Source organism: Gilvimarinus sp. F26214L (assembly GCF_054401055.1).
This window is the reverse complement of record NZ_JBTIYG010000011.1, coordinates 57,131-113,722: the sequence shown is the minus strand read 5'-3', so window position 1 is coordinate 113,722 and position 56,592 is coordinate 57,131. Positions and strand designations below refer to the sequence as shown.

Genomic DNA, 56,592 nt, shown 5'->3' with positions numbered 1-56,592 from the left:
ATTTTTCACGCACCAGCAACAACTTCCGGTTAGCTACGCTCTCGACCTCCGCGCAATCGTATGCTGAAAGCTCAAGCAGGGAGGAAATTTCCGACAGCGTGAACCCAAGCGCTTGAGCGCGCTTGATGAAATACAGACGATCACGGTGAGACGTCGAGTAGTGCCGGTTCTCGCCGTATGGGCGCTCCGGAATATCCAGAAGCCCCCGCCGCTGATAGTAACGAACCGTCTCGACCGAAACTCCTGCACTTTTAGCAAGTTCACCTATTCTCATGATCATGGATGGCGTCTAACAGTGATTAGGCCGCCGTCGGTGATATTGCAATAATGCGGACGGCGGTGTATCCCTCTATAAGTGAGTACATTAGCCGGATATTCTCCGGGAAATCAACTGCTTGGTAGACGCGCGATATGCCGTCGGTGTAATCGCTTGACCTCGGTCTTTCCAGGCTCCATTAGAACTGTACGAATAAGCACCTAAAATGGGTGTAGCTGTAGGGGATACGAACAAGATCGTTTGCACCACCACCGGAAGCGACCGTTTCGCTCCGGTATTCGCGATTACCGATACAGCGCCTTCCACCAATAGGGTCTCCCCGCAAGACCGGGATGAACGCTATCGATACGTCCCCCACCGGTCTGGGCGTGATGCCATATCCAGCGACACATCTGGTATCCTCCTCCTGCAGTTGAACGCGCGCGAGGTATCCCAATCCATGAACAGCCCTTCTTCCTTTATTGTCGGTGTTTCCCTGGTGGTCGCGGCGGGCCTGCTCGGCTTCCTCGGCGGCGAGGCCGCGCAGTCCGTCAAGGAGTACGAGCGCAGTGTAACGGTGAAGGGGCTGGCGGAGCGGGAGGTTCCGGCGGATGTGGTGATCTGGCCGATTCTGTTCACCGAGGCGGGTAACGACCTGAACGAGCTCTATTCGGCCATCGAGCGGGGCAGCGCGAATATCCGGGATTTTCTCCTGGACAAGGGCATGCGAGAGAATGAAATTACATTCTCATCACCCTCAATCGTCGACAAGTCCGCTCAACAATACGGCGGCAGCCAGGGGGCCGAGTTCCGCTACGCAGCCACGCAGACCGTAACCGTGTACTCCTCGCGGGTGGATCAGGCGCGGGCCATCATGAGCGAACTGTCGGAGTTGGGCAAGCAGGGTCTGGTGCTGAACAGCGAGGACTACCGCAGCCAGGTGGAATACGTATACACCGGGCTGAACGATATCAAACCCGCCATGATCGAGGAGGCCACCCGGAACGCGCGGGAGGTGGCGACCAAGTTTGCCATGGATTCGGACAGCCGCCTCGGCAAGATCAAGCGTGCCTCCCAGGGTCAGTTTTCCATTTCGCCCCGTGACAAGAACAACCCCCACATCAAGAATGTTCGGGTGGTTTCCACGATCGAATACTATCTCTCCGACTGATTTCGTCCACTTTGACATTAGGCGTGACAGGTAGGCGTTTGGTAGACTTGGCGCCTGATTTTGCATTCTTCCCTTCTTTGTACTTTACTTCCTGACGCACCAATCTCGCTTATTCTCATCAACCGCCCGGTACGCCCCTGGTACACCGGCCCAAGCAGTAAAAAAGCAACATGGATTTTACCGATTACTTGCGAATTCTCGCCAAGCACGATGGTTCTGATCTTTATTTGAGCACCGGGGCGCCGCCCTGCGCAAAATTTCAAGGGGTGCTGAAGCCTCTGGAAAAAACTCCCATGGCGCCTGGCGCCATCGCCGCCATCGCCAATGAGGTCATGGATGCGGAGCAGCGGGAGGAATTTGAGCAGGAACTGGAAATGAACCTGGCTGTGTCCATTCCGCGGGTGGGCCGCTTCCGGATCAATATTTTCAAGCAGCGCAACGAGGTATCCATCGTTGCGCGCAATATTCAGACGGAGATTCCCAACTTCGACGATCTGAAACTGCCGCCGGTCCTCAAGGATGTGATCATGGTCAAGCGGGGCCTGGTCCTGTTTGTGGGCGGCACGGGCTCGGGCAAGTCCACCTCTCTGGCGGCGCTGATCGATCACCGCAACAGCAACAGCGGTGGCCACATCATTACGATTGAGGACCCGGTGGAGTACGTGCACAAGCACAAGAAGTGCATCGTCAACCAGCGGGAGATTGGCGTGGATACCCGTAACTGGCACGCGGCCCTCAAGAACACACTGCGGCAGGCTCCGGATGTGATTCTGATCGGGGAGATTCGCGACCGCGAGACCATGGAGCACGCCCTGGCGTTCGCGGAGACGGGGCATCTGGCCATCTCGACGTTGCACGCGAACAACGCCAACCAGGCGCTGGACCGCATTATCAACTTCTTCCCGGAAGAGCGCCGCCGCCAGCTTCTGATGGATCTCGGCATGAACCTGCAGGCCTTTGTGTCCCAGCGTCTGGTGCCCACGGTGGACGGGAAGCGCTGCGCCGCTGTGGAGATTCTGCTGGGGACCAAGACCATCAAGGAGAAGATCCTCAAAGGCGACCTGGCCAGTATCAAGGAGATCATGGAGAAATCCGAGAACCTGGGAATGCAGACCTTCGACGGAGCGCTGTTCAAACTCTACGAAGAAGGGCGTGTGAGCATGGAGGAAGCCCTGAAGAACGCGGACTCCCCCAACAACCTGCGCCTGCGCATCAAGCTTCGTAAGCAGGACAATGAGGTTGAGGAAGAGGAAGACGAGCAGCAGGAGGCAACCAGCCTCGGCGGCCTGAGCCTGAGCCTGGAACCCGTGGAGGAAGAGGAAGAAGAGGAAGGGACCTCTCTCGGTTAACGCTGGTATACATTCTGCACCCTCCCTCGGCAACATCCATCAGTAAATTGTCGAGGAGGGTTCCATGAGCAATGGACTCACGCAAAAACGTATTGCCATTCTGGCCACAGACGGGTTTGAGCAAAGCGAGCTGGAACAGCCACTGAAGGCCATGCGCGACGCCGGCGCGCAGTGCGAAATTGTCTCGCTGAAGGACGGCGAGATTCAGGGCATGAATCATCATGACAAGGCGGACAAGTTTCCGGTGGATAAAACCCTGGATCAGGTCTCGGCCGACGACTACGATGCGCTGATGCTGCCGGGCGGTGTGGCCAACCCGGACGCGCTGCGCATGTCGGACAAGGCGGTGAATCTCGCCAGCGATTTCTTCCGCCAGCGCAAACCGGTTGCGGCCATCTGCCACGGTCCGTGGTTGCTGGTGGAAGCGGATGTGGTGAAGGGCCGACGCATTACCTCCTGGCCCAGCCTCAAGACGGACCTGCGCAACGCGGGGGCGGAATGGGTGGATGAGGAATGCGTGGTGGACAAGGGTTTGGTTACCAGTCGCAACCCGGGGGACCTGCCGGTCTTCTGCCAGAAGGCCATTGAAGCCTTTGCAGAGCAGCGTTCGGCAGCGGCCTGATGGTGTGGTGTTGGGTTACGGCCTGCGGCCTAACCCAACCTACGGTTGCAGCGCTCGGTATGTAGGTTGGGTTAGCGTAGCGTAACCTACAAAGCTCTGAGTTTGCGGAGTCGCGTGCGGGAGCCTTGATTGAGCGATGTTGGGTTACGGCCTGCGGCCTAACCCAACCTACGGTGTGCCGTTCTCGTGTGTAGGTTGGGTTAGCGCAGCGTAACCCAACAAAGATCTGAGTTTGCGGAGCTGTGTGCGGGAGCCTTGATTGAGCGATGTTGGGTTACGGCCTGCGGCCTAACCCAACCTACGGTGCAGCGTTCCGTGTGTAGGTTGGGTTAGCGCAGCGTAACCCAACACTCTATGAATCGGGGCAGCTGTGAAACGGAGGCTCGTTGTAAACGTAGGCCAGCTGCATCGCGTCGAGCATGGACCACAGAATGTCCAGCTTGAATTGCAGAATGTTCAGGGCATGGTCCTGCTGTTCGCGTGTCTTGAAGTGGTCCAGAGTAATGGCGAGCCCGTGTTCCACATCCCGCCTGGCCTCGCTCAGGCGGCCGCGAAAATAGCTGTAACCTTCCGCGTCGATCCAGGGATAGTGTTCCGGCCAGGTGGATAGCCGATTCTGGTGGATTTCCGGCGCGAACAGCTCGGTCAGCGATGAGCAGGCCGCTTCCTGCCAGCTCGCGCGGCGGGCAAAGTTTACGTAGGCATCACAGGCAAAGCGCACCCCGGGCAACACATGTTGCTGGGAGGTAATCTCCTCACGGCTTAGCCCCACCGCTTCCCCCAGGCGCAGCCAGGCTTCAATTCCCCCTTCTTCGCCCTTGCGGCCGTCGTGATCCAGAATGCGTTGGATCCATTCCCGGCGCACCTCCCGATCTGTGCAATTGGCCAGAATGGCTGCGTCCTTGATGGGAATGGAAACTTGGTAGTAATAACGATTGGCCACCCAGCCCTGAATCTGCTTCTGCGTGCTCTTGCCGGTATTCATGGCCACCTGGAAGGGGTGGTGGATATGATACAGGCGGCCCTTTGCCCGCAGGGCCTGTTCGAATTCGTCGCGGCTTCGTGGGGTTTGGTTCATCTTCTATTCTGCCTTGGGTCGATCAGGATTCTTCGAGCAGTTTCTTCCCGTTCCGCGGGTTGCGAAACACGAGCGGCTGAATGCCGTTGCCTTCCTGTTGTGCGGCGGCTACGGCATCGGTGATCACGTGGTGCTGGGGCGAGAGGCTGCACACCGGGTCGGCGTTGGCTGCATCGCCGGTGAGCAGAAAGGCCTGGCATCGGCAGCCGCCGAGGTCAATTTCGCGCTCCGGGCAGCTTCGGCACGGCTCGCGCATCCACTCCGTACCGCGAAAGCGATTGAACAACTCGGAGTCGCGCCAGATCTCGGCGAGGCTGCTGGTCTTCACGCTGGGTATGGCAAGGCCGGGGATCACATGCGCGCTCTGGCAGGGCAGGACTTCCCCTTTCGGGTTCACGGTTATGAAGGTGGTGCCCCAGCCATTGCTGCATTTTTTCGGGCGGTCGTCGTAGTAGTCGGGCGCTACAAAGAACACGTCCATCTCGTTGGGATGCCGGGCCCGGAATTCATTGGTGACCCGCTCCGCCTCTTCGATCTGCTGCCGGCTCGGCAGCAACTGCTCGCGATTGTGCAGGGCCCAGCCGTAGTACTGGCTGTTGGCCAGCTCCACGAACTCGGCGCCCAGGGCGAGGGCCTGTTCGAGAAAGGGTTCCACCTGGTGGATGTTCTGTCGATGGAGAACAAAATTCAGGCCGAGCGGCAGTTTGTGCTCCGCGACTTTTTTGGCCATGGAGAGTTTGTGTTCAAAGCTGTCGGTGCCACCAAAGCGGGCATTGGACTCGGCGTCGCTGCCCTGAAAACTGATCTGGATATGGCGCAGGCCCGCCTCCTTGAAGGCGCGAATCTTTGCCTCGTCCAATCCGATCGCGGAGGTGATCAGGTTGCAGTAGAAGCCCATATCGTTGGCTTCACGAATCAGGTGCTCCAGGTCGGGCCGCACCAGCGGTTCGCCGCCGGAAAATCCCAGTTGTACTGCCCCAAGCGCCCTGGCCTGACGCATGACGTCCAGCCACTGTTCGGTGGAGAGCTCCTCCTTGCGCGAACTGGGCAACTGCAGGGGGTTGGAGCAGTACGGGCACTGGAGTGGGCAGGCGTAGGTCAGCTCGGCCAGGAGCCACATGGGAATCGGGAGCGAGCTGTGGTCTGAAAATTGGGCTGAGGACATGGGCTTGCCTGTTGGAGGGGCCGGCAACCTGGGGGCAGGTAGTCGGCCTGTCAATCGATGGGCACAATCCAGTGCTGTTCAAGCGCATCCTGCAGGAATTCCCGCACGTCATCGGCCAGATCGGCGTCCGGGAATTCCTTCTGCAACTCCGCCGTGACGGCGGCCAGTGTTGTGGCCGCGGTGCAGCGCTGCATGATCTCCGCGGCGCTTTCGCTCAGCTGAATCAGTCCCTCGGGGTACAGGAGCACTTGGCAATTCTGCGCCGGCTCCCACTGCAGCCGGTAGCGGGGGTTGAGGATAAAACGGGTCGTGTTCAACTCAGTCATTATCGTCCTGTGGCTACAACGCGTGGCTACAACTCGAAGTTCATTCCATCATAGGCCACTTCGACCCCTTGTGCCTCGACAATGCTGCGTTCTTCCGAGTTTTCGTTGAGGATGGGGTTGGTGTTATTGATGTGAATCAAAATCTTCCGTGCCTTCAGGGGCTCCAGCACCTCCAGCATGCCGCCGGCGCCGGATTGGGGCAGGTGGCCCATGTCCGCCGCTTTTTTGTTACCAAGCCCGACCACGGCCATTTCGTCTTCCCGCCAGAAGGTGCCGTCCACCATCAGGCAGTCGGCGGCCTGCATCGCCTCACGAGTGCTGTCGCTGATGTGGCCGAGCCCTGGAGCGTAGAACACCTGTTTGCCGCTGCGTTTATCGCGAATCATCATGCCGATGTTATCCCCCCGGTGGGCTTCATGGCGGTGCGGTGAATAGGGGGGTGCCTTGCCATCCACGGGCAGCGCCGTGAAGCTCAGGCCCTCGACCCCCTCGATATTGAAGGCTTCTCCTTCAAGGGGAATCGGGTGGCGATTGATGCCGCCGTTCCAGTGCTCCAGCAGGGTAAAGATGGGAAAGCCGGTGGTCAGGTCCTGGTAGACGGGGTCGGTGCAATACACCTGGTGGGGGCAACCTTCACGCAGCATGAGCAGGCCCGTGGTGTGGTCGATCTGGCTGTCGAAGAAGACGATTGCCTTGATGCCCGTATCCCGTACCGCCCGGGCGGGCTGCAAAGCGGGAAACGCCGCAAGCTGGGCGAGAATATCCGGGGAGGTGTTGAAGAGCACCCAGTCCTCACCGTTGGGGCTCACTGCAATGGACGACTGGGTCCGCGCGGTTGCCTTGATGCTGTTTTCGCGCAGGCCGCGGCAGTTCGGGCAGTTGCAGTTCCATTGCGGGAAGCCGCCGCCGGCGGCGGCACCGAGTACGTGCACATACATGGACATTCACCTGTGAGTTTCGGCAGAAGTGGGGAAACGCGGGGGCCCTAAACCAGAAACCTCTGAATAAGTGAGGCTTGCCCAACCTATTCAGAGGTTTCCGTCAAAGGATCCAGAACGCCAGCTCCGCAGGAGACCTGGCGTTCGAGAGCCTTGCGCGCCGGAGCGCGCTGGCGATCCGTCTAGCGCTGCTGGAAATACATGGTAATTTCGAAGCCCAGTCGGATTTTGTTGTAAGCGGGTTTAGTCCACATGCTAAGTGCTCCTGTACGTCGATGCATCATTGAGTCATTTTATTTAACGAGATCCTACTGCCTGTCTCGTATATTCCGCTAACCATCACAGCAGTGACAACTCAAGCTACCACGAGTTTTGCGGCAAGTCCCAGTAAATAATTGTGAAGCAAAGTGAGCGCAGGTTCGCGGTTTGCCGGCACGGTGACGCGCGGTTATGCTCCGGGCTCAAGTCCGTCTGATTGCAGATCTTCTATGCGCCGAATCCTGTTCCTCACCCATCGCTACCTGGGCATTGCCCTGGGTCTCGTCATGCTCATGTGGTGCCTCTCCGGCTTTGTGATGATGTACGTGCCCTACCCCAGCTTTGATGACCGTGACGCCGTGACCGGATTACCGGTCCTGGATCTGGGTTCGTGCTGCGAGACCTCGGCAATCCCCTCCCTGAGACTGGTGGACGTGCATCGCTTTACCCTGGAGATGTTGGGCGATCGGCCGGTGGTGCGAATTCAGGCGTCCGGCGGGCAGCAACCGATGCTGGATCTGGTCAGCGGCGAAGTGCTGGACACTGTGGGCCCCGAACGGGCACGAATCGCCGCGGAGGCCTTTGGGCGAAACCGGGGCATCCAGGGCGATCTGGCGTCCATGAGCGAGATAGAGCTGGATCAGTGGACGGTAAGCGCTTACTTCGATTCTGAACGACCGCTCTACAAATTCGCCGCCACGGACCCGCAACGCAGCGAATGGTATATCTCCAGCCGGACCGGCGAGGTTATGCAGCTGACCCAGGGTAGCCAGCGGTTCTGGAATTGGCTGGGAGCGGTTCCCCACTGGCTCTATCCCACTCTGCTGCGGCAGCACGATGATCTTTGGTCCGCAGTGGTGATCTGGCTGTCCCTGGGCGGCGCCTTCCTGACACTGGTAGGCCTGTACATCGGTGTGGTGCAGTTCCGAACCCGGCGCAGCGGTCGCAAGTCTCCCTACCGGGGGATCGCGCTTTGGCATCACTACGCGGGCTTGTTCTTCGGGGTATTTATCCTGACCTGGGTGGCCAGCGGATTCGTCTCCATGAACCCATGGGGCGTCTTCGACTTCGGCGGCGGCGCCGGGGCCCGCCAGCGCCTCCAGGGCGTGCCACTGTACAGCGGGGAACTGGAGCGGTTTCTTCAGGAGCTTCCCGAGGCTCCGCTGCCCGAGGACACAGTACGGGTGGAGGGCTACGCCCTTGGTGGGAAGCTCTATTATCTCGCCCACCGACGCACGGGCGCGCCGGTGCGCTACGAGGGGCGCACCCATCGGGAAGCGCCCCTGGGTGCCGACGAATGGAAACGCCTCGCCGCCACAGCGGCTGGGGGTGCTTCCGTCGCGGAAGCGGGAATGTTGACGGAAGAGGATGCCTATCACTACCAGGGCCATGACTCCGACGGACGGCTCCCCGTGTACCGGGTGATTCTGGCGGATGATTCCAGGACCCATGTTTACCTGGATGCGCAGAGCGGCGAGCTGGTCGCCTGGTTCGATCAACCGCAGAAGGTGTACCGCTGGTTGTTTGCGGGTCTGCACCGGTTGGACTTTCCAGCCTGGCTGCGTGCGCGTCCCGGCTGGGACCTGCTGGTGTGGTTTCTGATGCTGGGGGTGACTGTGAGCACTGCCAGTGGCACCTGGATGGGCCTCAGGCGGTTGCTGCGGTAGGGCGCGGCTAACTCAGGCGGCGCCGTTTTTCGTACAGACTTGCGGCTCTGCCCCAGCACAGGGAAGCCAGTACGATTCCTCCCACCATGAGCAGCTTGTACATGAGCGCCATTTCCCCGCGCGTACAGGTGAACACGTTATCCATCAGCTGAGCATTACCGGCGCCACAGCCATAGCCGGGGCCGGCAATAATGGTCACAAGGTAGATTGCCCCACCCCCGAGTACCAGTTGCAGAACACTGTCCCACGCCTTTTTCTGGAATTCACGCCTGACTATGGCAAACAACTTTCTCACGGTTACCCTCTGGATTTGCAGACTCGCAAATGGAGTAACCAGTATAGAAGGGGCTCACCGCTTTGCCGGAAAGTTTGCGGCGGAGAGTGAAGGGGACCGCAAACGCCGGTACGGCCGCGGGTAAATCCTCAAACGTCTGCTAGTGCCGTACCCGACGGTACTCCGGAAATGGACAGACCTTGGCCCGACTGCGATTACCGCTGTTGAGGACCTTCACCTGTTCCACCACAAAGCCTGCCTCAGGCAGGGCCGGCATCCTGCTCAGGTCGAGCCTCAGGTCCTGATCCGGCACGTGGTATTGCATTTCGTTCACCAGCAGGCGAACACCGGTTTTTATCAGGTCGATGGTGCTCCATTCGCCGGGGCAGCGGTGCCCTTCGTCAAAGCCACCGCCGCCCTGGGGAATAAAGTTGTAAGGACTGCCATTCCAGCTTCTGAAGCGCTCGGGCATAAAGCGCTCCGGGTGTTCCCAGCTGCGTTCGTCGTGGTTGGTTCCGTAAAGGTCCAGAAGCACCCAATCTCCCTTGCCGAAGCGATGGCCGCGCCACTGGAATGGCTGCTGGACCCGCCCGGCAATAAAGGGGAAGAAGGGATAGAAACGCCGCACTTCCTGAACAAAATGGTGGAGGAAGACTTCGTCGCCTGACTCGATGGCTTCCCGGCAGCGGGGATATTCGTGCAGGGCCATGGCGGCAAAGGTCAGGTAGCGGGCCACGGCCACCACCGGGCGCAGCAAATTGAGCAGTTCCACCGCCGCCACTTTGCTGCTCAACAGCTTGCCGTTCTCTCGGTACCAGCTGAACAGATAGAGCGCGGAGGCGGGCGGCGCATCCATCCGGTGGCCCCGCAAATCTTCCACCAGCTTTCGCGCCCACGCTTCCGTGCGCCGGCGCAGCAGCAGGCCGCGCCAGTTTTTCGGGCCTGCGGCCCCGGCGCCGTCGATCATGGCTGCGAATTCCTCGGTCCGCCGTTCCGCCTCGGCTTCGCTGTAGGGTACGCCCACCCAGCGGCAGGCGGCCCGGCAGAGGATGCCCTGAAACTCCCGATGCAGTTCCACCTGCAGTGATTCGCTCCACAGTGGAAGCCGGCGGCGCCATTCGTCTTCCATCAGCAAGTCCAGCCGCCCGATGCTTTCCGGCGTCATGAGCCCCATGAACAAGTGCTTGCGCTGGCGGTGGTCCATTCCCTGGGTGAGTTGCACGCTGCCGCGGTCCTGCAGGGACACCAGTATCGTGGGCGGCATGGCGCCTTGGCGGGTAAAGCGATCCGGGGTGTAGAACATCCGTGCCGCATCCTCCCCCATGGCGCAGACTGCGGGACGCATCAGCAGACGGGTCGCGAAAACATCGGTCTGGTAGCGGCTGCAACGGTTACGGATGAAATTGTAGCCCTCGTTCAGCAATGCCAGGGTGCTGTCGAAAGCCTTGTCCCGGGGAAGGTCCGTCCGCGCCATACTCACTCCGAATCTACAACCACACCGACGGGGCGAACTGCTTGCAATGACGGTGCCGCGCAAAGCCTCCACGGTTCGGGTGGGAATCTTGCACGGGTGGGATTCTTGCAGGAACGACCGCACACCCTTCGTGCCAGCGGGGCACGGACAGGGACGACAGGAACAAGAGCAGGAGGCTCAGGAATGAAAGCACTCACCTGGCATGGCAAGCGGGACGTTCGCTATGAAAACGTGCGCGATCCCATTCTCAAGGAGGATACGGACGCGATCATTCGCGTAACCACCACCGCGATCTGCGGTTCCGACTTGCACCTTTACGAGGTTCTCGGGCCCTTCATGCAGGCGGGCGACGTTCTCGGACACGAGCCCATGGGTATCGTGGAAGAGGTGGGCGCAGGCGTGACCAATCTGAAAGCCGGCGACCGGGTGGTGATTCCCTTCAACATTGCGTGTGGCAGCTGCTACATGTGCGACCAACACCTCTACTCCCAATGTGAGACCACCCAGGTGCACGAATACGGCTGCGGTGCCGCCATCTTTGGCTACTCCAAACTTTACGGCGAGGTCCCGGGCGGTCAGGCGGAATACCTGCGAGTGCCCCAGGCCCACTTCGGACCCATCAAGGTTCCCGAGGGGCCACCGGACGAGCATTTCATTTACCTTGCCGACGTCCTGCCCACCGCCATGCAGGCGGTTGAATACGCCAATATTCCCGAAGGGGGGACCGTGACGGTCCTCGGCCTGGGGCCCATCGGCCAGATGAGCGCCCGCATCGCCCAGGTCAAGGGCGCCCGGGTCTTCGGGGTGGACCTGGTGCCGGAGCGCCTGGAAATGGCGCGGCGCAACAGCATCGAAACGCTCAACCTGAAGGACCACAAGGAGATCGGGGATTCCATTCGCGAACTCACTGACGGGCGTGGTACCGACGCGGTAATCGATGCAGTGGGCATGGAGGCCCATGGCGCCCCCGTGGGAAAACTGGCCCAGCAATTGACGGGCTTCCTCCCGGACGTGCTCGCCAAACCAATGATGCAGCACGCCGGCGTCGACCGGCTGAGCGCGCTGCTCTCGGCCATCGACATCGTGCGCCGGGGCGGCACTATCTCGGTGATCGGGGTGTACGGCGGGCAGATGGACCCCTTACCCATGCTCACACTCTTCGATAAACAGATTCAGTTGCGCATGGGGCAGGCCAATGTGAAACGCTGGATTCCCGAGTTGATGGCTTACGTAAATGATGAGGCGGACCCACTGAACCTGGACGATCTGGCCACCCACGTCTGGCCGCTGGAGCAAGGCCCCAAAGCCTACGAAGCCTTCCAGCATAAAACGGACGGGGCCATCAAGGTACTGCTCAAGCCATGAGGGGCGTCACCATTGGAGGATTAACCATGACTATCAGATCGAAGGCTCCGTTTTTCGCCAGCCTTGCCACGACCGCCGCCCTGCTCGCTGCGTTGCCTGTTCTGGCTCAACAGCCGGATCAGGACGCCGGGGCCCGGTCGGATCAGCAAACCGAGCAATCCGAGCCGAACCCGAGGATGCCGTCGGACCAGCCCCTTGATCGCTTCGAATCTGAAGCGTCCATCACCCTGAAGGGCACCGTGGCCGAAGTGGGCCAGCAGCAATTCACCCTGGATTACGGCAAGGAGCAGATCACCGTCTCCCTCGCAGACTGGAGTTGGAGCGACGATCAGCTCCGTGAGCACCTCAAGCAGGGGCAGGAGGTAACCGTGAGTGGAACGGTGGATGACAGCCTCTTCGAGCGCCGGCAGATCGAAGCGGACAACATCTACGTGGATGCGGAATACGCCTACTACTACCTGGTGGACGAGAACCCTGCCTACGCCGCCGGGAATGGCAGCGGTAGCTCGAGCGGCACCTTTCTTTCGACCCGCGGGCAAGTGAAGGAAGTGGGCGACGGGGAGATTACTCTTGAAAGTGAGGGGAGCACCATCCAGGTGGATCTTTCCGAGCTGGGCTACGACCCTCTGGACGAGGAAGGGACACAAGTGCGTCAGGGGGATCAGGTCTATGTGTTTGGCGACATCGACGAAAATTTTTACGAAACCCGCACCCTCTCGGCGGAATCCCTCGTCACTCTGAGCGAGGCCGGCCAGGTCCGTGAGCAGGAAGAGGGTATCGACCTGCCGCAGTTTGAGCCGGATCGCCCCGACGTACAGGAGCCGGTTCGGCAGCAACCGCCCCAAGCCGGTCCGTCACAGGACCAACCGCCGGAGCAGTAGCCTGACCACCAGCAAATAGCGGCATCTGGATTTACTAAATCAGTAAAACAGGATGCACGCGGTTCAGCGACAGGTGAGCATGCACACACAGCTTGAGTCGAGTTCCTCGACCTGAATCGTTGGGTGCTCGATGTCGAACAACTCATGCAGATCCTGCTGCAGGCGCAGCAGGCGCTCGTTGTCCAGCTGGTGGCCGTCCGTCACCACGTGGACGGTCAGCGCCGTTTCGGTGGTGCTGATGGCCCAGATGTGCAGGTCGTGAAACCCGATGATCCACTCCTGCCTGTTCAGGTGCTCACGCACCGCCGCCAGGTCCACGTTGCGCGGTACTGCGTCCATGGACAAATCCAGCGAATCGCGGAACAAGGTCCAGGAGCTGGCGAAAATCACCAGGGCGATCACCAGACTCGTGGCCGGGTCCAGCCACAGCCAGCCGGTAAACAGGATGACCGCTCCGGCCAGGGCCACACCCAGTGAAATCGCCGCATCAGCGGCCATGTGAACAAAGGCGGCGCGAATGTTGAGGTCCCGTTTGCGATCCGCCAGGAACAGCAGGGCCGTCGCCGTATTGATCACCACGCCCACGGCGGCGACGATAATGACGGTCCGCCCAGCAATGGGGGCCGGCTGAAAAAAACGCTCGATCGCTTCCCAGGCAATTGCCCCCAGGGCCACCAGGAGCAAGGCAGTACTGAGCGCTGATGCCATGATGGTGGAGCGCTTCATGCCGTAGGTTCGCTTGTCCGTTGGCGGCCGGGACGCCAGGTAGGTAGCGCCCCAGGCGATCAGCAACGCGAACACATCACTCAGGTTGTGGCCCGCGTCCGCCAGCAGGGCGAGTGAATCCGCCAACAGTCCGTACACCACCTCCACAGCCACAAAGACCACATTCAGGGCTACGCCAATGGCGAAGGCGCGATTGTAGGAGGCGGGTGCATGGGAGTGGGAGTGACCGTGGCCCATAAAGCCTCAATCAGATAGAAAGGTTATGGGGAGCGACAATGCGCCCCGCGCATCCGCGGGGCGAAGGATAGCAAATGTGGCTGGCCTGTTGGCCAGCCGATCGACGCGATCAGGTCCCGCTGGATGCAGGCGCGGTTGCGCGGGTCTCGCGCTTGAGCTTGAGGATGACGGATACCGCTTCGAGCATTACCAGCACGCTCACGGCCAGAACAATAAAGTCCAGCGCCACCAGCAGGTAATTGCCCTGATTGTAGAACGACACCAACTGTATCAGGCCGGCGGCAAAGGACGCGGCCAGCACGAAGACCATGGGAATCAGCGTGACGTAGGCCCGGCGCCCCAGTTTCATCAGCAGAATGGAGACCACCAGCAGTGTAAGGCTTGCCAGAATCTGGTTGGTGGCGCCGAACAGGGGCCAGATGATCATGCCGCCCTGGCCGGACGATCCGCCGGCTCCGAAGGCCAGCAGAAGGCAGGCTCCCACCGCGACGGCGGTAGCCGCCACGCCGGACCGGAACGCCTTGATGCCGTAGATGTCGCCCCATTCCTGGATGATGTAGCGCTGCAGGCGCACACCGGAATCCATGGTGGTGCCGGCAAACAGGGCCACCATGGTGGCCAGCAGAACCTGCGCGAAAACCTCGGACATGCCCCAGGCGGACGCGATCATGGCGGCACCGCCGGCCACGAAGGCAGGCGCCCCACCGTCCTGAAAGCGCGCGTACATGGAATGCCACTGGTCCGGACTGGCGGCATAGGCCACAGAGCAGACCGCGACAATGGTAATGAGGGCCAGCGACCCCTCTCCCACCGCGCCCAGATAACCGACAAAGCGGGCGTCGGTCTCCTTGTCCAGCTGCTTGGAGCTGGTGCCGGAGGACACGATGCCGTGGAAACCCGAGATGGCACCACAGGCGATGGTCACGAAAAGCAGGGGGAAGATGCTGGGGGTGCCTTCGGCGGTCTGCTGGTTGAAGGCCGGAGCCACCATGTCCGGCACGGTCAGGAATACGGCACCGTACAGCAGCACCAGCCCGACTATAAGTTGCATGCCGTTAATGAAATCCCGGGGCTGCAGGAGCATCCACACCGGCAGCATGGAGGCGATAGCGGCGTAGACAAAGAGGATGATGATCCAGTTGGCGTTGGCGTTCAGCCCGAACATCGTCTCCGGCAGGCTCAGCTCCACGAAGGTGCCCATCCATATGGACAGATACAGCACCGCGACACCGACTGCGGTCAACAACAGCAAGCTGAAGTTGCGGCGCAGCAGCTGGCCGATGACCAGCGCCACCACGATTGCCATCCAGGCCGGGAAAACCGAGCCCGGTGTCCCCACGAAACCGTTGGAAATAACCACCGCGAATACGGCGTTGACCATCAGCAGCAGGAGGAACACAACCACCAGAAACAGCGAGCGCGTGCGTTTTCCAATCACCGACTCGGACAATGCCCCGATGGACTTGCCCTTGTGGCGAACGCTGGCCCACAGCGCGCCCATGTCATGCACCCCGGCGAAAAAGATCGTCCCCAGCACCACCCAGAGCAGCGCGGGCGCCCAGCCCCAGTAAACAGCAATGGCGGGCCCCACGATGGGCGCTGCGCCCGCGACAGATGTGAAGTGATGTCCCCAAAGCACGAACTTGTTGGTAGGCACATAGTCCACGCCGTCCTTCAATTCATGAGCTGGTGTCTGAAACTCCGGATCGAGTCGATAAATCTTACTTGCAACAAACTTGGAATAGACAAACCAGCCAAAGCACATGCCGGCAATGCCAAACAGGACGATGAGTACTGAATGCATGGGGGAGGTCCTATAGTTCAGTGGTCGTTATTATCAGCGGACAAGAAGCCAGTGGACAAAAGTCGATGGACAAACGCCTGGCGGCTTCCACTACAGCGTACAGTGACACTGAAGTCCTCCATCATACAAATTCCCCCACAGCGCATCAACGAGCGCGCTGGCAAACGAAAGGAAAGGTAAAGACGCGGGACGGCCTCGACGAAAAAGGGGCCGACATGGTGCCGGCCCCTTGATCTGTTACTGCCTGCCAATCAATTGCTGCTGAGCTGCTGCGCCTGGTTGGCGTTGTCTTCCAGGTTGGTGTAGGTGAAATAGCCGATGAACATTTCATCCCAGCTTTGCGCCCCGCCCTTCACCACGGTGCTCGGATCCGGGTTGCCGGGGTTGTACTGTGAATTGTCAAACACGCCATCGGTAACGACCCGGGTGCCGGCAGGCAGCATGATGGGTTTGCTCAGCCGATAGGTGGGCTGCCACGCGAAATTGTAGTTCGGTACATTCATCAGGGTTTCGCGACGTCCGTCCGGGTAGATCGCGCTGAACTTGAAGGCCTTGCCACGATAATGCATGTGAGGCCGCATGGCGTAAAGCATGGTGTCGTGCTCGAACACGTGTTGGAAGTTCATTCTGTGTTCCCTTGCCCCGGGCGGGATCACCAGCGCTGTGCCACCATGGGAAATGGGCTTGGTCAGGAACTTGTAATCCGGCTTCTTCTCGTGGAAGTAGAGACCAATGCGTGTTGCATCCACCACAGCCTTGCCGAAGGTGGTGTAGTGCATCTGCATGGTGAGGTTGTAGCCTTTCGGGACGAATACGCCGGTGTTTTCGGGGAACACTGTGGCGTCGGTTTTACCGGGTGCATAGCCTTCCAGGAAGTCCCGCACGTTCTCTTCGCTCATCACCTCGTTCTCGCTTTCCGGGGAGGTGATGTAGGCGAGAAGGTGGTGCAGAACGCGGTCGTCGCCGGGAATGAACTGTACTGCCCGCACGTACATGTCCTTGTCGAAGTCCAGGTTGATCACGTGGTTGAAGTAGTCGAGAACACCGGTGGCGGGAATCTCGGTGGGGGGTACGTCAACGATCATGTCGGGCTCGCCCAGTTGCCATTCCGCCTCGATGGGTTGAACAGCATGCAGGGGGTCGCTCTTGCTTTTGCCACGCGGAGCGCCCGCGTCGATCCAGTGAATCAGCGTTTGCTGATCTTCCACGGACAGATAGTTGGCATTGGTAAAATGATTGATGGTGGGGTCAACCTGCGCCGGTGGCATTCGTTTGGTCATGATGGTTTCGCGCATCATCGGTGCCCAGCCGCGAATCATCTCATAGCTGTTCATGGCGAACGGGCCGATGCCCCCTTCCACGTGACAGCGCGCGCAGTTCTCCTTGAGGATTGGCGCCACGTCTCGGGCGTAGTCCGGCACCTTGCTGGCATGCATCTCCCGAACCGGGAAGGACAGATCGCAGCTTTCGGCGGTAACCTCTTCCACGACCGTATCCATGTCGCTGTGTTTACCTGCAACCACGGCAGCCAGTGCATCGGCGAGCGGAGTGTGGGGCTCGGGAGCGTCTGCATCACGGCGGCGGGGAACCGGCTTGTCTAGGGGGCCGCGAAAGACCAGTTGCAGCGTTCTGGGATCGATCACCAGTATCTCGCCGGCTTTGCCGATGTCGAGCGTTTCCGCAACAAGCTGACTTGCATCGTGCATGATGGGGAAGTCGATGTCGTAAGTGCTTGCGGTTTTGCGGATTGTTTCGAGGTTGTCCTCGGCGGAGGAGTTGAGCATCAGGAACTTGACGCCCTGAGGTTCCCAGGTGGTGCGCAGCCACTTGTACTTGTGCAGCATCTCGATGTTCTGGGGGCAGCTGCTCGCCTGGGAGATAATGACTACAGCGCTGTGATAGCCCAGCCGGGTAATCTGATGCTGATCGCCTTGATGGTCGATCAGGCCAAAATCCCGGATCTTGGTGGGCGCCGCCGACGCGTTGAATGCAAGCATCATCGATGACGCCGCCGCGACCGATGCGCATGCAGTTCTTAGCCAAGCTTTACGTTTCATAACCAAACTCCTCCGACCGGAATGGATCCTCGATAGCGTGTGACCCACAAAATGGGCAAGCTTGAATATGGAGCTGCGATATTCAGAAGCCGAATACAAACGAAAAGCGCCTGAGGCTACTTAAACAAGACAACAGCGGAATGCCTGTGCTCTGAACGGTGCGTGAAATTTTTCACTATAAGAACTGCCGTTCTTAAAAGGAATTCATCGAGACGCTGTGTTACTGGCTCAAGTTCGGGCTTCGATCGCCCTTTTTGCAACTCTTATTCTTGATTTCTTTTGCGATTTGAAACTCGAGCCCCCGGGAGAGTGGTGCATCTTTTATTATTCCCGCGACGGGCTGTGCTGATTATATTCACGAGAGCTTGCCGGAGGGAAGCCCCAATTAAATAGTACGCAAACCTAACTAAACGGCGGAAAGCCGGGGAGAGGACTTTCACCGTGCGATCCGTTAGAGTGATTCAACGACAGAAAAACAAAAAATAACAACACAACCCAACGAGGAGCTCCCTGATGAATATGCCGAAATTTCTGGCTGTCTGTATCGGCGTTGCGTCGTCCAGCGTTGCCCTGGCTCAGCTTGATGATCCGAACGTTCTTCCCAATCCCTACGACACGGTCCCCGGCGTTTGGGCGGAGCTGCCCGACGGGCGTACCTGGGGTGCAACCAGCGCCGTTTATGTAGCGCCCGATGGCAAGCACATCTGGGCCGCCGAGCGCTGCGGCGGAAACACAGGCAGTTGCATGGATAACCCGGACATGGACCCGATTGTTCTGATCGACCCCGATGGCGAGATCGTGAAAAGTTTTGGCGCCGGCTTGATCGTCTGGCCCCACGGAATGCATGTGGACACGCAAGGAAATGTCTGGATTACCGACGCCCGGGGAGAGGACGGCAAGGGGCACCAGGTTCACAAGTTCAGCCCTGATGGCGAATTGCTTCTGAGCCTCGGCAAGCCCGGGACCGCAGGAGATGGTGACGACGTGTTCGACGGCCCCTCCGATGTTCTGGTGTCACCCAACGGAGACATTTTCGTTGCAGATGGACACGGATCCGGGGGCAATAATCGGATAGTGAAATTCGACCAGAACGGTGAGTTTATAAAGAGCTGGGGAACAACCGGAGCCGAAAACGGCGAGTTCCGTGATCCCCACGCCCTGGCTATGGATTCACAAGGGCGGCTGTTCGTGGGCGATCGTGGCAACTCCCGCATTCAGATTTTTGACCAGGACGGTAACCACATCGACACCTGGACCCAGTTCGGTCGCCCCAGCGGACTTTATATTGACGATAACGACGTTCTTTACTCGGCGGATTCCGAATCCAACACCGGACCCCAGCGAAACCCGGGGTGGTATCGTGGTATACGGATCGGCAGTGCCAAAGACGGATTTGTCACCGCCTTTATTCCCGACCCCAACAGCGGCGCGGCGCGAGGCACCAGCGTTGCGGAAGGAGTGACCGCGGATGCGGCGGGCAACGTCTATGGCGCGGAAGTCGCGCAGCGGATGTTGCGCAAGTACACCCCGCAATAACCCAACGGCGAAAAAGCCGATTGAAATGTGACGGCCCGAACAGGGAGGTTCGGCCGGTCGATGAGCACAGGACCATCCTCTGTTGCGAGATCCCCCGCCCGAATTCCTCGCCCCTGTGTCCTCAAAGGCGCTCTTGATTCAGACTGTTATCTGTCAGCGAAAGACGTCTGAACACTTGCAACAATAGCCAGGCAGCACCGGCAGCAATCATCAGCAGCATCATCCAGCGCATCAGGCCCGCCAGGAACATCGCATTCAGCGCCGGTGCCTGCAGGTCGTACTGGAGAAGCCCTGAACCCCGCTCCACCATCCAGTGCCAGGCGCTGTGGGTTATGAACGCCGACAACAGAATGACCCCGAACCTCTCGTTCTTGATCCATCTGAAAAACAGGTTCAGGACCGGAACGGCGATTATCAGCACCAGTAGCTGACCCAACTCTACTCCCACGTTAAATGCAAGAAGCGAACTGATCAGGTGGGTGCCGGCAAACTGCATCGTATCGGCCAACAGGAACGAAAAACCAAAACCATGAACCAGACCGAAACCGAAGGTCAGCATCCAGCGCTCCTGAAAGCGCGCACCAAGCATGTTCTCGCAGGCCATATATACGATCGAGAGCGCAATAAGAGTTTCGATCAAGACGGGAAACCAGGCGGCCGTCGGCGTGAGGCCGAATGCCGACCCGATGAGGGTAATTGAGTGGGCGATGGTGAAAGCTGTCACCACCGGAATCAGCGAGCGTATGCGCCGCATGGGGATGATCAGGCAGAAAAGAAACAGCAGGTGGTCAATGCCTTCCAAAATGTGGTCGAAGCCCAGCACGGTGAAGCGCGCCAGGGACTGAAAGAGCCCAGGATCCAGTTCCACACGGCCCGGATTGCCCAGGTAATTGAACACCCGCTCACCGCCATCGGGCAACACAAAGCGCAGCACGGTATTGGTTTCCATGCCCAGGCGACTCAACTCGGATTCGAAGGCAAAATTGGAGGTTTCCGATTGAATCGGAAAGCTCACCAGAACGTCCAGCAAACCCTGCGACCAATAGAGGTCAACCGAGTCGTCGAGCGCTGGGCTCAGTACGTTCGCCAATGCCGATTCGTAGGACCCGAAAGATCGATCCGAAGGCAACTCCACACGAGTGGCACTGAGCCGCCCCTTGTCGAGGAGCCGGTTGTCTTCGTAGACCCGCAGCGACTGCGAGACATAAGTCTGCGCCGCGTCCTCCACGGCCGCGTCGGCCCGGGCAAGGTCCAGGTAGCCGATTCCACGCTGCGGGAAAGCGATTTCACCCAGCGCGGCCATCGGCACGCGAACCAGCACCTTGAGTTCTTGTCCTTCCGGCTTCACGTAGGCATGTACGGTGACCCGAGCCGGTATGTCGTGTGCTGCAGCGGGAAAGGCGACGCCCAGCGCGAACAGAATAGTAATAAAAAGAGTGGAACTGTAAATGAGTGTTAACTTGCGGCTCGGAGATCTCATGGCGACTACTGTTGTGAATTGCCGTCGTGGCCGACAGCTGGCGTTGTTATTCAAAAATCATCTTGCGCAGTCTCTATTGCTGTTATCCGCGCGCAGATCGGTGTAGGAGTCCGAGTATACTGGCCCCGCGCAAGTGAGTATACTGGGTCACCAAAAGCCCATGGGGAGGAATAATAATGACTAAACGATCCAGAATAATCAGCGGTGTGGCTTTTGTTTTCGCCCTTGCCGCACTCGGCTTTGGCCAATCGAAGTTGCAGCAGCAAGCAGTTGCCGAGGGTGTTGGAGCGACCAAGGCGCCCGCTTTTCAGGTCGACCCCTTCTGGCCCAAACCTCTGCCCAATCATTGGATTCTTGGTAACGTGATCGGCGTCGCAGTGGACAGCCGCGATCACGTCTACATCGTGCACCGGGACCAGGACGAGATTTTCCTGGACCGTCGTGAAATCGGCCTCAAGCTGGGTGGAAGCGAATGCTGCGCCCCGGCGCCACCCGTTCTCGAATTCGATCCCGAAGGAAATCTGGTAAACGCCTGGGGTGGTCCGGGAGAAGGCTACGTGTGGCCCGCATCCAACCACGGCATTGAAGTTGCGCCAAATGGCGATATCTGGATCGGTGGCAACGGCGGGGGCGACTCCCACATCCTGGTGTTCAGCCGCGACGGCAAGTTCCTCAAGCAAATCGGTGAGCCCGGCAACGGTGCCGACAGTAACAGCACGGAGCACTTTGGCCGCGTCGCGGAGATTGCCATCGACGTGGACGCCAACGAGGCCTACATCGCGGATGGTTACATCAACAAGCGTGTTGCCGTTCTCGACTCCAAGTCCGGCGACTTCAAGCGGTTCTGGGGCGCCTATGGCAACAAGCCGGTCGATGGGCGCGTCAGCTATACACCGGGTGAGGAATTGCCGAAGCAATTTCGGGGGCCGGTCCATTGTGCGGAACCTTCCCACGACGGGCTCGTGTATGTTTGCGACCGGGGTGCCGACCGCATTCAGGTGTTCAAGACCGATGGAACGTTTGTGACCGAAAAGCAGATCCTGCCGGAAACTCTGGTACAGGGTTCGGTCTGGGATATCGCCTTCTCCAAAGATCCCGAGCAGCGTTACATCTACGTGGCGGACGGCCAGAATCATCGCGTTCACATTCTGGAACGCGAGTCGCTGGAGATCCTCACGACTTTCGGGGACGGTGGCCGCCAGCCAGGGTTGTTTTTTGCCGTGCACAGCATCGCCACGGACTCCAAAGGCAACGTCTACACCACGGAGACCTACGATGGACGTCGGCTGCAGAAGTTCGAGCTCAAGGGGCTGGAGCCGGTGGACGATCTGAACCGGGGTGCGCCCTGGCCGAAGGCTGAATTGTAAGCCCGGATCGCCGGACGGCAGTCAAACAAGACAGCCAAGCAAAAAAAGCCCGCTGACGAAAGTCAGCGGGCTTTTTTTTATGGCCTGGTGTTGATCACTTCACGCAAAAAGCCGCGGCCTGCGGCACAGGTTCGCGAACCCGCTTACGTTTCGACGGTTAATTGGTGTGGATAACAATGTCGCTCATGGAGCCGTCTTCGTGGCTCAACTCCTTGTTGCCGGCGGGATAGTCCAGCAGCGAAAAGATGTAGGCCATTACATCCGTGTACTCCTGCAATGCCAGACCGCCCGGGTTGCTCTCGGGCATGGAAAAGCTCACTGCATCATACAGGGCGCTCAGCGGCTGATTGTTCCAGACCTGGAACTTGGCCTGATAGAACTCGGGCACGTGGCATGCCTTGCAGTGGGTTTCGTAAACCTGTTTACCCCGTTCTGCCTGTTCTTCGGTGTAGACGCCATCCTGGGTGGAGAGTCCTTCGGCGAAGGCGCCACTGCTGCACAGTGCGACCAGTGCCACGGTACGACGCAGGAAGGTGTGATGTTTTGTCATTGAACTACTCCGATCTCTTTATTGGTCCGGTTGGCTGTATGGGGCCGCGTTGATGTTGATTATACAGGAGCTCTCCCTGAACACAGGCTGAACTCTTCGAGAGGCGAGGCGGTCAGCCGGATTACATCCACACAAAAAAGGCCGGGGCCTTTCAGCCTCGGCCTTTTGTTGTCACTGCCCACGGGATACCAGGCTGGCGAAGGAGCCTGCGGGGCAGGCTCTTCCGCTGGTACGCCTTAGTAAGCGGCAGGCTTCTTGGCCTTGCCGCCGTTCAGGGCCATTGTTGTCAGTTTGCTACCGGTTTGCAGCACCACGTACTGAACGCCATCGTGTACATAGGTCATCATGCCGTAGCGCGTTTCCGCCGGTGCCGGCACCTTGCCGACCTGCTCGCCGGTCTTTTTGTCGATGGCAAACAGGGCCGGTGAGCCGTCGCCGGTATGTCCCGCATAAATGAGCAGTGTATCGGTAACCGCCATGGGAGCCACACGCCCGGTACCGGTCTGACCCACGTCGATGCCTTTCAGCTTCGGATGGTTCTTGATGCGGTCCGGAGTTTCGCCCACAGGAATCCACCACAGGTGTTCACCGGTGTTCATGTCAATGGCGGTAATGCGGCTGTACGGCGGCTTGAAAAGCGGCAGGCCGTCTGGTCCGCGAACACCCTGAGGGCGCAACACCGCATAATCGGCGATTGTGGCACCACTTGGTTCGTCGAGGATTGCATCCCGCTCCTCACCGGGCGCGATCACGCGGGAGCTGCAGTGCTTGCGCGAGGTAACGTAAAGGATGCCCGACTCAGGGTCTGCAGCCGCGGGACCGTCAATGTTGACTCCGCCGATGTCACCGGGACACCACAAGGCGCCTTTCTTGCCCATGTCGTTATCGCGGTGAAGCGGGGGGTTAAACAGGGGACCGATCTCGTAGTCGGCGATGGCGGCGATGGCCTTTTCCCGCAACTCCGGAGTGAAGTCGATCAGATCGTCATGAGTGAGGCCCTGCATGTCGTAGGGTGCCGGCTTCGTCGGGAAGGGCTGGGTTTCGGCGAGTTTCTCGCCCGGAATCTTGGATGCCGGTACGGGTTTCTCTTCGATGGGCCACAGGGGTTCACCAGTCTCCCGGTTGAATGCATAGGCAAAGGCCTGCTTTGTCACCTGCACCACGGCCGGTACTTTTTTACCGTCCTGCTCCACGTCAAGGACCACAGGTGCGGTGGGGTTGTCGTAGTTCCAGATGTCGTGGTGAACGGTCTGGAAGTGCCACGCACGCTTGCCCGTTTTTACGTCCAGCGCGATAAGGCTCGTGCTGAAGAGGTTGTCGCCGGGGCGGAAGCCGCCGTAGAAGTCCAGAGTGGCGCCGTTGGTGGGAATGAACACCAGGCCACGCTCCGGATCCGCGGAAAGTGGTGCCCAGGAGGAGATGTCACCCGTGTACTTCCATGCGTCGTTCTCCCAGGTTTCATGACCGAACTCGCCGGGCTCCGGAAGCACGTCGAACTTCCACAGAAATTCGCCGGTCTTCGCATCGTAGGCCAGGATGTCTCCCGGAATGTTCTCGACGCGGCTCTGGTTGTAACCCTGTTCCGCCGAGTTGCCCACAATAACCACGCCGTTGACCACGATGGGTGGTGAGGAAGAAGTGATATAACCTTTCTCGATGGGCAGACCTTCGTAAGGATCGTACTCGTGGCCGAGGTCGGCCAGCAGGTCCACCACACCGGTTTCGGGGAAACCATCAATGGGCACTTTCTTGCCGAAGCCTTCCAGGGGTGCGCCGGTTTCCGCATCGAGAGCGGTCAGGAAGAACCCGGGGCTGATGATGTAGATAACGCCTTTGCCATCGACCTCTGCATAGGCCACGCCCTTGCCGTAATCCTTGCGCATGGAGTATTCCCAGCGCCGGGTCGTGGGCTCGCGATAGGACCAGATCGTTTCACCGGTTTCGGGATCAATTGCGACCACGTGCCGCCGAGGGCCGGCGACCGTGAATAGTTTGCCGTCCACATAGCTCGGTGTGGAGCGCCCGCTTCGCGCGTCAAAGCTGGTGCCGTCCCAAACCCAGGCTTCCTTGAGTTGTTCGAAGTTTTCCGCATCAATCTGATCGGCGGGCGAGTAGCGGGTGTGCCAGGCGCTTCCACCCAAATGGCGCCATTCCACGCTGTTGCCGTCTGCCTTCTCCTGGCTCGCGGCGCTCGCCATGGGCTTTGCCGCCGCCATGGTTGTGCCGCTGTCGGAACTGCACCCCGTCCCTGCAATCATTGCCCCCAGCGCCAGCGCGAGCAAGCCGCCGGCAGGGTTGTTTCGATTTGTTTTCATTATTCACTCTCCTCACTGGGTAGTGTCGCTGACCGTGGAAATGGGACAACTGCCAAACAGCATCCCCGGCCAGATCTCATGCGGACATAAAATAAAAGGAGCCGTATGCGAGACAATCGGCGTCGTTTGTTATCGGTCAACCGGCACTCGTCGAAGCTGCTTGTTGTTATGGACGCGCGTCGTCAGCAGGGTTTTGAGCATCCACGACGATGGTTCCACCGGCAGCAGAATCTGTGCCATAACCGGTAAAAGCCTCCGCTCGTAGACTCAAAGGAGTCTAGCCCCTCGCGTACTTGCTGTACAGACCCGGGTGTCCCGTCAGTCCTTCCCGGTGCTATGATCACCGCTAAAAATAAATCTGTGTTAGCGAGATCGCTCATGTTTTGTAAATTTTTGTTAGCTGCAGCGTTGAATCTATTCTTTGTTTTCGGAGTGTCCGCGGCTGAACTGCGGCTGGATTATCAGTACGGTGGCGAGCACGGTGTCAGCTTCAAGGAGATGCCGCGCGGCCCACTGAAGCTGGGCGAGTTCCTGGACGCGCGTACCGATGCGGACCCGCATACCCTGACCGCTGAATCAGGCGAGTCGGTACAGAGTGCCACACCCCTACCCGAATTGATCCGGAACGCTTTGCAAAGTGGCTTTGAGGCGGGCAGCGCCCAGTTGGTGACAAGTAATGAGCAATTGGTTCTGGATGGTGAAATGACCGAGTTCAGTACGCTCACGAAAGCAGGCGACATCCAGGTTACCGTTCGGGCCAAGGTCAGATTGAGCAACGCCGAGTCCGGCAATCAATTGTTTGCCAGCAGCATTTTCGGGCGCGGATCGGCGCCGGAGGCGCAGGGGCTTACCGCTGCGGTTTCAGCCAGTCTCGACAAGATGGTCGACGCCTTGATGTGGGATGACTACTTCCTGATGCAGGTTATCGAATAGGGCGATCGGATTCGCGATTCTTCCTCGCCGGTAATCTCTCTCGTTGAAATTGACGGCCCGTTGCGTAAGATTGGCCGACTTTTCCCGAGCGACTCCTCATGGGCCACATCACCCCCCGATTGCTGGGCGCCGCATTGCTTGCGGTGCTCTCCATGTCTCTGGTTCCCCTCCTCATCCGCAGTACCCAGGCCAACGAAATTACCATTGGACTGGTGCGCATCCTGGTTGCCGTACTGGCTCTCTCTCCCGTTGTAATCCCGCGGCAGGGCTTGAGGGGCCTGGGCCGGCGGGAATGGATGGGGCTGGCGGTGGTCGGCTTTGTCTTTGGCTGTCACTGGCTGAGTTACTTTCTCAGCATCAAAATGTCGAGTGCCTCGATCGCGGCGATCTCCATCTGCACCTACGGCATTCATTTGTTGCTGCTGAACTTTTTTATCAAGGGCCATCATATCCGCCCGGCGGAATGGCTGGCCGTGGTGGTGTGCTTTCTGGGTGTCGTCCTCATTGCTCCCAGTTTCGACCTTCGCAACCAGGTAACACTGGGGATGCTGATGGGGGTATTCAGCGGGTTCCTTTACGCATGCCTGCCGCTGCTGCACCAGCGCATCATGCACGTTCCCACCATGAGCCGGGCCTGGGGTCAGTTTGCGTTTGCCGCTCTGGTGTTCGTGCCCCTGGCCGGGTACAGCGAATGGGATCTGCAGCTGGCCGACTGGTGGCGGCTTCTGGTTCTGGGGCTGGTCTGTACGGTACTTGGCCACACCCTGTGGGTGAAAGCCAGTTCGGAATTACCACCGGTGGTCACGGGGGTGTCCTACTACCTCTATGTGCCCATTGCCATGGTGGGCAGCTTTGCGCTGCTCGACGAAGCCATAACGCCGTCCATGGTCCTGGGCGCGGGGCTGATCATTGCTGCCAACGTGAGCATTGCTCTGCTGGCCTGGCAGCGCAGCAGGCGCGCTGTGTCCCCCTAGCGAGTACGGGACGCGGTTGATTGATTCCCGGGAAGGAATCCAATAGAGTTTCGCCAGTTTTTCATTCACCTCCGTTATGGATCAGACATTCCTTATGTGTGCTGACACCACCCAGCCTCCCTATTCCGACGCCGACGAATACATTCCCCTGAAACAGTACACGGAAAAGGCCTACCTGGATTACTCCATGTACGTGATTCTGGACCGTGCTCTACCGAACATCGGCGACGGGCTCAAACCGGTCCAGCGCAGGATCGTCTACGCCATGAGCGAACTTGGCCTGAAAGCAGGGGCCAAGTACAAAAAATCGGCGCGCACCGTCGGCGATGTGATCGGCAAATTTCATCCCCATGGAGATTCCGCCTGCTACGAGGCCATGGTCCTGATGGCGCAGCCGTTCTCCTACCGTTATCCCCTGGTGGACGGCCAGGGTAACTGGGGCTCGCCGGACGATCCCAAGTCCTTCGCCGCAATGCGTTATACGGAGTCGAAACTGACCCGTTACAGCGACGTGTTGCTGTCCGAGCTGGGGCAGGGCACGGTGGACTGGGAACCCAACTTCGACGGCACCATGGAAGAGCCTTCAGTGCTGCCGGCCCAGGTGCCCAATGTTCTTCTGAACGGCACCACAGGTATTGCCGTTGGCATGGCCACGGATATTCCGCCCCACAATCTGAGGGAGGTGGTGAGCGCGACCATTCGCCTGCTGGAAAATCCCAAAAGCACCGTGGCTGAGTTGTGTGAACACATTCTCGGGCCCGACATGCCCACCGAGGCGGAACTCATCACTCCGCGGTCGGACATCATGAAGATCTACGAGACCGGCCGGGGCAGCCTGAAAATGCGCGCAGTCTGGGGCGAGGAGCGAGGCGATGTGGTCATCACGGCCCTCCCGCACCAGGTCAGCGGTGCCAAGGTGCTCGAGCAGATCGCGGCACAGATGCAGGCGAAAAAGCTTCCCATGGTTGCGGACCTCCGGGACGAGTCCGACCACGAAAACCCCACCCGGCTGGTGATTGTGCCTCGCTCAAACCGGGTGGACATGGAGCAGGTGATGAATCACCTGTTCGCCACCACCGATCTGGAAAAAAACTACCGGGTCAATCTCAACATGATTGGCATCGACGGGCGCCCGGCGGTGAAATCGCTGGACAAGATTCTGGGCGAATGGCTCAGCTTCCGGATGGTGACCGTACGTCGCCGGCTCCAGCACCGCCTCGACAAGGTTCAGAAGCGCCTGCACATCCTGGAAGGCTATCTGGTCGCCTTTCTGAACATCGACGAAGTGATCCACATCATTCGCACCGAGGACCATCCCAAAGAGGTGATGGTGGAGCGCTTCAAGATCACCGAGACTCAGGCCGAAGCAATTCTTGAACTGAAGCTGCGGCAAATCGCCAAACTCGAGGAGATCAAGATCCGTGGCGAGCAGGAAGATTTGCTCAAGGAGCAAACCGAACTTGAAAAAATCCTTGGTTCGGCAGCGCGCCTGAAGACGCTGATCCGCAAGGAGCTCACCAAGGTCGCCGAGGAGTACGGAGATGAACGCCGTTCTCCGCTGGTGGAGCGGGAAGAGGCCCAGGCCCTCAGCGAGACCGAGCTGCTCAGCAGTGACCCTGTAACCGTGGTGCTTTCGGAGAAGGGCTGGATACGCGCGGCAAAGGGTCACGACATCGATCCCGCCGGCCTCAATTACCGGTCGGGGGACAGCTACAAGACTTCCGCTCCCGGCAAGAGCAATCAATTTGCCTATCTTCTGGACTCCACTGGCCGCAGCTACGCCATCCCCGCCCATACACTGCCCTCCGCACGCAGTCAGGGGGAGCCGGTAACGGGCCGCCTCAATCCGCCCAGCGGTGCGACTTTCGAAGGGTTGCTGATGGGAACGGACGAGCAGCGCCTGTTATTGAGCTCCGACGCGGGTTACGGCTTCATCGCGAAACTCGGCGACCTGTTTACCAAAAACCGCGCCGGCAAGTCGGTGCTGACCTTGCCCAAGGGTGCGCGGGTTCTGAGCCCCGTTCCGATCAGAGACAGGGAAAAGGATCTGGTGGTGGCTATCGGCAGCGAGGGTCGCATGCTGGTATTCCCCGTCGGTGAGCTGCCGGAAATGGCACGGGGTAAAGGCAACAAGATACTCAACATCCCTTCCAAGCGCCTGCAAGCCCGCGAAGAATATGCTGTTGCAATCACGGTCGTCGGTGAGGGCGACCAGCTGCTCGTTTATTCGGGCAAACAGCATCTGAACCTGAAAGCGGCGGACCTGGCTCATTACATGGGCGAGCGGGGCCGCCGCGGCAACAAGTTGCCGCGCGGCTACCAGCGAGTCAGCGGGGCTGAAGTCGTTTCCTCCTGAGACCGGCGGACCGAAGGGGGGCGATCCTCCCTCGGTCCCCCTCGCGCTTCGTCAGTCACTTCTTACTGATAATGGCGGGCCCGCTTCTGGGTGGTCATGTCCTGACGGGCAAAGCGTTTGCGGCGGCGATAGGGGAATGTGTCCGCCACAAACCCTTCCTGAACCTGGTGCTGGATCTGCTGCCAATAGCGATAGTCGTACAGGTCCGAGTGCCGGCTTTCAAACGCCTTGCGAGCCTTCTCGTTGCCTGCGAAGAACAGGCGGAACTCTTCCGGGAAAATGTCATTCTCCCGCACCGTATAGAACGGTGTGCTCGACAGCTCTTCCATGTCGTTCTGCGGCTCGGGGATCTTGCGGAAACGACATTCGGTAATGGCCGCGATCTCGTCGTAGTCGTAGAAGACCACCCGCCCATGACGAGTGACGCCGAAGTTTTTCAGAAGCATGTCGCCGGTGAAGATGTTCGCCACGGCCAACTCCTTGATGGCGTTGCCGTATTCGTCCATGACGTCCTCGATCTGTTCGTCGGTCGCGTCGTTGAGGTAAAGGTTTAGCGGCGTCATGCGACGTTCGATGTAGACGTGCTTTACGATCAGGAGCTTGTCGGTCATGGTGATCTTGGATGGCGCAACCTCGAGCAACTCCTCGATCAATTCATCGCTGAACCGATTGCGGTAAAAGATGAAGTTCCGGTATTCCTGAGTGTCCGCCATGCGGCCTGCCCGGTCGGATCGCGAAACGAGCTTGTACTTCTCCTTCACCGTTGCCTCGGTAACATTCTTCGGCGAACCGAACTTGTCCTTGATGATCTTGAACACCACATCGTAGGACGGCAGGGTGAACACCGTCATCACCATGCCCTTGATGCCCGGGGCAATCACGAATTTGTCTTCGCTGTTCTTGAGGTGCCGGATGATGTGGCGGTAAAACTCTGTCTTGCCGTGCTTGTTGAAACCAATCGCGTTGTAAATCTCCATGACATCCTTCTGGGGGATGAGGGAGCGGATGAAGCGAACGAAACGCGACGGAATGGGCGCGTCCACCATAAAATAGGAGCGGGTGAAACTGAAAATAATGCTGACGTCATCGGGCTCGAAGATCACCGAGTCCACGTAGATTCCGTTGCGCTCATTGTGGAGCAGCGGCAGGATCAGAGGAATGATGCCCCCTTCGTGAATGACCCGGCCGACCAGGTAAGCGCCCTTGTTGCGGTAAAAGACCGATTCGAGAATATGCACCCGGACCTTGGAAAAATCGCCCTGGAGATGGGGCATGACATATTCCTGAATCGCGTGCACGATGTTGGCGGTGTCCCGCTTTTTGTTCTCCCAGGGTACGGAGAACGCAAAATCGTCCAGTATCCGGGAGACCAGATGAACCAGGCCCTTTTCGATGCTGTAAGGCACGTAGATGGAGTAGCCTTTCAGGGGCTTGTCGTCCGGTGAGCGGGATGGCTTCACGAACAGGTATCGGTCGTGAATGTGTTCGTGCTCGAAGTGACCGCAAAAAATCGAATTGAAAAAAGTCTCGGCGATCTCGTAATTGCTGTGGTTTTCCACTAACTGGGCGTAGGCGTTGCGGGCCTGCCGCCACAACTCCAGATCGTTGACGTCCTTGCTGGTCACCTCGCGGGTCAGTTGGCGGATCTGATCCACCTTGCGCTTGTACAGCTCGATGCGCTCCCGATGGGCGCTCTGCACGCCTTGCCAGTCCGCCTTCTCGAATCGGGCTTTTGCCCCCAGGGTGAAGTTCTGAAAATCGGCAAAGTAGGCTTCAAAACCGTTGAGAATGGTCTTGGCAATCCGTCGCGCCGTGGGTGAAGGGCTGTCGAGTTCCGTTATGCTCATGGTCATCCGATAGCAGGGGCCGTGGGAGCTGCTATAGTGGCTGATTGGAGGGTGAAAGTCATCCCGGGTCGGCCCCTTTCCCGGGCGGGCGATAGTTGATGTAGAGGTAAGTATGTCTGTTGCAATGTATCTGCGAGCGGCCAGCATGGCGGCAGTAGTCCTGATGCTTTTTGCTTCCGCCCGCACGGTCGAAGCCGCCGTGGTTCTTCAGTATCACCATGTCAGCGACTCCACCCCCCGCGCCACATCCATATCTCCCGCGCTGTTCCGCGAGCACATGAAATACATCGAGGCCGCGGGCTTCGCCGTGCGGCCACTGGAGGATCTGACCCGGGCGCTGGCCGCCGGGGACACCCTGCCGGACAAAACCGTGGCCATCACCTTTGATGACGGCTATGAATCGGTTTATACCGAGGCATTTCCAGTGCTGCGGCAATATGGCTGGCCGTTTACCGTGTTCGTGAACAGCCGCCCCCTGGATCAGCGATTGACACAATTTGTGAGCTGGGAGCAATTGCGCGAGATGGCCCAGGCCGGCGCGACCATCGCGAACCATTCCTGGACCCATCCTCACATGGTGCGCCGCGCACCGGGTGAATCCGCGGCCCAGTGGCGCAAGCGGATGAGCGCCGAGATCCTCAAGGCCGAAGAGCGGATTACGGAAGCCACCGGGCAGGCTCATCAAATCTTTGCCTACCCTTATGGCGAATACGACACGGCCACCCAGGCGCTGCTGGCGGAGTTGGGTTTTGTGGCCTTTGCACAGCAATCCGGTCCCCTGGCCCCCATCGATGATCCGCAGGCGCTGCCGCGCTTTCCATTTGGCGGTCCGTACGGAACACTGAGTGACTTCAAGGTAAAGGTGGGCACCCTGCCCATGCCCCTGGAAAAAGTGGAGGTCCTGGGAGACGGCCGCAGCATCGCCGACACTCTGCTCCCTCAGTCCGTGAACCGTCCGGAACTGCGTCTGACCTTCGGGGATGCGGGCACAGCCCGGCGTGTGCAATGTTTTGCCAGCGGTCAGGGGGCGATTCCCCTGAAAGTGGACGGGCGGACCGTGATCGCACGGGCGGCGGAAAGTCTCCCGGTGGGGCGCTCCCGCTACAACTGCACGGCGGCGAGTGGCGAGGCGGGGCGTTACCACTGGTATTCCCGAGCCTTCATCCGCAAGAAGGCAGACGGCCAATGGTACGAGGAGCAGTAAGGCGGGCTGTCAGTCGGCCGAACTCAACTCCACCCCGTTGGTGAAGTCCAGCGCGGTGAGTTCGTTGCCGCGAATGATCTGCCGCAACTCCTGCACGTAGTCCTGGCCGCGTTCCGAGTAGTTTCCCAGCCCCTGAATCAGGTTCAGCCCCTGCAAGTCCCGGCCCTCCCCACGCAAGCCCTCGCGAATGGCCCGCAGGCGCCGATAGGCCCGGTGGGTGTTGATGTTGCGAAAATAAGAGCTTATGGATTCCCGGGCCGAGCTGAAGGCCGCAACCTCGTGGGCTGCCCCGGAATTTCGATCCAGGGGCACCAGGCCGCAGCCCTCGCGGAAACACCACTGGCCGAAAAAATTGTTCCCTTCCCGCGCAAAGCGTGAGGTCCCCCAGGCGGACTCGGTGGCCGCCTGCGCCAGAACCATAGATGCGGGAATACGGTCCACCCGACGCAGGAGCCGGATGATCTGCTCGTCAGTACTCACGGACAGGTCGTCCAGGCCATAGTCCCCAAGTGTTTCATCGAGAAATGCGCGCGAGCCACGACCCAGTTTGCCGCGGCTGTGAAATTCCCGCTGCACGGCGAGAATCCGTTGACGCTTCTCCGCGATTGCCTCGTTCTGTTCCCGGACCATCGGCAGCATAAAGTCGAAGAAGGCTTTTTTCCGGTCTGCAATAACCTCTATAGCGGCAAAGTCGGGAGGGAGGCGTTCGCTCTCGGTGTGGGAGGACGCGGGGCGGGCATTCACAACCTTTTCGCCCAAGGTCCACCGCGGCAGCGAGAACACTGCTGCGAGGCAGGCAAAAGCGTAGACAAGAAAGGCGATCGCGATGAGTGCCCACTTGACGGTGGGGCGGCCCCGGCTATCCAGGTAAAGAGTGGAGTACATCTAAATCTTCAGTTCCTTGCGCAGGCTCTTCAAACGGTCCCGGTTTTCCTCCTTGCTCAGGGGAGTGGCCGTTTCGGCTTCGATCATTTTTACCTGGATTTCCGGCAGCGCCTCCCCGGCCATCACCTTCTCGCACCAGCGCTGATACTGTTGCTTGAACAGCGGGAACGCCACGTACTCGGGGCTGCTGCCGAGAAAAAACCAGTCCGTGTCCCGCCCGGCGAAATACACCGCCGGATGGCTCCAGGCGTAAGCCGCCTTGGGGCTGGGGGCGTGGCAGGCTTCAAGGTAGGCCCGGTGGGCGTCCGGAAGGCCGTGGCTGGCCGGATCGCCCTGGCAGTAGGTGATCATCTTGTGCAGCGTGGGCAGGTATTCGGAACGTTCGATGGCCTGCTTGGCGGCGTGCAGGATGGTTGCGGAGGAAAACCGGGACAGACTGTCGAGCCAGAGCTTCTTGGTCTGGTTCAATAGTTGGGTATCGCTGAACGCCGCGTAATACTGGTTGTGATAATTGACCCGGAATAGCGCAAAGATCTGGTTGATGGCATCCACCAGATCAGCCCGGCCCTCGTTGCCGCGGTCCGAGTCAGTACGCCCAGCTGCGGTCGGTGAGGTCGTCGACGAGGGAGCGTTCTCGCGTCTTGGAGTGGGAGACTTTTCCGGCATTGTGCTGACTCTGTGACTCTGTGCTGAGGGCGTGGCTGCGGGCCCAATGGAATTTCACGTGTTGCAGGAACTTGGTGTTCCAGGACGATTGTACCTGTTTATTGTCGCGCCAAAAAATGACGAACTCCTTCAGCAGCCCCTGGGCGAAGGAAATATCGATATTCGCCAGGCGCAGTACATCGTAAACATCCTCACTGGGCTGCCAGTCGGCGGGAATCGGTTTGGGCACCGTGTCGTTCTCGACGGTGGCCGTGTAGCGGTTCCACTGGCGGCGCACGTGTTGGATGAACTTGCTGTTCCAGGTGCGGGAACTCTCACCGCGCTCCTGCCAATAAAGTACGAACTCCGCGACGGCATCCTCCACGAACTGCTGGTTGATGCCCGCGTGCTTGACCAGCACCTCCATCGCGTCGTGACTGGGGCGCCAACCGCTGTCCATGGGGCTGGCGGTCTCGCGACGCCGGAAATCCGTTTCGTGATTCCGCCAGGCATGCAGCACGGAGCGCAGGAATTTCGCGCCCCAGGCGTGGGCCGGCTCGTCCCGCTCCCGCCAGTAGGTAATGAACTCCGGCAATTGCTCCTGAGCGAATGACTGGGGAATGTTGCGCTGGGCGAGCTGCTGCCAGACGTCGTCGCTGGGTTGCCAGTTGGGCGGGATGCGGTTCGCGCCGCGCACGGGAGTGTTGTGGGCCCGCGGCCGCGGCGCTTCCGCGGGAGCGCGCCCCGGCCGTTCGTTGAAGGCAAATCGCAGGCGGCCGCTCTGGGTGAACGGCGCGGAATTGAGCAGGATGATGCCTTTGTCCCGCAGGCTCTTGCTGACTCGCTGGACATCCAGTGGGGTCCAGAAGGGCATGTAGCGGCCCACCACCTGCTCGTCCAGTTCCAGCCAGTTGTAGCCGTCCTGCGCTTCACCCGGTCGATGCTCCGCCAGCTCGTTCAGGACAGCGAGCATGGCGGCCTCTTCCAGGCCAATGGTGGCAGCCAGCGAAGGGGAGACCAGGAGGGGTTTTTCGGGAATGAGAGATGAAGACATGGAGCTAGTCTAGCGCCGCGCGGAGCGCCCCGCCAGAAATACTCGAACTTCAGGCGTGGCTTGCGACGTTGACCAGGGCCTCGGCGAGAAGTGGTTTGGCCAGGGATTTCAGCACAGGAAGCAGGCGTCCGGGTTTGTCGCTGCGCACCATGCCAAAAACGCAACCGGCTCCGAACGAGAACAGCAGGCCCGCCGGGCTGCCAATAAAGTGTACCGCTCGGGTTTTTCCGAGCCCGAGGATGGTACCGAGCAGTTCCCGGTTATGACCCAGGTCGAAGCGAAGCGCTTCGGCCCGGGCGATGTCCCGTTTCAGGAGCAGTGTCAACATGATGTCCCTATTCCGCTCTGGCCCCCTGCCCGAACAGGTCGGCCACGGCGCGTCTGCTGTTGGGAAAAAATGCATACCGGGCCAGCGCCCGCATCTGCTGGGCGAGCACGGCAAAGGCCAGCGCGTGCAGGACGAGCACCCCTAGAACGATCCCCCAGCCGGGAACTCCCGCTTCCACGGCCCCATAGACGCACAGCGCCACCAGTACCACCCAGCTCCCGGCAATCAGGCCGGCCAGGCACAGGGTAAGCGCCGCGATAAGCAGAAGGCTGCGCAAAGCCAGCCGCCCGTCCGTCTCCAGCAACTCCACACCGTCCGCCAGCATTTGTTTGAGAAGCCAGGGTAAATCGGCGAGCAGGTCGGCCAGTTCCGGTGGCGGCGGGCTACCGGGTTCAGAAGGCTGGGGCGCTTCCTCGGCGACAGCCATTGGCCTCAACGGCGCCCGCTGAACAGCGCCGCCATCAGCGCACCAGCAGCGAAGGCGGCTCCGGCGGCGGTGATTGGGTGCTCCCGGACATAATCGCGCGCGCGATCAAGATTGTCGCTGACCCGGGTACGCACAAGCTCCTGGGTCTCGGTGTACTTCCCGGCGGAGGAGGTAGCGGCTTCGCGCAGCGCCTGTTCGGAGCGCGAAGCGCGTTCTGCCAGAGCGTCGATGGAGCGGTGCGCCGCCGCTACGGTTTTCTCGGTTACCGGCGCGCCAGCGGGTGTTTCGGAATAGGGGGATGTCATCGAAAGTTACTCCTTCCTTAGGTATCGATCGGGGGCACTCGTTGCCGTACTTGTGGAGGGCGATCCGGCACTCCGCGCATGCTGCCTAGTCGTTGTCCGCCTGCGCCACCAGGCCCGCGACCAGTGAAATCAGCAACAGGGCGAGGAACACCACGAACAGAACCTGCGCGAAGGCCGCGATGCTGGAGCCGACCCCGCCGAAGCCCAGAAGCCCGGCCAGCACCGCCAGCAGCAGGAAAATAAAAGCCCATCGCAGCATGCGAGAAACCTCCCTTGAAAAATTCTTTTCGGGCCCATGCAGATGCGGGATGCAGTTGGGCCTGTGATAGTGCATTAAAGTGCAGTTTCAGCAACGCAATGGCTGTGCCAGAACGACTGCTGTGCAGCCGTCCCGGCCCCCTGCTCCCCCGCATTGGCGCGTGAAGCCCGCAGCGGCAGCTGGCGTCTTTTTTCGTGTGTGATATCGGTATAGCGAAACAGATCTCGCAGTCCGGCAGGGGGCCGCTTCCAGATCAGTGCCGGTCGAGCGCGCGGCGGATGCAAAAGGTGTAATAGTTACAAGCTCTTGCCCGGGAATTTCAAAGCTGGGTCGCAGCTTCCTGCTTGACGCCTCCAGAACGATCCCACAAGCTTCCCCCGAAAATTCTCGGGAGGATCGGCGTGGCCAAACAGAAAACCGCATATGTGTGCCAGGACTGTGGTGCAGACTTCGCCAAGTGGCAGGGGCAGTGCGCCGAGTGCGGAGCCTGGAACAGCTTGTCGGAAGTGCGCCTTGGAGGGGCTCCGGGCAGAACCCAGGACCAGCGCCTCAGCGGTTATGCGGGGGCGGGCGGGCCACCTCAGGTCCAGGTTCTTGCGGAGATCGATCTCGAAAATGTGCCGCGCCTCAGTTCCGGTGCCGGGGAGTTCGATCGGGTCCTTGGGGGCGGCTTCGTCCCGGGTTCCGTGGTACTGATCGGCGGGCATCCGGGCGCCGGGAAATCCACCCTTCTTCTCCAGACGCTTTGCAGTCTCGCGGGGCAGATGGACGCGCTTTATGTTACCGGCGAGGAGTCCCTGCAACAGGTGGCCATGCGCGCCCGGCGCCTGAAACTGCCCACGGACAAGCTGAAGATGCTGGCGGAAACCAGTGCCGAGCAGATTGTGCAACAGGCTCAACTGCACAAGCCAAGGGTGCTGGTGGTGGACTCGATCCAGGTTGTGCATCTGGCCGATATCCAGTCGGCGCCCGGGAGCGTCTCCCAGGTTCGGGAATGCGCCGCCTTCCTGACCCGTTTTGCCAAGCAGAGCGGTACGGTGCTCATTCTCGTGGGGCACGTTACCAAGGATGGCAGTCTCGCCGGCCCCAAGGTCCTGGAGCACATGATCGACTCGTCAATCATGCTTGAGGGTTCACACGACTCCCGTTTCCGCACCCTGCGGGGCATCAAGAACCGGTTCGGCGCCGTAAATGAACTGGGTGTCTTCGCGATGACCGAGCAGGGCCTGCGCGAGGTCAGCAATCCTTCGGCAATCTTTCTGCAGCGGCCGGAGGAAGTGGCTTCCGGGTCGGTGGTCATGGTGGTCTGGGAGGGCACCCGGCCCCTGCTGGTGGAGATTCAGGCCCTGGTGGACGAAAGCCACCTGGGCAATCCCCGTCGCGTTTCCGTGGGCCTGGACAGCAACCGCATGGCCATGCTGCTGGCGGTGCTCCACCGCCACGGCGGGATCATGGTGGGGGATCAGGACGTTTTTGTGAACGTGGTGGGCGGCGTAAAGGTACTGGAAACCAGCGCCGACCTCGCTTTGCTGGTGGCGGTGGTGTCCAGCCTCCGTGACCGGGCGCTGGCGCCGGATCTGATGGTGTTCGGCGAGGTGGGGCTGTCGGGAGAGATCCGGCCCGTCCCCAGTGGCCAGGAACGGTTGCGGGAGGCCGCCAAGCACGGCTTCAAGCGCGCCATTGTGCCGGCCGGCAACGCACCCCGCGACGGGGTGCCCGGGATGGAGGTGGTGCCCGTCAAGAAGCTGTCGGATGTGCTGGAAGTTCTGTAAACCTTACCCGCATGACTGGCCGCCGGGCGAAGCATAGCTGCGGTGCGCGTCGGCTTCCGGGCAGGTCTGGTCACGGTCTGGTGGCATCTCAAGCTGCCTGGAGGCGTCGGGGAGGACCTTCCCGCAAGCGGCCCTTCATCTGTGTACATTTCGTGTGCGTTGGCTAACAGGAGCCCTGCCTCCTGAGTCTCAGCCATTGAACCGCGCCTTGGGTACGCTGTAAGTATCCAAATCCCACCTTGCGGACTTCACAATGCACAGCCCACTGATTTCCTCCGTCCCGACCAGTGAACATCACGAGGTCAGTGTCCTCGACCCCTCCATTTTACGCCGCCACCGGTCCTGGCATTCCAGAAAACACTGGTCCGGCAGATTCTCCATTTCCGTCTGGCTCCGTTTCCCCGAGGGCCTGACCGAGATGGTCCAATTAATGCTTGGATTCCGCGACCAAGAACGGCGCAAGTCCTACCTCGTTGATCGCTGTCTCCCCAATCGCCAGACGCTGATCCTCCTGAACGGCATCCTGGACCTGGACGTCGCGGGTGAAGTGTCGGAGCTGACGCTCTACCTCAGGGGTCTTTCGGAGAACGCGGCCTGGATGCTGGATGAGTGCCAAATCGAGCCGAATGAACCGGTCCTGCTGGAAGGAAAGATGAGTTCCAGCGTGGGCAGCTAGGAGTACTGATGAGCCTGAGTTCCCCAAACTTCGGGCATTTGAGCCAATCCGCCGGCGTGGTGGGGGTCTCGCATGCCATACAGGATGCGCCTGGAGATCGGCAGCTGGTCGCGCCCGTCAGCGGCAATGTAGCGCAACGCCACCTTCGCGAGACACGGGTTCAGCAACTGATGTCACCAGAGGTGATCTGTGTGGCCGGCATTGCTTCCGTGCGGGAAGCGGCGCGGGCGCTGCAGGCCGGTCATGGCTCCTGTCTGGTCGTGGTGGAGCAAGGCCTCCCGGTCGGGGTGGTGACCAGTCGCGACATGATCAAGATCCTCGCGGATGTGCTGGGCCGTCACCATTTTCGCGAACCCCGCATCCGTCAGTTCATGTCATCGCCCGCGATCTGCGTCAATGGAGAGGCCAGTCTCACGGAAGCGGTGGACCTCCTGCGCCGTCATGGCTTTGCCCAGCTTCCGGTGGTGGACTCCGTGGGCCGGGTGGTGGGTATGCTCAGTCGGGAGATCCTGAACGAGGCGCAGTTGCGCGCTTTGGAGGAGGAGCGCAAGGCTGTGGAGAGACAGATCTCCAACCGTAGCCGCGAGCTCAGTGAAGCCAACCGCGAATTACAGGCTCTGGCCCTGCAGGACAGCTTGCTGAAGATCGGCAACCGCCGGGCGTTGGAAATGGATGTTCAGACCACCCATCTGAATGCAACGCGGTACCGGCATTCCTATGCCCTGGCGTTGATCGACGTGGATTACTTCAAACCCTACAACGACCGATACGGGCACTGCGCCGGTGACCAGGCCCTGGTGACCGTGGCCAACTGCGTCAAGGATTCCATCCGTCGCGGCGACCGGGTCTATCGCTACGGAGGCGAGGAGATTCTTCTACTGATGCCGGAGACTTCCCTGCACGAAGCCATGGAAGCGGTCTGGCGTCTGACTCGCAATCTGTACCAACTGAACGTGGAACATCGGGAGAGTCCCTACGGCCGACTCACCATCAGTGCCGGCGTAAGCGCGTTCACCCGTAAGAGTGCGCGCAGCAAAAAGACCTGGCAGGCCGTTCTGGAGGAGGCTGACCAGTACCTTTATCAGGCCAAGGCCCTGGGGCGGAACCGGGTTTACGGCCTCACGGAAGAAGCCCCGCTGCCCACCAGCAATCATTCCTGACCATATCCCGCTCTCAGCCGACAGGCCCGTGGGTGCTTTCTCGTCCACGCCCGCCTGGGTGCCGCTGACGGAGTCGCCGGCGAGCAGGTATACTCGACCGGCAGCCCGTTTCCCGTTTCGTTCAAGGAGGCAAGATGAACTTCCTGGTCCGCAGTTCCGTCGGCAGGGTCATGGTCCTGCTGCTTCTGACATTCTCCGGCCCACTGCTCGCTGCGAAAGAGAGCGCTGAAGACGCCCGGTGCGACCGACATCAACCTCTTTTTGTATTCAGCTGGCAACTGACCGATCCTTGCGCCATGAGCCCCCGTGGCGGTACCAGCGCCGGCGCTCCTCTCACCCTTGATCCCGACCCCTCTCCTGGCTGGCTCTCACTGCAGGAGGAGGGCCTCAGCAATTTCGAGCGTGACCGACGTGCAATCCTCGCCATGGCTGGCCCCTACCAGACCACATTTGATTTCATCGAGGTCTACGGCCTCACCCCGGAATTTGAACCGGATCCACCCTACCAAAGCTGGGGCACGGAATACGTTTACGTGGTGGAAGACCGCGGCGACTTTATCAGCCTGCAACACATCATGGTCATGGTCTATGAGGATGAGTCGGGCAAAATTTCCGAGCCGGTGGTCATGAAGCACTGGCGACAGGATTGGGCCTACGAAAAACGCGATATCCTTGTATACGCTGGCGAGGGCAAATTCGAACACCGCAAGTATTCGCGTCGGGATGTGAAAGGTCACTGGGCCCAGGCGGTTTATCAGGTGGATGATTCGCCGCGCTATGAAGCCATCGGGCAGTGGGAGCACCGCCCGAATTTTTCCACCTGGTTGAGTGACGAAACCTGGCGTCCCCTGCCCCGCCGCGAGTCCAGCGTGCGCGATGACTACGACGTACTGGTCGGCACCAACCGTCACACCATCGTGCCCCGGGGCTGGATTCAGGAAGAAGCAAACTACAAGACTGTTCTGGAGCGGGCCGGTGAACCGGGCGGCGACCAGCCCTATCTGTCGAAGGAGTTGGGTGTGAACCGCTACCTGCGAGTCAAGGATTTCGACTTTGGTCCAGGAGACCGCTACTGGGAGCGCACTCAGGCTTTCTGGGACGATGTGCGGGATGTCTGGTCGGAAATCATCGCCGACAACAAGGATTTTATGCTGAAAAAAACCGTGGACGGAGTTCCTCTGTTTTCGCCGTTCTTCTCCTACGCGGAAGACGTATATAAATCGGAAAGCTACGATGCCGAAGAGGGTCGCGCTTTCATCGAATCGACTCTCGACAACTATGTCGAACGTTGATCCCGCATTTATCTGACCTCCAGTCCGGGGCCACTCGGCCCCGCACCTCGCCTGGCGCGTCCGCGCTCGCACCCGCCTCTCCTTTGCACATCTTTGCCTTCAGAGGCCCGACCAGGGTGTAGTATCAACAGCGACTTTTCAGGGCAAAAATTCAAAGAGGTTAAATATGAATAACAGAACATCATTCAGGCACAAGGTGCTGAGCGCTTGCGCGGTGATGCTGCTGAGCGTCGCGCCGTTCGCGTCCGCCGACATTGATCAGGCGCGCCTTGAGGCCGTATCCGCAGCCACCAAAGCGGCCGTCGACGAGGGTAAATTGGCGGGCATTGTGACGCTGGTGGCGCAGGACGGTGAGGTGGAGCTGTTCGAGGCGCATGGGTATCAGGATCTGGAAAACAGGAAGCCCATGAACAAGGATAGTATTTTCCGCATCTTTTCCATGACCAAGCCGGTCACTGGCACGGCATTGATGATGTTGTGGGATGAGGGCAAGTTCAAGTTGGACGACCCGGTGGCCAAGTACATTCCCGAGTTCAAGGATTTGCAGGTTGCCAGCGGTGTGGACGACGAGGGCAAGTTCAAAACTGTGCCTGCCGATCATCCGATGACCGTTCGGGAGTTGATGAGCCATACGGGAGGGCTGGTTTATACACCGCTGCTTTCTCGCGGGCCCGTTGCGGAAGCCTATGGCAAGGCGGGCGTTCTGGATCGCAACATGACTCTGAAGGAAATGACAAAAAAGCTTGGCGGGATTCCGCTTAATCACCAGCCGGGTACCCAGTGGGTGTATAGCGTTTCCGTGGATGTGCAAAGTTATCTGGTGGAGGTTCTGTCTGGGCAGACGTTTGATGTTTTCCTGCAGGAGCGTCTTTTCAAGCCTCTGGGCATGAAGGATACGGCCTTCCATGTAACCGAGGACAAAGCGGATCGCTTGTCCCGGGCCTATGCGCCGGATGAGGGCGGCCGTCTTGTCAGTGAGCCGAACGGTCCGTTTCTGGAGAAGCCTGCCTTGTTTTCTGGTGGCGGCGGTCTGACGTCCACAGCCGGTGATTACTTGCGGTTTGCCCAGATGCATCTGAACAAGGGTGAGTTGGACGGGGTGCGTATTCTGTCGGAGCAGGCGGCGGAGTTGATGCGGCAGAATCATTTGCCGGAGGGTGTTGAGAATATTGGGCCATTCTATCCGGGTAATGTGTTCGGTCTGGACTTTGCGGTTGTTACGGATTCCGCTGCGAACAATGGTGTTCCGGAAGGTTCGTTCTGGTGGTGGGGCATCGCCGGAACCTGGTTCTGGATCGATCCGGTGGAAGATATCGTGTTTATCGGGATGATCCAGAATCAGGATCTGATGTATGCGCGGCAGTTGCAGGCTCAGGTTAAATCGCTGATGTATCAGCCGCTATAAGTTTTTGGGATCGTGCCGTGACGCGGAGCCACCCGGCTCTGTCGCGACACCACGTCTGAGCTCTTCGTGCCGAATCATGACTTGTTAAAGAGCGATTCTTTTCCCTGCGAAATAACGGTCGCGCACGCACTCCGATGCCGGGAGGTCGGTGCCAGGACGCGGAGCCACCCGGCTCTGCCGCGACACGCCGTGAACCCATCCCTGGGGGCTCTTCACCAGCATCCCTGCTGGTGAAGGTCGCGGCAGAGCCGGGCGGCCCCACGTCTGAAACCTTCGTGCCGTATCTTGACTCAAGAGCGGTTCTTTTCCCTCTCCGGAGTATGCAATCGCGAACGCGTCTCTCCGACGCTTTTTATTCCGGAGCTAACCCACTGATTCGAGCCGTACAGGTTCTGTCGATGCGGTTCCGAAGCATTCGCGCGAGAAACGAATGCGATCGGCCAGGGCCATGCGTTCGGGGCGGGGGATGGACTCGATGCGACGCAGGCGGGGTAGAAGGCCGCAGCCGTTGGCGACCTGGATGCTCAAGCCGGGTCGTGCGTTCAATTCCAGCAGCATTGGGCCGCGGCTTTTGTCGACCACGAGATCCACGCCGAGATAACCGAGGCCGGTCATGTCGTAACAGGTGCAGGCCAGTTCCAACAGTTCGTGCCAGTGGGGTATTTGCAGTTCCAGAAGATTCTGGTTGGTGTCCGGATGGATTTCGATGGGACGGTCCTTCTGTACGGCTCGCACGGCCCGGCCGCTGCCAATGTCGATTCCAACCCCCACGGCGCCCTGATGCAGATTCGCTTTTCCTTTTGAGGTGGCGCAGGACAGGCGCATCATCGCCATCACGGGAAAGCCGCGAAATACGATGACCCGCAGATCCGGCACGCCTTCGAAACTGAAGCGCCGGAAAATCGGGTCCACCTGAATGAGCGATTCCATTACCGCCACGTCCGGTGCGCCGCCCAGGGAAAAGAGTCCGGCAAGTATGTTGGACACGTGCCGCTGAATGTCCGCGGTGGTGAGGGGCTGGCCATTGGAGCGTTGCAGCTCGCCCTCAGGGGATCGCGTCACGACCAGGATGCCTTTGCCGCCTGAACCTTTTGCGGGCTTGAGGCAGAAGGAATCCAGGTCCGGCAGTCGCTCGCCCAGGGCATTGGCGTCGTGCTGGTTGTCGATGACGGCCAGCAACTCGGGGGTGCGCACGCCGTGTTCCATGGCCAGGCGTTTGGTGCGCAGTTTGTTGTCCACCAGCGGATAAAGGGCGCGGTCGTTGTACCGGCTGATGTAGTCGATGTTGCGTCGGTTCATGCCCAGAACGCCGCGCGCGGACAGCCGACGGAAGGGCCAGTAGTTTTCGATCAGCGACAGCATTTCAGGGTTCGCCGGCCTGGACCAGGGGGCGGAAGCGGCGCACTTCCAGCAGACGGTAACCGGTGTAGCTGCCGAGCAGCAGCACGGCGGCCATGAATACCAGCTGCAAGCCGAGGAAGTTGAAGGTCAGGTGGCGGACGATGTCATTGGTCATCACCGCATAGGCGAGCACTGCCACCAGCAGCGAGCCGCCGCCCTGGACCACGACTTCCCGCGGCCCCTCTTCTTCCCACAGGATGGACATGCGCTCGATGGTCCAGGACAGGATGATGACGGGGAAGAAGGTGATCTTCAGTCCTTCGGCAAGCCCCAGCTGGAACGCCAGTACGGAGAAGAGCGCAATGATGATGATCACTGAGATGATTACTGCCGAGATCCGGGCCACTAGCAGCAGGTTAAGATGGGACAGATAGGAGCGGATCATCAGGCCGGCGGAGACAATCAGGATGAAGCCGATGAGGCCGGTCAGCAGGCTGGTCTGGATGAATGCCATGGCGATCAGGGCGGGCATGAAGGTGCCTGAGGTGCGGATGCCCACCAGAATACGCAGCAGACACACCACTAGTACGCCAACGGGAATCAGGACGATGCTTTTGAACAGGGTCTGTTCAGCCACCGGCAAACTGTGGAGGGAGAAATCGAGCATGCCCGGGGCATTGAGGTTTCGCACTTCGAGTACCCGGCCTACCGGTACTTCCTGGTCGATGATGGAGAAGCTGACGGTGGAGTTGCGTCCGCCCACGACTTCCAGCAGTGGGCCGGAGTGATACTCCCAGAGCAACTGGTTGGGCTGCAGGCCCTGCCGGCCGTTGTTCGGATTGAAGAGCTGGTAGGTGTCCCCTTCGAATACCTGCAGGTAGGTTTGCAGCGGCTGGCGGCGGCGGCCGTCCTGAAGCTCGAGTACCTGCACTTCGCGAGCGGGGGTGCCCGCCATGTGCAGCAGGTCTACCAGCCAGGCGGAGCGCCGGCGGTGCTGGGTGAGGAGCTGCGCGCTTTGGGCCTGGGTATTGAATTCTTCGATCAGTTCGCGCGTCAGGGTAAAGGCGTCCGCTGAACGGCGGCGTGCGTTCTCCAGCAATTCCATGGCCGCTGTGGCGGTGGGGCCCGTGTGAGGGCGGGGGTCCAGGGGTGGAGGTGTTGCGGTGTTGGGGGCGTCCCGCTCGGGATCCACCAGCATTTCCACCTGATAGTAGAGTGTCTGCTGGCCCGTGGCGTTGCGGATTGACCATTCCGCGCTGCGGCCGCCGGTGGGGCGGGTCACGAACGCGAGACCATAGCCGGGGCTGGCGGTGTGCTCGCGCACCCGCTCAAAGCCCGGTTGGCTATCAGGCACTGACAGGTTGACCTTGACCGGGTCGCCAAATGCCGTGAAATCGATCTTCGCCTCGACGGACCAGACTTGCCGGTTTTCGCCCGGAAGCCAGGGTACTTCGTAGTTTACATGTCGATGCCAGCTCAGCCACAGACCCGCAGCTACAAGGAAGAGGATCAGCAGGTAGAAAGGAGTTCGTCTGGAGTTCATCAGCGGTTTGCCACCGGCTTGCCGGGTTTATATTTTTTGCGGGTGAACTTCCGGGCGACATCCACGAGCATGATGTCCCGCAGGAAGTTCCGGCCCAGCAGCAGGGGATACAGCATATTCTCCCGATTGGTGAGGTTGAATTCCGCTACGTCCACATAGTCGCCCATGCGGACCTGCAGCCGAACCACGGGCCGGCGGTCCAGACCTTCGGCGGCGGCCTGGCGGATGCGGACGTGACGAATCAGGGGCGCCTCGTACACGTCGCCACCTTCGGGGTGCTCCTCGTCCGGCACTCTGAAGCGCACCCAGTCGCGACCGTCCCGCTCGAACGGCTGGATGTCCACCGCATTCAGGGACGATGTGAGAGCGCCGGTGTCCACCCGCGCCTTGAGATTACGACCCAGCAGTTCCAGCCAGACCCACTCATTGCGTCCAATCACCATTTTGCTGGGTGCTTCGGTGGTGACGACCCGCTCCGGTTCCGGGCGCGCGGCGGCTTCTTCCGCCGGGCCTTTGGTGGTGTCCAGGCGGGTGAGGGCCGTATCGATGTCCCGGGTCTGCTGAGCGATGGTCTGCAGCGACCTTTCCATCTCCAGTTGGTATTCGGCCAGTTGGGAGAGGTATTCCTCATGCATCGCCAGGCGGATCGCCTGTTGCTGGAGCAGGCGTGCGTGTTCGTGCTGCCCTCGCTCTACGGCTTCGAGACTTTCGAAGGTGGAGCAGCCGCTCAGAACGGCGATGGCAAGCAGCAGAGGTGCAAAAGATTTCATGAATGCTTCGTTCAGCTTGGCGGTGGGGGCCACATTCTAGCAGCCCATGACTCATTTACGAATGTGGTGCTCGGAGCCCCGGACGACGGGAAAAGTTCAGTCGGCGTTCAAGCCCCGGCGGGCGCGCCCGGGCGCGCTTTCGCACCATGGAGCCTCTTTAACCTCTAACTCTGGCTTCGCTGCAATCCGCGCAGGGGAAGGAGTATGCGATCGCGGCGCAACCACAGGAGCCCGACAGCGACCAGCAGATAGAGTCCCGGCTGCACGACTCCGCTCTTCACCGCCCACAAATAATGGACGGGCGCGAGGATCGCGACCACATAGATCCAGCTGTGGAGCGTTTTCCAGCGCTGTTTCATGGCGCGCATCAGTCGCGGAATGGAGGTCACCGCCAGCGCCAGCAATATCAGCCAGGCGGCGAAACCCACCAGAAGATAATTGCGCTCCACGATCTCCTGCCCGATCAGGCCCCAGTAGAACTGCAGATCCAGGACCAGCCAGACCGCGAAGTGAAGACTGGCCCAGGCGAAGCACCACAGACCCAATGGCCGGCGCAGCCTCAGCAGGCGGCCGAGCTTGAGCGCGCGAGCCAGCGGAGTCACAGCGAGAGTCAAGTATAGGAGGTGGATGGCGCCCTTGCCGAGGAAGTGGGTGAGTTCCTGAACTGGATCACCCCCGAGCCGCCCGCCCGGAAGCCCCGCCAGCAGGAGCCACAGCAGCGGAGCGAGCGAGCCAAGGTGAACCAGGATGTGCAGAGTTCGTGGCAGTGTGGTCTTCCAGTTCACCCGACAACCACCGCTGGAAGTTTCAGTACCACTTGCGCAGGTCCATTCCCGAGTAAAGGCTGGCGACTTCGTCCCCGTAGCCGTTGAACATCAGGGTTGGCTGGCGCCGGGCAATGGCGCCGGGCCCGATGTGCCGCTCGCTGGCCTGAGACCAGCGCGGGTGGTCCACTTCCGGGTTCACATTGGCGTAGAAGCCGTATTCCTGGGGCGCCAGCAGGTTCCAGGTGGTGGGCGGCATTTCTTCCACCAGGTCGATCTTGACGATCGACTTGATCGACTTGAAGCCGTACTTCCAGGGCACCATGAGCCGCAGCGGAGCGCCATTCTGAGGAGGCAGCGTTTTACCGTACATTCCGACCACCATGAGGGTGAGCGGGTGCATGGCCTCGTCGATGCGCAATCCTTCCACGTAGGGGAAGTCGATGCCGCCCCCGGCCCAGCGGGAACGCTGTCCGGGCATCTGCTCCGGGTCGTGAATGGTCTGGAACGCTACGTATTTACCCTTGCTGGTGGGCCTCGCCTGCTTGAGCAGCTTGCCCAGCTCGATTCCGAGCCAGGGAATGATCATGGACCAGGCCTCCACGCAGCGAAGCCGGTAGATGCGTTCCTCGATGGCACTGGAGTTGATCAGGTCCCAAACGTCTACCGTCATGGGGTTTTCGACCTCACCGCCGATTTCGAGCGTCCAGGGCTTTGTCTCGAAATTCTTGCTGTACATGGCCGGGTCGGTTTTGCCGGTGCCGAATTCGTAGAAGTTGTTGTGGGTGATGGCTTTGGCTTCCGGTGTCCACTCCCAGTCCGGCTTGGGTTGCTGAAGGTTTTGATAGTCCAGTTTCTGGTCGCCTGTCCGCACGGTCATCTCGGGCTCGTCGCGGCCGAACAGGCTGTCAAGAATTCCCTGGGCGGTGACGGGCCCCGCGGCACCCGCCAGGCCGGCGCCCATGGCACCGAGCCCCATGGATTTGAGAATTGCGCGTCGATTTTTGAAAACCGCTTCGGGTGTTACCTGGCTTTCGCTCAGGTGGTGAGCGGATCTGGATTTTATAAGGAGAAAGCGCTTGCTCATGGTGACTCCACTCCGAGGAGTTTTTGATCATCAGGAAGAGGTTGCAGGCGTTTGCCTGTTTTGAAAACCACCGGGTTCTGACAATAGTGAAATGCGCCCCAGCGCGCAAGCGGCGCTGGCCAGCCCGAGCAAATTGTCGACGCGGTTGGAGCGAAAGTGCGACGTCCCGGGTATACTGCCGCGCTTGCGATTGACGCGATCACTGCGGATTGTTTTTGCATTCGCCACTGGAGTTCGCCTGTCCGCCCGATTCGAATAAATGCGGCGGAACGGTGGCAACAGTGGGCCGACACCTGGAACTTTTAGCGCGCGACTCGGCATTCATCTTGCGTGGGCTTGCTCGTTGCCCTGGCAGACTGGACGAGGAGTCAGCCACGAAGAATAAGGTGTGCGGCTTGCAAGGCAGTGCGTCTGCGATCGTGTGTCGTAGGGATTTGCATGACCTCAACGAGGCCATGCAGCAGTAATCAGAGCTAGAAGTAAATGGAGGATCACACGTGATGAACAAGAACTGGACGGTGCTGATGAGCGCAGGCGTTTGTCTGGCTGCACTGAATTACCCGCAAGCCGGCAACGCGGCGGGCTTTGCGATTCTGGAGCAGAGCGCCAGCCGGCTTGGCACCGCCTATGCGGGCAGTGGCGCCATGGCTGAGGACGCGAGTGAAGTGTGGTACAACCCGGCGGCCGCAGCCCACATTGGCACTGGTATGAACCTGGGCCTGCACTACATTGACGCAAGTTTTGAGTTCGGCGATGCGCAGGTTAGCCCGGAAGCCGGTGCTTTGCTTGCGTCGTCGCGCGTGAAGGACGACGGCGGAACCACAGCGGTGCTGCCCAATCTGGCGTATACGGCGGAAATCGGCGGTGGCTGGTTTGGCGGTTTCACGATCAACGCGCCTTTTGGTCTGGCGACCGAGTACAAGGACGACTGGATCGGCCGTTATCAGACTTTGGACTCGGACATTGCGAGTATCAATCTTAATCCCTTCGTGGCGTTTCGGCTGAATGACGAGTGGTCTTTCGGTGCGGGTGTGAGCATCAACCAGACGGAGGTGACTTTGTCCCGCGCGATGGATTATGCGGCGATTTGCGCCCAGGCTGTGGGCGGGCTTTGCCCCAACGGTGCCCGACCGGGTGCAGGTGAGTTTGACGGTGAGGTTGAAGCGGAAGGCGATGACATCGGTTATGGCTACAATCTGGGAGTGATCTGGTCCCCCGCGGAAGATACTCGAGTGAGTCTCTCTTATCGTTCGGAAATTGATTTCGAGCTGGAGGGCGACGGTACGTTCAGTGCACCTGTTGCTCGTGGTGGTTTCGAGGCTCTCGGTCCGCTCCTCGGCGGAGGTTTGGCGGCAACGTTTTCCAGCAGCGACAACACTGCGGATCTGACTCTGCCGGACACTTTGGCTCTGTCTTACTACCAGGGTATCGGAGATCGTTTGTCCTTGCTGGCGGATGTGACCTGGACGGGTTGGTCCACTCTCGACGCGATTGTGATCGAGTTTGACAACCCTTTGACTCCGACGGCGGTGGAGCCCCTGGGGTGGGATGACACTATGCGCTACAGTCTGGGGCTGAGTTTCGATGCGAACGAAGCGTGGACTCTGCGCGCTGGTGTTGCCTACGACGAGACGCCGGTACCGAATGCGCGGCTGCGTACTCCGCGTTTGCCGGACAATGATCGAACCTGGCTTGCGCTCGGGGCGAGCACTGAGGTTGCCGACAATGCGGTACTGGATATCAGCTATACCCATATTCTGCTGGATGACACGGATATCATTTGGGAGGAGATGGCTGGCGGTACTGTTGCCGGTGAATACGAGTCAGAAGGGAATGCTCTCAGCGTTGGTTTGAGTCTGCGTTTCTAAGGACGGTGAATTCCGCGTTCGGGAGGGATTGTGCCGGACGCGGAGCCGCCCGACCCTGCCGCGACACGCCGTGAACCCATCCATGGGGGCTCTTCACCAGCATCCCTGCTGGTGAAGGTCGCGACAGGGCCGGGCGGCCCCACGTCAGAACTCTTTGTGCCAACTTAAGGCGTTTAGAAGGTCAGTGGCCGTGTAGCTTCTCTGCTCTTGCGGTTAGCGGAATACCCAGCTTTCGGTAGACGAAACTCAGCAACCAGGCGGGGCCGATCAGAAGGAATTGGAGATCCTTGAAGAAACTCGGCTTTTTGCCTTCCACCTTGTGGCCGACAAACTGCCCGATCCAGGCCAGCACAAAGAGCGCAAGCGCAAATTGCCACAGCGGCCAGGGCGCGGCGGAGCTTTCATAGGCGCGGATCAGCAACAGGCAGGCCGCCGAGATTACCGCCATGCCAAGGGCAAGGGTTGCGGATAATCGCAGATAGAACAGTACGCTGAGCACTGTCGCGAGGACGGCGGCATTCAGCCAGGGGTTGTTCCCGACCTGCACTTCCCACAGTAGCGCGAGCACACACCAGAATATTACCGGAACACAGATCCAGTGGATCAGTTTGTTGGTTGGGTTCTGATGGCTTTCGCCATACTCAAGCAACCACTCGTTGACGGTCTTGTTCAACATAGTCTTTCTCCCGTAAAGCGCGGCGCCGATCAGTGACCGGTCACGCTACTGGCAAGGTTCGCCTTGCAGGTGCCATCCAGATTCTGAATCCATTCGCGTATGAGTGCGAGCCCTTCTTCATGGACCAGGCTGCGGCCCAGCTCCGGCATCATGGCGCCCGGGTCAAGGCTCGCCATTCGGTAGACAAGTATGGAGTTGTCCGGGTCCCCGGGAGCGATGGCCCAGCGTCGCCCGCCCGTGCCCTGCCCCGCGGCGATAGGTGCCTTGCACAGGCCCAGATGCTGGTCGGGCACGGGTTCACGGTTGAGCCACAGGGCGCTGGTGTCCGCTGCGCCGCTGGCGCTGTGGCAGTGGGCGCAGTTGATGTCCAGGTACGCGCGGGCGCGGGCATCCAGGTCTTCGCTCTCATCCTGCCAGTCGGGTGCGCGCGCCCAGTGTTCCGGGGAGTCCGTCAACCAGCCGCGCTCCATCCAGTCTTCCAGTTGGTTCTTGCCGCTAATGGGTGAACTGCGGTTGATGAAATCCGGTCGTGCCGGTCCGATGGGGTGTGCCTGTCGGGTGTTGAACGCGGTGGCATGACAGCCGAGACACTGGTTCGCGTCCGGTACCACATAAGTAAAGTTCTGCGCCCCGCCCTCTGCGCCCGTAAGCTGCAACGGCACCAGGGCGCCGGTAATCTTGCGTTCGGCGCGGGTCTGGTCCTGGTTCCAGACGTAGACGAAGGCTTTCCAGCCGCTTTCGTAGTGAACCAGCAGGCGTGTTTCGAGCAAACGGAACTTGTCGAGCTTCAGCCCCCCCTGAAGATCAGAAGCGGTGAAAGATGCCTTGCGGACCTGCGATGCAGTGTTGCCGCGGGGGTAGTAGAACGTTTTACTGAAAATGGTCCCGACCGGGTACTGCAGACGTCCTCCCTCGTCACGGCTGAATGTGAGCCCTCGCGGAACGAAGACCGTCCGGAGTTTGTGGGCGTAGTCTGTGAACAGTGGCGTGCTCAGGTCATAGACTTCCACGTCCTGCGACCAATGGAGTTCGGCCCCGTCGCGGTAGACGAGGCCCCAGTCGGCCAGTTGCGGCGGTATGGCATCCTCCGGGTGGAGTTGCGGCGTGGTTGGGGGTGAGCCGCAGGCGGCGAGCAGCAGGACGGCAGTGAGGAGCAGCAGGCGCATTTCAGGCGGCCTCGTCCGGTTCGCCGAGCTCGATAGCGGGCAGCGCTTCCAGTTTGCAGTCGTGGGGGGCGAGGTCGGTGGAGATATTGCTGTAGCCGTTGGGAGCGTCCACGTTCAGAATGCCCGCGTCGCCGTTCTGAACGCAGATCCGGAGCGCCATGGGTGTCTGGCCGTTCTGTTGTTTGGCCGCGTCGAAATAGCCGTCCCAGAGGATGTCCGGCAGAGAGTCGCCGAGTCCGAATTCTTTCAGCTTGAGTGCTTTCAGCTCCAGTGTGTCGGGGCTGCTTCCGCCGCCGGAAAACTCGTTGTCGTGGATGAAGATGGCCTCGGGATACGGGTCGAAGTTGTCTGCAACCGCGTCCGGGTCGTAGTAGCCAGCGGAGAACGCAGAGGAGATGATGATGTTGGCCGTATCGTTGTCGCCGATGCGGTTGCCGAAGATCTCCACGGCGTCGTTGGAGTTGATCACAATGCCCGAGCCGGCCGGCACGCTGGCGACGGCCGTTCCCGCATGTGCAAAGTTGTCCGTGTTGTTGGCGACCACTTCATTGTCAAATACGCGGGTACCGCGCCCGGGCACGGGCAGGTTGGGCATGTTGAACACCAGAATGCCGCCGGTGTTGTTGGTGGCGATATTGCCATAGACATCGGCGCCTTCGGTGTTTTCAATCTCGATGCCCGCCACATTGAATTCCGCACGACTGTTGCGTACCACTACGTTGCGACTCTGGCCCACGTAAATGCCGGCATCCGAGGCGCCAATGGCGACGGAGTCTTCAATCAGGGTGTTCTCCGTTTGGACCGGATAGATGCCGTAGGCGCCATTCTCGGTGGCCGGTCCTCCGGTCCATTCCACCCGCACCCGGCGTACCACGATGTTGCGCCCATCGTTGATCTTGAGGCCGTCACCGCGGGTGTCTTCAATGGCCAGGTCTTCGATGGTGAAATCATTGGCGCCTACGAACAAGCCCTCGGCGCCCTGCAGCTGATGACGGAACGAGAGAACCGTTTTGTCCATCCCCTGGCCGCGCAGCGTCACACCATCGGTGTTCAGGGTCAGTCCACGATTGAATTGAAAGGTGCCCGCAGGGATTTCAATAACGTCTCCGGGCTCGGCCTCGATGAGCAGTCCCAGCAGTTCTTCCTGGTACTCGGAGGTTTCCATTGGCTCGGCAGGTTTTTCGCTGCAGGCGGACAGCAGAATTGCTGCGAGGATGCTTCCTGTGATTATTCTTTTCGTTAGCATGACAAGCTCCCTTCAGCTGGTGGCCGGGGCGATCCGCCGACCTGTGGGTTCCGGGTGGTTCTCGATCTTATGCAGACAGTGGGTCGGTGAGCTCTCCTTCCGCAGCCACGGTGCGATTGCGGCCCCGTTCCTTGGCCTGATACAGCGCTTCGTCGGCACGGCTGACCAGTGTAGCCGGAACAAGGTCCGGGTGCGGATACACGGCCGCTGCGCCAATGCTCACGGTTACCGTTTTCTGTCCGGGCGACGCGCTAAAAGGGATCGCCTCCGTGGCCAGTCGGTCATGAATACGCGCTGCAACACTGAGGGCGCCCTCCAGATCGCATTCCGGAAGCAGCACCACCAACTCTTCGCCGCCGTAGCGGGCCAGCAGATCGTCCGGGCGCAGCAGCGCCGCTTCCAGCGCGGTGGCCACGTCTCTCAGGCAGTCGTCACCCCGCGAGTGGCCGTAGCTGTCGTTGTAATACTTAAAGTGATCCACGTCCACCATCAGCAAGGCCAGGGGCCGGCGCTTGCGCGAACCCCGGCGCCACTCCTTCTCCAGTTCCTGGTCGAAAGCCCGCCGGTTCGCGGTTCCGAGCAACGCGTCCGTGAGGGTCATTTCCTCGAGCTCCAGGTTGCGTTTTTCCAGCTCGCGTTGGATATTCTTCAGGTCGCTGATGTCCTGGGTGAGCAGCAGCACGCGATCAACCCGGGCGTTTTCATCCTTCAGCGGAACGGCGGTTACCTTGTAGGTCTGGCCGTCCGCGTGCAGTTCACCTTCCGATTCGATGCCTTTGCAGGCTCCGCGAACCAGAGAGTCCAACACCCGTGCCACGCTCGGTGGGTGCACCTCGCGGATGGACTTGCCTTCGATCCGCTCGGGCGCCAGCAGCTCGTACTTGCTGAGTCCTTTGCCGTCCACAAACAGGTAGCGTCGTTTCCGGTCGAGGACCGCAACGCGGCCATTGGGCAGGTGGCTGGTAATGGCCCGCGCAAGTTGATCGGAACGGCGTTGTCTGCGCGCCAGGCGGTGTTCGCGTTGACGGGCAATGTAGGCCTGACGAATGGACCGGCGCAGAAACGCGGTGGCCAGGGCGATGCCGGTTGCGAACAGGAGGAACACGCTGCTGACACGGATCCAGAGGGGGTAGAAAGTCTGCAGAAACGCCGTGTAGTCGTAACCCACTGACACCGCCACCGGATACCCTTCGATGAACCGATAGGCAATGATGCGCTTTTCCCCATCCAGTGGGGATTCACCCGTCCAGCTGCGCTCCGCGACCTCGGTGAAGAGGTCGGCGACATGAGCAAGAGAGTAAGAGGAAAGCGCCTGGTTCGCTGGGTAAAGAGCCAGAACGGTGCCGTCGCCGAGGTGCATGCCGATTCGCCGATCCAGGCGGGAGGGCAGGTTTTCGAAGAAGCTCTGGAAGTAGGCACGGTCGAGAGCTGCGACGATCACCCCCTGGAACTCACCAAAGGGGCTCTCGAGGCGGAGGCTCAGGGGGATCAACTCACGCCCTGAGCTGCGCCCGACCAGGGGTCGCCCGACGCGGGTGTGCTCTCCCAGGCGGTGCGCCTCGAAATACGCTCGATCGCTGACATCGAACGATGGCACAGCAGGGAATTGAGTGCTTGTGATCCGCACCTTGCCCGTCGCATCTGCAACAATCAGCGAGCCCACCTGCGGTGTGTGCACCAGTACGGACCGAAGGGCCTCCCATGCGGTTCGGTCCTGGCTCCGTTGTTCCAGGCTGGAACGTCGTATGTCGGTGGCGACCGCCTCCATCAGTAGAGCCGCTGCGTGAATGGAGAGTTTGGCATGTTCTGCAAGCAGCCGAGTCTCCGCGTGAAGGGCTTCTTCGACGGCTTCCATTTCCCGCTCATATTCCTCGCGTACGTCCATCGCAAGCAGCGCTCCAACCGCGACGATGGCGGCGAGCATTACGAGACTGAGCAAGGTTTCGGGTTTTCTGAGAGCCATTCCACGCTTCCCTGGATTCAGCATCTGAAGATCGGGACGATTATCTGCATCCCGCCTTGTTGTTCTTGTTCGCGATCATCGTAATCGTCGTTGCTGAGCATGCTCCTGTGCCGATAGCGGGGTCCGGTTCCCGGCAGAACCTGATGTACAGCGGCTGGAAACGGCGTCACTGAGGCGCGTAGGGATAATCGCTACGCATGCGAGGGAGCCCATTATAGGTCAGGACACGTTTTGCTAAAGAATCGAATAATTATTGCTACGCACGTTTTTATGCTGTGCCCGCGAAAATCGCCGCTGTGGATGACCAGTCCGAGCCACTGCGCGACTCGCGTGTGAGTGGCTCATGGAAGGGTCTGCCGGTCATGTTTTCAGCAAAACGGTTCGGGGCGATGAATTGCGAAGCCCTGTCCGAAGTCAACCCCAAGCCGGGCGAGAAGGCTGCAGATTTCTTCGTTCTCAACGTATTCAGCGACCGTGCGAATCCCCATGACTTTTGCGATTCGCGCTATTGCTTCCACCATGGCCGAATCTATCCGGTCCTCCAAAATGCGCTGTACGAAGACCCCATCGATCTTCAGATAATCCACGGGGAGCTGTTTCAGATAGGCGAAGGAGGACATGCCGCTGCCGAAGTCGTCCAGGGCAAACTGAAAGCCGAAAGTTTTCAGCTGCCCGACGAGGTCCGCCGTTCGGGTCAGGTTGGCTACGGCCGCCGTTTCCGTTAACTCGAAACAGACCCGGGAGGTATCAATGGGGTAGGCGGCCATCAGGTCGGCAATGAACAAGGCAAACGTTTCGTCGTTCAGTGTCGCTCCCGAGAGATTGACGGAAAGCGAGCAAGGCGACTTTGTGCGATCTGCTAAATAAACGAAGACCCTCCGAACCACATGACGATCGATGGCCGGCATCAGGCCGTAACGTTCCGCAGCCGGAATGAAATCCTGCGGGGGCGCCAACTCGCCATCCGGACGGCGTAAACGAAGCAATACCTCGTAATGGGCCGGGACCAGCGCACGTTCGCCGAGCGGCAGAATTTTCTGCCAGTACAGCTCGAACCGATCCTCCTTCAATGCCCGTCGCAGGGGACCAATGGCGTCCATTTCCTGTCGACGATTGATCAGCTCGTCATCTTCCACCCGGTAAATCTGAACACGGTTCCGGCCTTTTTCCTTGGCGAGAAAGCAGGACGAGTCCGCCGCGCTGAGGGCGCCGCTCAGGCCCATGTCCCGGTCCGTAATGGCCACCAGGCCTATGCTGACGCTCCCCCCGAATACCCGCTTTTGCCAGATGAACTCCAGGTCGCTGATACTCTCCCGCAGCTCTTCTGCGATTCGGGTGGCGGTATGCTCGGGGCAGCCTTCCAGGAGCAGGCCAAACTCGTCACCGCCCAAGCGGGCCAGGGTGTCGGCTGGACGAACCCGGGACGTGAGTACGAGGCTCACCAGTCGCAGAAACTCGTCGCCGGCATGATGGCCGCAGGTGTCGTTGACCAGTTTGAACTGGTCCAGGTCCAGGTACAGCACGGAATGTACGCCGCCGGGAGGGAGTGCCCGCAGCGCCATGTGCAGGCGCCGCTCGAACTCACGTCGGTTGTAAAGGCCGGTGAGGGAATCGTGAGCGGCCTGGTGGGATAATTGCCGGGAAAGTTCATGGGCATCGGTTACATCGTGCCCCTGCAGGAAGATGCCTGTTACCTCGTGGTCCGCTTCGAGAATGGGTTGAAAAACAATATCAATGTAGCGCTCCAGCA

Annotated in this window: 50 protein-coding genes (2 of these 50 only partly in view); 18 read left to right on the top strand and 32 right to left on the bottom strand. The window is 60.0% G+C overall.

Features of this window, described 5'->3' with window-relative positions; all coding sequences use genetic code 11:
• A protein-coding gene (locus ACURWW_RS13185) for a MerR family transcriptional regulator (protein WP_035525842.1) crosses the window boundary here: on the bottom strand, positions 1 to 280 show its 5' portion. Its footprint begins 116 nt before the window's first position; only the first 280 of its 396 coding nucleotides appear in the window; its start codon is at positions 278 to 280; the stop codon falls past the left edge of the window.
• 436 nt (positions 281 to 716) lie between these two features.
• Here ACURWW_RS13185 and ACURWW_RS13180 point away from each other — a divergent pair, with 436 nt between their 5' ends.
• From ACURWW_RS13180 to ACURWW_RS13170, 3 genes are all read left to right on the top strand, one after another.
• Positions 717 to 1,427, top strand: coding sequence for an SIMPL domain-containing protein (locus tag ACURWW_RS13180; protein ID WP_445617455.1), 711 nt, complete (start codon positions 717 to 719; stop codon positions 1,425 to 1,427).
• A 170-nt stretch (positions 1,428 to 1,597) separates the two neighbouring features.
• The gene (locus tag ACURWW_RS13175) at positions 1,598 to 2,776 is read left to right on the top strand and encodes a PilT/PilU family type 4a pilus ATPase (RefSeq protein WP_445617456.1); all 1,179 of its coding nucleotides are present in this window, start codon (positions 1,598 to 1,600) and stop codon (positions 2,774 to 2,776) included.
• A 64-nt stretch (positions 2,777 to 2,840) separates the two neighbouring features.
• Entirely contained in the window at positions 2,841 to 3,398 is a 558-nt protein-coding gene (locus ACURWW_RS13170) for a type 1 glutamine amidotransferase domain-containing protein (protein WP_445617457.1), read from the top strand.
• A 352-nt stretch (positions 3,399 to 3,750) separates the two neighbouring features.
• Here the strand turns inward: ACURWW_RS13170 and pqqC are convergent, their stop codons facing one another.
• The 5 genes from pqqC to pqqA form a co-directional block, all read right to left on the bottom strand.
• On the bottom strand, positions 3,751 to 4,476 hold the full coding sequence (gene pqqC, locus ACURWW_RS13165; RefSeq protein ID WP_445617458.1) for a pyrroloquinoline-quinone synthase PqqC: 726 nt from the start codon (positions 4,474 to 4,476) through the stop codon (positions 3,751 to 3,753).
• Between the two features lie 22 nt (positions 4,477 to 4,498).
• Complete coding sequence (pqqE, locus tag ACURWW_RS13160) at positions 4,499 to 5,641, bottom strand: pyrroloquinoline quinone biosynthesis protein PqqE (RefSeq protein ID WP_445617459.1); 1,143 nt, start codon at positions 5,639 to 5,641, stop codon at positions 4,499 to 4,501.
• A 50-nt stretch (positions 5,642 to 5,691) separates the two neighbouring features.
• The gene (gene pqqD / locus ACURWW_RS13155) at positions 5,692 to 5,967 is read right to left on the bottom strand and encodes a pyrroloquinoline quinone biosynthesis peptide chaperone PqqD (protein ID WP_445617460.1); all 276 of its coding nucleotides are present in this window, start codon (positions 5,965 to 5,967) and stop codon (positions 5,692 to 5,694) included.
• A gap of 26 nt (positions 5,968 to 5,993) precedes the next feature.
• Entirely contained in the window at positions 5,994 to 6,905 is a 912-nt protein-coding gene (gene pqqB / locus ACURWW_RS13150) for a pyrroloquinoline quinone biosynthesis protein PqqB (RefSeq protein WP_445617461.1), read from the bottom strand.
• 182 nt (positions 6,906 to 7,087) lie between these two features.
• On the bottom strand, positions 7,088 to 7,159 hold the full coding sequence (gene pqqA / locus ACURWW_RS13145; protein ID WP_458618499.1) for a pyrroloquinoline quinone precursor peptide PqqA: 72 nt from the start codon (positions 7,157 to 7,159) through the stop codon (positions 7,088 to 7,090).
• Between the two features lie 234 nt (positions 7,160 to 7,393).
• Here pqqA and ACURWW_RS13140 point away from each other — a divergent pair, with 234 nt between their 5' ends.
• On the top strand, positions 7,394 to 8,830 hold the full coding sequence (locus tag ACURWW_RS13140) for a hypothetical protein (protein ID WP_445617463.1): 1,437 nt from the start codon (positions 7,394 to 7,396) through the stop codon (positions 8,828 to 8,830).
• Between the two features lie 7 nt (positions 8,831 to 8,837).
• Here the strand turns inward: ACURWW_RS13140 and ACURWW_RS13135 are convergent, their stop codons facing one another.
• Both ACURWW_RS13135 and ACURWW_RS13130 read right to left on the bottom strand, forming a co-directional pair.
• Positions 8,838 to 9,125, bottom strand: a complete 288-nt coding sequence (locus tag ACURWW_RS13135; protein ID WP_445617464.1) for a hypothetical protein — start codon at positions 9,123 to 9,125, stop codon at positions 8,838 to 8,840.
• 139 nt (positions 9,126 to 9,264) lie between these two features.
• Positions 9,265 to 10,578: a cytochrome P450 gene (locus tag ACURWW_RS13130; RefSeq protein WP_445617465.1), complete on the bottom strand. Its 1,314-nt coding sequence runs from the start codon at positions 10,576 to 10,578 to the stop codon at positions 9,265 to 9,267.
• Positions 10,579 to 10,761: 183 nt separating this feature from the next.
• On the opposite strand from ACURWW_RS13130, the gene ACURWW_RS13125 reads away from it, so the two are divergent.
• Complete coding sequence (locus ACURWW_RS13125; RefSeq protein ID WP_445617466.1) at positions 10,762 to 11,943, top strand: zinc-dependent alcohol dehydrogenase; 1,182 nt, start codon at positions 10,762 to 10,764, stop codon at positions 11,941 to 11,943.
• Between the two features lie 26 nt (positions 11,944 to 11,969).
• The gene (locus ACURWW_RS13120; protein WP_445617467.1) at positions 11,970 to 12,824 is read left to right on the top strand and encodes an OB-fold nucleic acid binding domain-containing protein; all 855 of its coding nucleotides are present in this window, start codon (positions 11,970 to 11,972) and stop codon (positions 12,822 to 12,824) included.
• 63 nt (positions 12,825 to 12,887) lie between these two features.
• Here the strand turns inward: ACURWW_RS13120 and ACURWW_RS13115 are convergent, their stop codons facing one another.
• The 3 genes from ACURWW_RS13115 to ACURWW_RS13105 all read right to left on the bottom strand — a co-directional run bounded on the left by ACURWW_RS13115 (position 12,888) and on the right by ACURWW_RS13105 (position 17,591).
• Complete coding sequence (locus tag ACURWW_RS13115; protein ID WP_445617468.1) at positions 12,888 to 13,787, bottom strand: cation diffusion facilitator family transporter; 900 nt, start codon at positions 13,785 to 13,787, stop codon at positions 12,888 to 12,890.
• A 109-nt stretch (positions 13,788 to 13,896) separates the two neighbouring features.
• Complete coding sequence (locus ACURWW_RS13110; RefSeq protein WP_445617469.1) at positions 13,897 to 15,591, bottom strand: carbon starvation CstA family protein; 1,695 nt, start codon at positions 15,589 to 15,591, stop codon at positions 13,897 to 13,899.
• Between the two features lie 251 nt (positions 15,592 to 15,842).
• Entirely contained in the window at positions 15,843 to 17,591 is a 1,749-nt protein-coding gene (locus ACURWW_RS13105) for a redoxin domain-containing protein (RefSeq protein WP_445617470.1), read from the bottom strand.
• A 570-nt stretch (positions 17,592 to 18,161) separates the two neighbouring features.
• Here ACURWW_RS13105 and ACURWW_RS13100 point away from each other — a divergent pair.
• Positions 18,162 to 19,184 (top strand): peptidyl-alpha-hydroxyglycine alpha-amidating lyase family protein, encoded by a 1,023-nt coding sequence (locus ACURWW_RS13100; RefSeq protein ID WP_445617471.1) that lies wholly within the window; start codon positions 18,162 to 18,164, stop codon positions 19,182 to 19,184.
• A 121-nt stretch (positions 19,185 to 19,305) separates the two neighbouring features.
• On the opposite strand, the gene ACURWW_RS13095 is transcribed toward ACURWW_RS13100, so the two are convergent.
• Complete coding sequence (locus tag ACURWW_RS13095) at positions 19,306 to 20,664, bottom strand: HupE/UreJ family protein (RefSeq protein ID WP_445617472.1); 1,359 nt, start codon at positions 20,662 to 20,664, stop codon at positions 19,306 to 19,308.
• 176 nt (positions 20,665 to 20,840) lie between these two features.
• On the opposite strand from ACURWW_RS13095, the gene ACURWW_RS13090 reads away from it, so the two are divergent.
• Positions 20,841 to 22,031 (top strand): hypothetical protein, encoded by a 1,191-nt coding sequence (locus tag ACURWW_RS13090; protein ID WP_445617473.1) that lies wholly within the window; start codon positions 20,841 to 20,843, stop codon positions 22,029 to 22,031.
• A 157-nt stretch (positions 22,032 to 22,188) separates the two neighbouring features.
• Here the strand turns inward: ACURWW_RS13090 and ACURWW_RS13085 are convergent, their stop codons facing one another.
• Together ACURWW_RS13085 and ACURWW_RS13080 are read right to left on the bottom strand one after the other, a co-directional pair.
• Entirely contained in the window at positions 22,189 to 22,581 is a 393-nt protein-coding gene (locus tag ACURWW_RS13085; protein ID WP_445617474.1) for a hypothetical protein, read from the bottom strand.
• Positions 22,582 to 22,817: 236 nt separating this feature from the next.
• Entirely contained in the window at positions 22,818 to 24,896 is a 2,079-nt protein-coding gene (locus ACURWW_RS13080) for an outer membrane protein assembly factor BamB family protein (RefSeq protein ID WP_445617475.1), read from the bottom strand.
• Positions 24,897 to 25,232: 336 nt separating this feature from the next.
• On the opposite strand from ACURWW_RS13080, the gene lptE reads away from it, so the two are divergent.
• The 3 genes from lptE to parC all read left to right on the top strand — a co-directional run bounded on the left by lptE (position 25,233) and on the right by parC (position 29,159).
• Complete coding sequence (gene lptE, locus ACURWW_RS13075; protein ID WP_445617476.1) at positions 25,233 to 25,829, top strand: LPS assembly lipoprotein LptE; 597 nt, start codon at positions 25,233 to 25,235, stop codon at positions 25,827 to 25,829.
• A 98-nt stretch (positions 25,830 to 25,927) separates the two neighbouring features.
• On the top strand, positions 25,928 to 26,803 hold the full coding sequence (locus ACURWW_RS13070; RefSeq protein ID WP_445617477.1) for a DMT family transporter: 876 nt from the start codon (positions 25,928 to 25,930) through the stop codon (positions 26,801 to 26,803).
• A 94-nt stretch (positions 26,804 to 26,897) separates the two neighbouring features.
• Positions 26,898 to 29,159, top strand: a complete 2,262-nt coding sequence (gene parC / locus ACURWW_RS13065; protein ID WP_445617478.1) for a DNA topoisomerase IV subunit A — start codon at positions 26,898 to 26,900, stop codon at positions 29,157 to 29,159.
• A gap of 62 nt (positions 29,160 to 29,221) precedes the next feature.
• Here parC and aceK read toward each other — a convergent pair whose 3' ends face one another.
• A complete protein-coding gene (gene aceK / locus ACURWW_RS13060; protein WP_445617479.1) occupies positions 29,222 to 31,006 on the bottom strand; it encodes a bifunctional isocitrate dehydrogenase kinase/phosphatase in 1,785 nt (594 codons plus the stop codon).
• A 112-nt stretch (positions 31,007 to 31,118) separates the two neighbouring features.
• On the opposite strand from aceK, the gene ACURWW_RS13055 reads away from it, so the two are divergent.
• Positions 31,119 to 32,210 (top strand): polysaccharide deacetylase family protein, encoded by a 1,092-nt coding sequence (locus ACURWW_RS13055; protein ID WP_445617480.1) that lies wholly within the window; start codon positions 31,119 to 31,121, stop codon positions 32,208 to 32,210.
• Between the two features lie 9 nt (positions 32,211 to 32,219).
• Here ACURWW_RS13055 and ACURWW_RS13050 read toward each other — a convergent pair whose 3' ends face one another.
• The 7 genes from ACURWW_RS13050 to ACURWW_RS13020 form a co-directional block, all read right to left on the bottom strand.
• On the bottom strand, positions 32,220 to 33,095 hold the full coding sequence (locus ACURWW_RS13050) for a glucosaminidase domain-containing protein (RefSeq protein WP_445617481.1): 876 nt from the start codon (positions 33,093 to 33,095) through the stop codon (positions 32,220 to 32,222).
• Positions 33,096 to 33,647 carry a replication protein P gene (locus ACURWW_RS13045; protein ID WP_445617482.1) on the bottom strand — a complete coding sequence of 184 codons (552 nt, stop codon included), beginning with the start codon at positions 33,645 to 33,647 and terminating at the stop codon, positions 33,096 to 33,098.
• Positions 33,648 to 33,681: 34 nt separating this feature from the next.
• Complete coding sequence (locus ACURWW_RS13040; RefSeq protein WP_445617483.1) at positions 33,682 to 34,794, bottom strand: DnaT-like ssDNA-binding domain-containing protein; 1,113 nt, start codon at positions 34,792 to 34,794, stop codon at positions 33,682 to 33,684.
• 49 nt (positions 34,795 to 34,843) lie between these two features.
• Positions 34,844 to 35,122, bottom strand: coding sequence for a hypothetical protein (locus ACURWW_RS13035; protein ID WP_445617484.1), 279 nt, complete (start codon positions 35,120 to 35,122; stop codon positions 34,844 to 34,846).
• Positions 35,123 to 35,129: 7 nt separating this feature from the next.
• Positions 35,130 to 35,549: a hypothetical protein gene (locus ACURWW_RS13030; protein WP_445617485.1), complete on the bottom strand. Its 420-nt coding sequence runs from the start codon at positions 35,547 to 35,549 to the stop codon at positions 35,130 to 35,132.
• Positions 35,550 to 35,554: 5 nt separating this feature from the next.
• Positions 35,555 to 35,854, bottom strand: coding sequence for a glycine zipper domain-containing protein (locus ACURWW_RS13025; RefSeq protein WP_445617486.1), 300 nt, complete (start codon positions 35,852 to 35,854; stop codon positions 35,555 to 35,557).
• An 85-nt stretch (positions 35,855 to 35,939) separates the two neighbouring features.
• Positions 35,940 to 36,113 carry a DUF1328 family protein gene (locus tag ACURWW_RS13020; RefSeq protein ID WP_445617487.1) on the bottom strand — a complete coding sequence of 58 codons (174 nt, stop codon included), beginning with the start codon at positions 36,111 to 36,113 and terminating at the stop codon, positions 35,940 to 35,942.
• Positions 36,114 to 36,514: 401 nt separating this feature from the next.
• On the opposite strand from ACURWW_RS13020, the gene radA reads away from it, so the two are divergent.
• The 5 genes from radA to ACURWW_RS12995 all read left to right on the top strand — a co-directional run bounded on the left by radA (position 36,515) and on the right by ACURWW_RS12995 (position 42,418).
• Entirely contained in the window at positions 36,515 to 37,885 is a 1,371-nt protein-coding gene (radA, locus tag ACURWW_RS13015) for a DNA repair protein RadA (protein WP_445617488.1), read from the top strand.
• Between the two features lie 253 nt (positions 37,886 to 38,138).
• Complete coding sequence (locus ACURWW_RS13010; RefSeq protein WP_445617489.1) at positions 38,139 to 38,561, top strand: hypothetical protein; 423 nt, start codon at positions 38,139 to 38,141, stop codon at positions 38,559 to 38,561.
• An 8-nt stretch (positions 38,562 to 38,569) separates the two neighbouring features.
• Positions 38,570 to 39,721 carry a diguanylate cyclase gene (locus tag ACURWW_RS13005; protein WP_445617490.1) on the top strand — a complete coding sequence of 384 codons (1,152 nt, stop codon included), beginning with the start codon at positions 38,570 to 38,572 and terminating at the stop codon, positions 39,719 to 39,721.
• Positions 39,722 to 39,855: 134 nt separating this feature from the next.
• Positions 39,856 to 41,013, top strand: a complete 1,158-nt coding sequence (locus ACURWW_RS13000) for a DUF6607 family protein (protein ID WP_445617491.1) — start codon at positions 39,856 to 39,858, stop codon at positions 41,011 to 41,013.
• Positions 41,014 to 41,179: 166 nt separating this feature from the next.
• Positions 41,180 to 42,418 carry a serine hydrolase domain-containing protein gene (locus tag ACURWW_RS12995; protein WP_445617492.1) on the top strand — a complete coding sequence of 413 codons (1,239 nt, stop codon included), beginning with the start codon at positions 41,180 to 41,182 and terminating at the stop codon, positions 42,416 to 42,418.
• A 363-nt stretch (positions 42,419 to 42,781) separates the two neighbouring features.
• On the opposite strand, the gene ACURWW_RS12990 is transcribed toward ACURWW_RS12995, so the two are convergent.
• From ACURWW_RS12990 to msrP, 5 genes are all read right to left on the bottom strand, one after another.
• A complete protein-coding gene (locus tag ACURWW_RS12990) occupies positions 42,782 to 43,780 on the bottom strand; it encodes an alpha-L-glutamate ligase-like protein (protein WP_445617493.1) in 999 nt (332 codons plus the stop codon).
• A gap of 1 nt (position 43,781) precedes the next feature.
• Positions 43,782 to 45,302, bottom strand: a complete 1,521-nt coding sequence (locus ACURWW_RS12985; RefSeq protein WP_445617494.1) for an inactive transglutaminase family protein — start codon at positions 45,300 to 45,302, stop codon at positions 43,782 to 43,784.
• Positions 45,302 to 46,072, bottom strand: coding sequence for an ATP-dependent zinc protease family protein (locus ACURWW_RS12980; RefSeq protein ID WP_445617495.1), 771 nt, complete (start codon positions 46,070 to 46,072; stop codon positions 45,302 to 45,304). Before ACURWW_RS12980 ends, ACURWW_RS12985 begins: the two co-directional genes overlap by 1 nt.
• A gap of 164 nt (positions 46,073 to 46,236) precedes the next feature.
• Entirely contained in the window at positions 46,237 to 46,857 is a 621-nt protein-coding gene (locus ACURWW_RS12975; RefSeq protein ID WP_445617496.1) for a protein-methionine-sulfoxide reductase heme-binding subunit MsrQ, read from the bottom strand.
• A 22-nt stretch (positions 46,858 to 46,879) separates the two neighbouring features.
• Positions 46,880 to 47,923, bottom strand: coding sequence for a protein-methionine-sulfoxide reductase catalytic subunit MsrP (gene msrP, locus ACURWW_RS12970; protein WP_445617497.1), 1,044 nt, complete (start codon positions 47,921 to 47,923; stop codon positions 46,880 to 46,882).
• Between the two features lie 500 nt (positions 47,924 to 48,423).
• Here msrP and ACURWW_RS12965 point away from each other — a divergent pair, with 500 nt between their 5' ends.
• Positions 48,424 to 49,791, top strand: a complete 1,368-nt coding sequence (locus tag ACURWW_RS12965; protein ID WP_445617555.1) for an OmpP1/FadL family transporter — start codon at positions 48,424 to 48,426, stop codon at positions 49,789 to 49,791.
• 181 nt (positions 49,792 to 49,972) lie between these two features.
• Here ACURWW_RS12965 and ACURWW_RS12960 read toward each other — a convergent pair whose 3' ends face one another.
• The 5 genes from ACURWW_RS12960 to ACURWW_RS12940 all read right to left on the bottom strand — a co-directional run.
• Positions 49,973 to 50,467, bottom strand: a complete 495-nt coding sequence (locus ACURWW_RS12960) for an Mpo1 family 2-hydroxy fatty acid dioxygenase (RefSeq protein WP_445617498.1) — start codon at positions 50,465 to 50,467, stop codon at positions 49,973 to 49,975.
• Positions 50,468 to 50,496: 29 nt separating this feature from the next.
• Positions 50,497 to 51,633 (bottom strand): SO2930 family diheme c-type cytochrome, encoded by a 1,137-nt coding sequence (locus ACURWW_RS12955; RefSeq protein ID WP_445617499.1) that lies wholly within the window; start codon positions 51,631 to 51,633, stop codon positions 50,497 to 50,499.
• Position 51,634: 1 nt separating this feature from the next.
• Entirely contained in the window at positions 51,635 to 52,879 is a 1,245-nt protein-coding gene (locus tag ACURWW_RS12950; RefSeq protein WP_445617500.1) for a parallel beta-helix domain-containing protein, read from the bottom strand.
• A gap of 67 nt (positions 52,880 to 52,946) precedes the next feature.
• Complete coding sequence (locus ACURWW_RS12945; protein WP_445617501.1) at positions 52,947 to 54,842, bottom strand: diguanylate cyclase; 1,896 nt, start codon at positions 54,840 to 54,842, stop codon at positions 52,947 to 52,949.
• Between the two features lie 368 nt (positions 54,843 to 55,210).
• A protein-coding gene (locus ACURWW_RS12940) for a putative bifunctional diguanylate cyclase/phosphodiesterase (RefSeq protein ID WP_445617502.1) crosses the window boundary here: on the bottom strand, positions 55,211 to 56,592 show its 3' portion. It continues 691 nt past the right edge of the window; only the last 1,382 of its 2,073 coding nucleotides appear in the window; the start codon falls outside the window, past its right edge; it ends in the stop codon at positions 55,211 to 55,213.

Excerpts from the sequence above, each read along its gene's own strand:
- ACURWW_RS13180 (WP_445617455.1), top strand. The coding sequence starts at position 717 with ATGAACAGCCCTTCTTCCTTTATTGTCGGTGTTTCCCTGGTGGTCGCG.
- ACURWW_RS13175 (WP_445617456.1), top strand. The coding sequence starts at position 1,598 with ATGGATTTTACCGATTACTTGCGAATTCTCGCCAAGCACGATGGTTCT.
- ACURWW_RS13170 (WP_445617457.1), top strand. The coding sequence starts at position 2,841 with ATGAGCAATGGACTCACGCAAAAACGTATTGCCATTCTGGCCACAGAC.
- pqqC (WP_445617458.1), bottom strand. The coding sequence starts at position 4,476 with ATGAACCAAACCCCACGAAGCCGCGACGAATTCGAACAGGCCCTGCGG.
- pqqE (WP_445617459.1), bottom strand. The coding sequence starts at position 5,641 with ATGTCCTCAGCCCAATTTTCAGACCACAGCTCGCTCCCGATTCCCATG.
- pqqD (WP_445617460.1), bottom strand. The coding sequence starts at position 5,967 with ATGACTGAGTTGAACACGACCCGTTTTATCCTCAACCCCCGCTACCGG.
- pqqB (WP_445617461.1), bottom strand. The coding sequence starts at position 6,905 with ATGTATGTGCACGTACTCGGTGCCGCCGCCGGCGGCGGCTTCCCGCAA.
- ACURWW_RS13140 (WP_445617463.1), top strand. The coding sequence starts at position 7,394 with ATGCGCCGAATCCTGTTCCTCACCCATCGCTACCTGGGCATTGCCCTG.
- ACURWW_RS13130 (WP_445617465.1), bottom strand. The coding sequence starts at position 10,578 with ATGGCGCGGACGGACCTTCCCCGGGACAAGGCTTTCGACAGCACCCTG.
- ACURWW_RS13125 (WP_445617466.1), top strand. The coding sequence starts at position 10,762 with ATGAAAGCACTCACCTGGCATGGCAAGCGGGACGTTCGCTATGAAAAC.
- ACURWW_RS13120 (WP_445617467.1), top strand. The coding sequence starts at position 11,970 with ATGACTATCAGATCGAAGGCTCCGTTTTTCGCCAGCCTTGCCACGACC.
- ACURWW_RS13115 (WP_445617468.1), bottom strand. The coding sequence starts at position 13,787 with ATGGGCCACGGTCACTCCCACTCCCATGCACCCGCCTCCTACAATCGC.
- ACURWW_RS13110 (WP_445617469.1), bottom strand. The coding sequence starts at position 15,591 with ATGCATTCAGTACTCATCGTCCTGTTTGGCATTGCCGGCATGTGCTTT.
- ACURWW_RS13105 (WP_445617470.1), bottom strand. The coding sequence starts at position 17,591 with ATGATGCTTGCATTCAACGCGTCGGCGGCGCCCACCAAGATCCGGGAT.
- ACURWW_RS13100 (WP_445617471.1), top strand. The coding sequence starts at position 18,162 with ATGAATATGCCGAAATTTCTGGCTGTCTGTATCGGCGTTGCGTCGTCC.
- ACURWW_RS13095 (WP_445617472.1), bottom strand. The coding sequence starts at position 20,664 with ATGAGATCTCCGAGCCGCAAGTTAACACTCATTTACAGTTCCACTCTT.
- ACURWW_RS13090 (WP_445617473.1), top strand. The coding sequence starts at position 20,841 with ATGACTAAACGATCCAGAATAATCAGCGGTGTGGCTTTTGTTTTCGCC.
- ACURWW_RS13085 (WP_445617474.1), bottom strand. The coding sequence starts at position 22,581 with ATGACAAAACATCACACCTTCCTGCGTCGTACCGTGGCACTGGTCGCA.
- ACURWW_RS13080 (WP_445617475.1), bottom strand. The coding sequence starts at position 24,896 with ATGAAAACAAATCGAAACAACCCTGCCGGCGGCTTGCTCGCGCTGGCG.
- lptE (WP_445617476.1), top strand. The coding sequence starts at position 25,233 with ATGATCACCGCTAAAAATAAATCTGTGTTAGCGAGATCGCTCATGTTT.
- ACURWW_RS13070 (WP_445617477.1), top strand. The coding sequence starts at position 25,928 with ATGGGCCACATCACCCCCCGATTGCTGGGCGCCGCATTGCTTGCGGTG.
- parC (WP_445617478.1), top strand. The coding sequence starts at position 26,898 with ATGTGTGCTGACACCACCCAGCCTCCCTATTCCGACGCCGACGAATAC.
- aceK (WP_445617479.1), bottom strand. The coding sequence starts at position 31,006 with ATGAGCATAACGGAACTCGACAGCCCTTCACCCACGGCGCGACGGATT.
- ACURWW_RS13055 (WP_445617480.1), top strand. The coding sequence starts at position 31,119 with ATGTCTGTTGCAATGTATCTGCGAGCGGCCAGCATGGCGGCAGTAGTC.
- ACURWW_RS13050 (WP_445617481.1), bottom strand. The coding sequence starts at position 33,095 with ATGTACTCCACTCTTTACCTGGATAGCCGGGGCCGCCCCACCGTCAAG.
- ACURWW_RS13040 (WP_445617483.1), bottom strand. The coding sequence starts at position 34,794 with ATGTCTTCATCTCTCATTCCCGAAAAACCCCTCCTGGTCTCCCCTTCG.
- ACURWW_RS13035 (WP_445617484.1), bottom strand. The coding sequence starts at position 35,122 with ATGTTGACACTGCTCCTGAAACGGGACATCGCCCGGGCCGAAGCGCTT.
- ACURWW_RS13030 (WP_445617485.1), bottom strand. The coding sequence starts at position 35,549 with ATGGCTGTCGCCGAGGAAGCGCCCCAGCCTTCTGAACCCGGTAGCCCG.
- ACURWW_RS13025 (WP_445617486.1), bottom strand. The coding sequence starts at position 35,854 with ATGACATCCCCCTATTCCGAAACACCCGCTGGCGCGCCGGTAACCGAG.
- ACURWW_RS13020 (WP_445617487.1), bottom strand. The coding sequence starts at position 36,113 with ATGCTGCGATGGGCTTTTATTTTCCTGCTGCTGGCGGTGCTGGCCGGG.
- ACURWW_RS13010 (WP_445617489.1), top strand. The coding sequence starts at position 38,139 with ATGCACAGCCCACTGATTTCCTCCGTCCCGACCAGTGAACATCACGAG.
- ACURWW_RS13005 (WP_445617490.1), top strand. The coding sequence starts at position 38,570 with ATGAGCCTGAGTTCCCCAAACTTCGGGCATTTGAGCCAATCCGCCGGC.
- ACURWW_RS13000 (WP_445617491.1), top strand. The coding sequence starts at position 39,856 with ATGAACTTCCTGGTCCGCAGTTCCGTCGGCAGGGTCATGGTCCTGCTG.
- ACURWW_RS12995 (WP_445617492.1), top strand. The coding sequence starts at position 41,180 with ATGAATAACAGAACATCATTCAGGCACAAGGTGCTGAGCGCTTGCGCG.
- ACURWW_RS12990 (WP_445617493.1), bottom strand. The coding sequence starts at position 43,780 with ATGCTGTCGCTGATCGAAAACTACTGGCCCTTCCGTCGGCTGTCCGCG.
- ACURWW_RS12985 (WP_445617494.1), bottom strand. The coding sequence starts at position 45,302 with ATGAACTCCAGACGAACTCCTTTCTACCTGCTGATCCTCTTCCTTGTA.
- ACURWW_RS12980 (WP_445617495.1), bottom strand. The coding sequence starts at position 46,072 with ATGAAATCTTTTGCACCTCTGCTGCTTGCCATCGCCGTTCTGAGCGGC.
- msrP (WP_445617497.1), bottom strand. The coding sequence starts at position 47,923 with ATGAGCAAGCGCTTTCTCCTTATAAAATCCAGATCCGCTCACCACCTG.
- ACURWW_RS12965 (WP_445617555.1), top strand. The coding sequence starts at position 48,424 with ATGAACAAGAACTGGACGGTGCTGATGAGCGCAGGCGTTTGTCTGGCT.
- ACURWW_RS12960 (WP_445617498.1), bottom strand. The coding sequence starts at position 50,467 with ATGTTGAACAAGACCGTCAACGAGTGGTTGCTTGAGTATGGCGAAAGC.
- ACURWW_RS12955 (WP_445617499.1), bottom strand. The coding sequence starts at position 51,633 with ATGCGCCTGCTGCTCCTCACTGCCGTCCTGCTGCTCGCCGCCTGCGGC.
- ACURWW_RS12950 (WP_445617500.1), bottom strand. The coding sequence starts at position 52,879 with ATGCTAACGAAAAGAATAATCACAGGAAGCATCCTCGCAGCAATTCTG.
- ACURWW_RS12945 (WP_445617501.1), bottom strand. The coding sequence starts at position 54,842 with ATGGCTCTCAGAAAACCCGAAACCTTGCTCAGTCTCGTAATGCTCGCC.